20 protein-coding genes (1 of these 20 only partly in view) are annotated in these 40,916 nt (G+C 45.0%); 11 read left to right on the top strand and 9 right to left on the bottom strand.

Going from position 1 to position 40,916, the window contains the following annotated elements; all coding sequences use genetic code 11:
* Positions 1-551: 551 nt before the first annotated feature.
* The 6 genes from thrS (at position 552) to AB6E78_RS07705 (ending at position 4,786) form a co-directional block, all read left to right on the top strand.
* A complete protein-coding gene (thrS, locus tag AB6E78_RS07730) occupies positions 552-2,480 on the top strand; it encodes a threonine--tRNA ligase (protein ID WP_017059786.1) in 1,929 nt (642 codons plus the stop codon).
* A gap of 2 nt (positions 2,481-2,482) precedes the next feature.
* Positions 2,483-3,034, top strand: coding sequence for a translation initiation factor IF-3 (infC, locus tag AB6E78_RS07725; protein ID WP_076654893.1), 552 nt, complete (start codon positions 2,483-2,485; stop codon positions 3,032-3,034).
* Between the two features lie 104 nt (positions 3,035-3,138).
* Positions 3,139-3,333 (top strand): 50S ribosomal protein L35, encoded by a 195-nt coding sequence (gene rpmI / locus AB6E78_RS07720; protein ID WP_004738430.1) that lies wholly within the window; start codon positions 3,139-3,141, stop codon positions 3,331-3,333.
* A 42-nt stretch (positions 3,334-3,375) separates the two neighbouring features.
* Positions 3,376-3,729 (top strand): 50S ribosomal protein L20, encoded by a 354-nt coding sequence (gene rplT / locus AB6E78_RS07715; RefSeq protein ID WP_004733517.1) that lies wholly within the window; start codon positions 3,376-3,378, stop codon positions 3,727-3,729.
* A 224-nt stretch (positions 3,730-3,953) separates the two neighbouring features.
* Positions 3,954-4,268 (top strand): N(4)-acetylcytidine aminohydrolase, encoded by a 315-nt coding sequence (gene yqfB, locus AB6E78_RS07710; protein ID WP_017063603.1) that lies wholly within the window; start codon positions 3,954-3,956, stop codon positions 4,266-4,268.
* A gap of 68 nt (positions 4,269-4,336) precedes the next feature.
* Entirely contained in the window at positions 4,337-4,786 is a 450-nt protein-coding gene (locus tag AB6E78_RS07705) for a hypothetical protein (RefSeq protein ID WP_017063604.1), read from the top strand.
* Positions 4,787-4,867: 81 nt separating this feature from the next.
* Here the strand turns inward: AB6E78_RS07705 and AB6E78_RS07700 are convergent, their stop codons facing one another.
* The 4 genes from AB6E78_RS07700 to AB6E78_RS07685 all read right to left on the bottom strand — a co-directional run bounded on the left by AB6E78_RS07700 (position 4,868) and on the right by AB6E78_RS07685 (position 10,282).
* On the bottom strand, positions 4,868-6,106 hold the full coding sequence (locus AB6E78_RS07700; RefSeq protein WP_372050968.1) for a leucine-rich repeat-containing protein kinase family protein: 1,239 nt from the start codon (positions 6,104-6,106) through the stop codon (positions 4,868-4,870).
* A gap of 115 nt (positions 6,107-6,221) precedes the next feature.
* Entirely contained in the window at positions 6,222-7,754 is a 1,533-nt protein-coding gene (locus AB6E78_RS07695) for an ATP-binding cassette domain-containing protein (protein ID WP_372153756.1), read from the bottom strand.
* Positions 7,755-8,270: 516 nt separating this feature from the next.
* Complete coding sequence (locus AB6E78_RS07690; RefSeq protein WP_017066051.1) at positions 8,271-8,849, bottom strand: TetR/AcrR family transcriptional regulator; 579 nt, start codon at positions 8,847-8,849, stop codon at positions 8,271-8,273.
* The gene (locus AB6E78_RS07685; protein WP_372050967.1) at positions 8,846-10,282 is read right to left on the bottom strand and encodes a coniferyl aldehyde dehydrogenase; all 1,437 of its coding nucleotides are present in this window, start codon (positions 10,280-10,282) and stop codon (positions 8,846-8,848) included. The genes AB6E78_RS07690 and AB6E78_RS07685 overlap by 4 nt, the downstream gene beginning before the upstream one ends.
* 561 nt (positions 10,283-10,843) lie before the next feature.
* On the opposite strand from AB6E78_RS07685, the gene speA reads away from it, so the two are divergent.
* From speA to AB6E78_RS07670, 3 genes are all read left to right on the top strand, one after another.
* The gene (gene speA / locus AB6E78_RS07680) at positions 10,844-12,751 is read left to right on the top strand and encodes an arginine decarboxylase (protein WP_372134196.1); all 1,908 of its coding nucleotides are present in this window, start codon (positions 10,844-10,846) and stop codon (positions 12,749-12,751) included.
* The gene (gene speB / locus AB6E78_RS07675; RefSeq protein WP_372112242.1) at positions 12,751-13,677 is read left to right on the top strand and encodes an agmatinase; all 927 of its coding nucleotides are present in this window, start codon (positions 12,751-12,753) and stop codon (positions 13,675-13,677) included. Before speA ends, speB begins: the two co-directional genes overlap by 1 nt.
* Before the next feature lie 661 nt (positions 13,678-14,338).
* Positions 14,339-32,260, top strand: a complete 17,922-nt coding sequence (locus AB6E78_RS07670; protein ID WP_372153754.1) for a retention module-containing protein — start codon at positions 14,339-14,341, stop codon at positions 32,258-32,260.
* A gap of 75 nt (positions 32,261-32,335) precedes the next feature.
* Here the strand turns inward: AB6E78_RS07670 and AB6E78_RS07665 are convergent, their stop codons facing one another.
* The 5 genes from AB6E78_RS07665 to AB6E78_RS07645 form a co-directional block, all read right to left on the bottom strand.
* Entirely contained in the window at positions 32,336-33,100 is a 765-nt protein-coding gene (locus AB6E78_RS07665; protein WP_017072457.1) for a transporter substrate-binding domain-containing protein, read from the bottom strand.
* 279 nt (positions 33,101-33,379) lie between these two features.
* Positions 33,380-35,146: a sodium:solute symporter family protein gene (locus AB6E78_RS07660; RefSeq protein WP_136979158.1), complete on the bottom strand. Its 1,767-nt coding sequence runs from the start codon at positions 35,144-35,146 to the stop codon at positions 33,380-33,382.
* Between the two features lie 863 nt (positions 35,147-36,009).
* Positions 36,010-36,636, bottom strand: a complete 627-nt coding sequence (locus tag AB6E78_RS07655) for a bifunctional 4-hydroxy-2-oxoglutarate aldolase/2-dehydro-3-deoxy-phosphogluconate aldolase (RefSeq protein WP_017069898.1) — start codon at positions 36,634-36,636, stop codon at positions 36,010-36,012.
* A gap of 73 nt (positions 36,637-36,709) precedes the next feature.
* Positions 36,710-37,642, bottom strand: coding sequence for a sugar kinase (locus AB6E78_RS07650; protein WP_017061485.1), 933 nt, complete (start codon positions 37,640-37,642; stop codon positions 36,710-36,712).
* Between the two features lie 34 nt (positions 37,643-37,676).
* Positions 37,677-38,012, bottom strand: coding sequence for a cupin domain-containing protein (locus AB6E78_RS07645; protein WP_009846518.1), 336 nt, complete (start codon positions 38,010-38,012; stop codon positions 37,677-37,679).
* A gap of 333 nt (positions 38,013-38,345) precedes the next feature.
* Here AB6E78_RS07645 and AB6E78_RS07640 point away from each other — a divergent pair, with 333 nt between their 5' ends.
* Positions 38,346-40,553 carry a heparinase II/III family protein gene (locus AB6E78_RS07640; RefSeq protein WP_171733250.1) on the top strand — a complete coding sequence of 736 codons (2,208 nt, stop codon included), beginning with the start codon at positions 38,346-38,348 and terminating at the stop codon, positions 40,551-40,553.
* A 2-nt stretch (positions 40,554-40,555) separates the two neighbouring features.
* Positions 40,556-40,916 carry the start of a heparinase II/III family protein gene (locus tag AB6E78_RS07635; RefSeq protein WP_065583811.1) on the top strand. 1,793 nt of this gene lie beyond the right edge of the window, so only the first 361 of its 2,154 coding nucleotides appear in the window; its start codon is at positions 40,556-40,558; its stop codon lies beyond the right edge, outside the window.

The raw sequence follows: 40,916 nt of genomic DNA, 5'->3' as shown, positions 1-40,916 counted from the left end.
AGCTGATCAGATCGTAGGTTCTTGATTTAGTTCCATTGAATTACGCAACAAAGCCGCATCGGGGCTAAATTTAATCTCTAGGTTAGATGTATTACAGCCCCAAATAGTGTTCCCTGCCAATAAGTCATTTGCCAAACCACTGACGAAAATACTCCCAAAAATTACTCTTATGAGTCTATATTTTTGTTCAGAGTAAAAAGAATGGTTGAGGCTCAGAATATCAATACCCTACATTTACCTCTTTTGTTTCGCTTCATCAATCCTATGCAAGAAGACTTATTGCGTCTATAACACGATAGGCGTGCGAATTGCCTGAATTTGACTGCAGGGGAGAGGGGCGGCTTCGGCGCCATACCCACAGCGCATCATTGTCATTTTATATTATTTCGTTACAATGCTCGGATACCTACAAATAGGGCATCTGTATTTGCTTCTATGTGGGTATATTTATTATGCATATATCCCCAATCAGCGTACTCGTTGATTGAAAGACATATATTAAACATTTTCATGTGTTGCTTGGTGTGCAACACCACTGTAAAGGACAAATAATGCCAATTATTACTCTTCCTGACGGTAGTCAGCGTCAATTTGACAACCCTGTATCAACTCTAGATGTTGCCCTATCAATCGGTCCTGGTCTTGCGAAAGCTACCATTGCTGGTCGTGTAGACGGCGAGCGTGTTGATGCTTGTGATCTTATCGAAAACGATGCAAGCCTAGAAATCATCACAGCTAAAGATGAAGTTGATGGCCTTGAGATCGTTCGTCACTCTTGTGCTCACCTTTTAGGCCACGCGGTTAAGCAGCTTTTTCCAGAAGCGAAAATGGCGATCGGTCCTACTATCGATAACGGTTTCTACTACGATATCGATCTTGAGCACTCTCTAACGCAAGACGATCTAGAAAAGATCGAAAAGCGCATGAAAGAGCTAGCGAAGACCAAATACCAGGTTGTTAAGAAGAAAGTTAGCTGGCAGGAAGCGCGCGACGCATTCGAAGCTCGCGGCGAGACTTACAAGATTGAAATCTTGGACGAGAACGTTTCTAAAGACGATCGTCCAGGCCTGTACCATCACGAAGAATACATCGATATGTGTCGTGGTCCACACGTGCCTAACATGAGCTTCTGCCAGCACTTCACTCTACTTAACGTAGCGGGTGCATACTGGCGTGGTAACAGTGACAACAAGATGCTTCAACGTATCTACGGCACTGCATTCCACGACAAGAAGGCACTTAAAGCTCACCTTGTGCGCCTAGAAGAAGCGGCTAAACGTGACCACCGTAAAATCGGTAAAGCGCTTGACCTATTCCACATGCAGCAAGAAGCACCAGGCATGGTGTTCTGGCACCACAACGGTTGGACTATCTTCCGTGAGCTAGAAGTATTTATTCGTCAAAAACTGACTGAGTACGATTACCAAGAAGTTAAAGGCCCATTAATGATGGACCGTGTTCTTTGGGAACGCTCTGGTCACTGGGATAAGTACGCTGAAGCGATGTTCACTACTTCTTCAGAGAACCGTGAATACGCTATCAAGCCAATGAACTGTCCTGGTCACGTTCAAATCTTCAACCAAGGTTTGAAATCTTACCGTGATCTACCGCTACGTATGGCTGAGTTCGGCTCATGTCACCGTAACGAGCCGTCTGGCGCACTTCACGGCATTATGCGTGTTCGTGGCTTCACTCAAGATGATGCTCACGTATTCTGTACTGAAGACCAAGTTCAACAAGAAGTTAAAGCTTGTATTGAAATGGTTTACGATACTTACACAACTTTCGGCTTCGAAAGCATCGTTGTTAAGCTATCTACTCGTCCAGAACAGCGTGTAGGTTCAGACGAAATGTGGGACCGTGCAGAGGCTGACCTTAAGCAAGCGCTAGAGGCAATGGACATTGCATACGAGATTCAAGAAGGCGAGGGTGCGTTCTACGGACCTAAGATTGAATTTACTTTGCATGATTGTTTGGACCGCGCTTGGCAATGTGGTACAGTGCAGCTCGATTTTGCATTACCAGAACGTTTAGGTGCTACTTACGTAGGTGAAGATAACGAGCGTCACACGCCAGTTATGATCCACCGCGCGATTTTAGGTTCACTAGAACGCTTCATTGGTATTCTTATTGAAGAATACGCTGGCTTCTTCCCAACGTGGTTGGCGCCAGAACAAGCAGTTGTAATGGGCATTACAGACAAACAGTCTGAATATGTACAAGAAATTACGAAAAAACTGCAAAAAAGTGGATTTAGAGTCAAAGCAGACTTGAGAAATGAGAAGATTGGCTTTAAAATCCGCGAACATACTTTGAAACGTGTACCGTTCATGCTTGTGTGTGGTGACCAAGAAATGGAAGCCGGCGAAATTGCAGTACGTACACGTAAAGGTAAGGACCTTGGCAAATTTAAAGTGGATGACTTTATTTCATACATCCAAGCCGAGGTTTCAAGCCGTAAGCTCAATCTGGAGGAATAGCTATTAAAGGCGGAAGACGTGGCCAACAACCGGCCAAACAAAACCAGCACCGTTTAAACGGTGACATTCGTGGCGTTCGTGAAGTGCGTCTAACTGGCGCAGACGGCGAAGCTGTTGGTGTAGTATCAATCGCTGAAGCGATGGAAGCTGCAAATGAAGCTGGTATGGATCTTGTAGAGATCAGCCCTAACGCCGAGCCGCCAGTTTGTCGTGTGATGGACTACGGTAAGTTCCTCTTCGAGAAGAGCAAAGCTGCGAAAGAGCAGAAGAAGAAGCAAAAGCAGGTTCAGATCAAGGAAATTAAATTCCGACCTGGAACTGATATTGGAGACTATCAGGTAAAACTACGCAACCTGACTGGTTTCCTAGAAGACGGCAACAAAGTGAAGGTAACAATTCGCTTCCGTGGCCGCGAAATGGCTCACCAAGAAATCGGTGTTGACGTTCTTAATCGTTTGAAAGCGGATACTGAAGAATTTGCAGTAGTCGAATCTTTCCCAACGAGAATTGAAGGTCGCCAGATGATCATGGTGTTGGCCCCTAAAAAGAAGTAATTAACGGCTTTGCAAGTAATTGAACCCTGCAGCCTCAGGTTGCGGGGTTTTATTCGCCCTAATTACTATGTTATTAACAACTCAACAATGCGGAGTTATTCATCATGCCTAAGATGAAAACCAACAAAGGTGCTGCTAAGCGTTTCCAGAAAACTGCTGGTGGTATTAAGTTTAAGCACGCTGGTAAACGTCACATCCTGACTAAGCGTACTACTAAGAACAAGCGTCAGCTACGTCCGAACTCGATCCTTCCTAAATGTGAAGTTGCTCAAGTTCTACGTATGATGCCATACGCTTAATTCTTTTTAGTTTATAAATTCGTTTAGTTTAGGAGAAGCATAATGCCTCGCGTAAAACGTGGTGTACAAGCTCGTGCACGTCATAAGAAAGTTCTAAAACAAGCTAAAGGTTACTACGGAGCACGTTCACGTGTTTACCGCGTAGCTTTCCAAGCAGTTACCAAAGCTGGTCAATACGCTTACCGTGACCGTCGCAACAAGAAACGTCAATTCCGTCAACTTTGGATTGCACGTATCAACGCGGCATCTCGTCAAAATGGTCTATCTTACAGCCGTTTCATCAATGGCCTAAAGAAAGCATCTATCGAGATCGACCGTAAGATTCTTGCTGACATCGCAGTATTCGACAAAGCAGCATTTGCTGTTCTAGTTGAAAAAGCGAAAGCATCTCTATAATTTAGAGTTAGCTTAAAGGTTTAAGAAAAGGAGAACTTCGGTTCTCCTTTTTTATTGCCTGTAATTTGGCTTTGCCATACTCTCTCGCATCTCGCATCTCGCATCTCGCATCTCGCATCTCGCATCTCGCATCTCGCATCCCGCACCTAATTTTTATTCGCTTGAACACGCATTCTGGTATATAAACATTTACCTAACCTTTAAATGTAAAGCGACCGAAATAAATGACCGCACCGACCACTATGACGTTCTTCGAACGTTTTGAAACTGACATCCTATCTGGCAAGAAGACGATTACTATTCGTGATGAATCTGAGCGAGACTACCAGCCAGGCAGTGTTGTGGAAGTATCGACGCTAGAGCAAGACCGTGTGTTCTGTAATCTTAAGATCATCAGCGTTGAGCCAATTTTGTTTGATGACTTAGGTGAGTTCCATGCTCAGCAAGAGAACATGACGCTGCAAGTACTGAAAGACGTGATTCAAGATATCTACCCGGGTATCTCTCAACTGTATGTGGTTTCTTACGAGCTTGTGTAGCCCGCTTTAAATAGAATTTGTTGATCAATACTGCGTCTAACGCAGAGCAATGATAAAGGGAAGCCACAATGAGTGAATTACAGAGCGAAACAGTTCAGCAAATTTTGCTTCAACTTTATTGTCGTGAGCAAAATGAGCAGCCGTTAATCTCTAGAACTGATCTCGACATTGCTCTTTATGATAGCGAAGGCTTTCTAGCGTGGCGTGACACAAGGCGTAACTTTACGGTCAGTGATATCGAGAATCGAGTTTGGGTGAAGAGCTGCCCCGGCGGTTACATCACTGAAGTGCACTTCAATGCTGACGGTTCTTTGATTGAATATCGTTTGTTCGACCGATTTGAAACAACAGGGCAGTGGCAACTAAAAGACGGTTTGTTACACGTCGAGATTCTGAAGGGTGAGAACTGCTACCAGTTTGCTGTTGTGGCTCGTGCTGACCTTAATATTCACTCTGCGGTTGAGTATAAGAGCGGAGAGCTGCATTCGTACTTGAAGCTTGTTCAAGTTGAAAGCTAAACGCTGGTTCGTTTAATTAGCATATAAAAAAGCCAACAGTGATGTTGGCTTTGTTGTCTTCAATCTGACTGAATACTTCTATTAAGCTTCGAAGTTCGCCAATCGAGTATAAAGCTCGCTGTCTTGATCTTGCTTTGCACAAATCGTCAGTAGGTCTTCAATAAAGTACTTCAATGCACGTGCTTCAATTCGGCGAATACCTTGTTGATGTTCTTCAGTTAGGTAGCCGTAGATAGTCGCAGCGCCAAAGTCACCAAAGATCATCTGACCTTGTTCGTTCACTAAAGTGTTGTGAGCGTATAGATCACCATGAGAGACTTTATTGGCATGAAGGTGTTCAAACACATCAATCATCTGCTCTGTAATGCTATTGATTTGAGCAATTGAAAGTTCGAAACCTTCTGGGAAAGTATCACGCGTGCAAGTCTCGAGTGTTGGTGGTAGCCCTAGGTTGTAGTAGCTGTTTGGAATGAGTTCCATCACCAAAGCTAGGTAATCTTGTTCCTCTACTTGGGCGATAGATTTTACCAAGTTGTTATGGTGTCCAGCCTGCAAGCACGCTTCCAGTTCATCATGTGGGTAGCCGTCACTGGTGACTTCGCCTTTAAACACTTTAACCGCCACTTCCTGTGGAAAATCGAAGTCGCTGTTTAGCCAGCTTGCATGCGAGATCACGCCAGATGCGCCTTGGCCAAGTACTTGATTCAGTGAATAGCTTTGAGAGCTAACCGCAGGCACGCTATCTAAGCTGCTAGGGTGTTTGCAAAACGGGTTACCCGCAAACGCTAACCAAGCCAGTTTTGGTAGCTTGATAAGGAACTCTGGGAATTCAGTCAACTGGTTTGCAGACAGGCGAACTAGCTCAAGGTTGGATAGGTTTTCCATGCTTTCTGGTAACACGCGAATCTTGTTACCCGCCAATGCCAGTTTCTGTAGTCGCGGTCTTTCACCTAGTGAGCTAGGCAGGGCCTCAATCTCATTGTCGGTCAGGATTAACCAACGTAGTTGAGTCGGCAGAGATTGTTCGCTAACGGTTTTGATTTGGTTGGTTTTGAAGCCAACCATTTCGAGCTTAGGAAGTGACCCTAGAACATCAGGCAGGTGCGTAAACAGGTTATTCGACGCGAAGATAATACGCAGGTTAGTTAGCTTTGATAACTCGGCTGGTAGGTCTGACAGCTGATTACCTGAAAGGTCTAGGATCTCAAGAGAATCTGCAAGCTCTATGATTTCTAGAGGGAACTCTGTGAGACCTTCTGATAGTTTTAGACGCTTAATACCTTTAAGTTGCCCTGATTTTAATTGTTCTAGAGTATGCAAACCTTAGCCTTATGAATAGATGTTCGAGGCGAGTAGTTTACTTGTCTCAACCGAGAAAGGCGAGTATCCGGAAGAATACTCGCCTAACTAAGCTCAGTGAACGAATTTACGAAGGTTAAAGCTGTATATGGTTTTGGCTAACGCCGATCTCCTCAACAAAATCGCTATCATGACTGACCAAGATGAATGCGCCTTGGTATTCACGCAGAGCCGAAGCCAATATTTGCTTCGAGTCTATGTCCAAGTGATTGTCTGGTTCATCAAGCAAAAGAAGTGGGGCATCCTGTTTATGGCTGACGATCAACATCGCCAGCTTCATTTTCTCGCCACCACTGAGGTGATCGACTTTTCGATATACCGAGTCACGCCTGAATCCAATTCCCGCTAGCAGTGTTCGCGCGTCGCTCTCTGTTAATACAAAGCTATGCGTTATTAAACTATCGAACATCGTATCGTTGGTGTCTAACAGGCCAAAGTGTTGATCCAAATAGACGGTCGCCCCTAAGCGCTTAATCGAGCCTTTATAATTGGCGTGTTGACCGTGAATCGCTTTTAACAGTGTCGACTTTCCACACCCGTTAGCACCGGTTAGATAACACCGTTCCCCTTGTGATAAAGAGAAACTGATTGGCGCACCAGAGCCGTAAATAAGGCGGCAGTTTTCAACGGTTAACAAAGAGCTCTTTTTACTGTTATTACTCTGTTGTAGATACAAGGCCTGTGGTTTTAGTTGTTCCTTTTGTTCTTTAAGAGATTGAAGCTTATGTTGGTTTTGGTCCTTTAAGTTCTTTTGACTAGTGGCTGATGCTCCTTGCGTTCGTCCTGCTTTATCTTTCATCGCATCCAATAATATCTTGGGTTGGCTACCGGACTTTCTGAGTCGATTACCTTGAGACTCACGTTGCTGTGCTTTTTCCTTATTAGCTTGAGCTTGGCGCTCCAGTCGTTTCTTTTCGGATTGGTGATGTGCAATCTGTTTATCTAGTGCATCGGCCTGATTCGACATTTGTTTGAAGTAGTCATCGTAGTTTCCTTTATAGAAACGTAACCCCAAACTGTTGAGATGGTAGATACCTTCCATTTGTCTCAATAAGCTTCGATCATGGCTGACGACAAGTACCTTACCTTCAAACAACTGGCATTGTTCTAGTAGCCAATTGCGTCCGTCGTTATTTGATACGAATAGCTGATGAAGCTGTAACAGGGCGAGTTGCCCACCACTCAAAGAGCAACAAAGTGTGTTCAAATCACGAGTGATCTTTAATGTACCTAGCAACTGCTGGGTACGTGCCTCTAAATCCCAATCATCGCCAACGATATTGAAGTGCTGCAGTTCACAGCTACCTTGTTCTATGGCGCTTAACGCTTCTAACTTTTCGGTGAGTCCTAAGAAGTCAGCGATGGTGATGTTGGTATCCAGTAGCGTTGATGGTAACTGAGAGTAAAAGCCGATTGAACCTTGGCGCGAAACACTGCCCGTTGTGGGCTGTTTTTGTCCAACGAGCAACGAAAGTAACAATGACTTTCCAGCCCCATTTCTTCCGACTAGGCCTGTGAGGCGAGTGCTCAAATTAAAGGTGATGTTTTTGAATAACCACTCACCAGTATCGAGTTGGAATGAGAGATTATTGGCTAATATAGTCGGCATAGAAATACCTCCCTTTACGTGTAAACGAGTAAAAGGGGTGAGGCGCTTTTCTGTGCAAGCTCCTGCTGGATGCTAACAACAGATCGCCAAAGGCGTTACTTAGATAGATGACCAATGAAAGAGAGAAAGCGGTATTGAGATGGTTCCTGTCTTTGAGGTACTGATCTTAAAGATGTTTGTTTGTCAAAAAACGGATCTTTAAGAGCTTGATTTGTCGCGAAAATAGATGATGAAGTAACGCCCACTAACCCCGAGTGTCCAAATGATTTTTATAAAAATAAATCGGATGTCAGGATGTTAGTACTTCATTATGGCGTTATTCTCTTTTGAAATGATGGTGGGATGGTACTGAAAGAAAGTACTCTGAGTCAATATGTTGAGGTGATTAAATTGTGTTCAAATAATTAAAGCGCCTTTGTGGCGCTTTAGTGATCATTATTGGAAATCAGTTGAGTCTAGAACTTATATCTTTGGGTTTAGAGCTTAGAGCTTAGAGCCTTGGGCTTAAAGCTAAAGCTACTTGGTTTGCCCACCAACGGCGCGCCAACACATATCAAAGCTATCGTTGATGTACTTCGATGTTTGCTCTGGTGGAGACTCGCTTTGTTCAATCAGCCAGTTTGCACAAATCAGAAAGTGGCTATGAATGAAGTGTCTAACAAGGTTAATGTCCAACACCATCAATTCACCATCTTGTTGCCCTTTCAAAATGATCTCGTCTAGCGATGCGAACATCTGTGAAACAATCACTTCTCGAGTTTGAGTCGTTGGGTCGAAATGAACATTGGTGAAGAACTTCATCGCAACCGGATTCTCTAATGCCCACTCAATTCCTGTGATCCACATGAACTTAAAGGTTTGGTAGCGATCTTCTACAGCCACATCAGTGTGCGGTTGAAGGGTCGAGAATAGCTCTAGCTTCAGCTCGCGAAACAGTTCATCAATCAATAGAGATTTATTCTCGAAGTGGTGGAACAACGTCGCTTTTGCCACGCCGGCTGTTTTCGCTATTTGTCCGGTAGATGTGCCCTCTAGCCCTTGTTGAGAGAAGAGCAGGAGTGCAGCATCTAGGATTTTTTGTCTTTTGGTGATCATCTATTGAGTACTTTGAACATCAGTTTCTTGATTGGGTTGTTGTAAGGAGGATGCATTAACTTGGTGAAGTTGATTTTTCCTCTACTTAGAACGGTTTTGGCATGGCTAAGGGTCTTGAAGCCCTCAATGCCGTGATAGTGTCCCATGCCTGAAGGGCCGATGCCACCGAATGGTGCGTCTTCTGCAGCCACATGCACCAAAGAATCATTAATACACACGCCGCCAGAGTGCGTGTCTGATAAAAGCTTGTCTTGGGTTTCTTTATTATGGCTCATTAGGTACAGAGCCAGTGGGCGTTCTCTCTCTGTGATGTAATTGATTGCTTCTTCGATGGAATCATAAGGCACGATAGGCAAAACAGGACCAAACAGCTCTTCTTGCATCGCGAGCATCTCATCGTTCACTTCGGTGAGAAGGTGCGGCGTCATTCTGTGGTTTACATCGTCTTGTGCTTGTTCGGTTACCGTGTGAATAACCGCGCCTTTGGCTTGTGCGTCTTCAATGACACCTTTCAAGCGATTGTATTGGCGCATGTTGATCACTGAGGTTAAGTCTTTGCTCTCAATACCGGCTTTATAAAGCTTCTTGAAATAACGCTTATAGGCTGTGATGAACTCGTCTGATTTTTCTCGCGGCAATAAGATGTAATCAGGCGCTACACATATCTGGCCAGCGTTTAGACTCTTGGCAAACAAGATACGTTCAACAGCGTCAGCCACATCAAAGTCAGGGGCAATGATGGTTGGAGATTTGCCGCCTAATTCCAAGGTAACTGGTGTTAAGTTGTTAGCCGCTGCTCTCATAACGTGTTTACCCACAGCGGTTGAGCCTGTGAAAAGGATATGGTCAAACGGCAGTTGGCTAAATTTAGCGGAAACGTCAGCTTCGCCTTCGATAATCGCAACCTGATCTTCACTAAAGCCTTCGGCCAACATCGCTTTTAAAACTCGGTTGGTCGCTGGAGTAAACTCCGACATCTTGAGCATCGCCGTGTTGCCCGCTGCTAACGCTGTGATCAGAGGGCCTAAAGAGAGCATGACTGGGAAGTTCCAAGGCACGATGATACCAACCACACCTACTGGCTGATAATGAACCGTGATCTTTGCTGGCGTTAGCATCAAACCAGCTTTGCGGCGCGATGGCTTCAACCACTTCTTAAGGTTCTTCACGCTGTAATTGATCTGGTGAAGAGAAGGGGTGATATCAGCAATCAAGCTGTCGTGCTTTGCTCGATGGCCATAATCTTCAGATACTGCCTCAATCAATTGCTCTTGATAGCGCATTAACAACGCTTTTAATACTGAGAGGTTTTCTCTTCTCTGCTCAAGCGTAGGATTAACGTTATTGCGGTAGTGATCTTTTTGTCGGTTGAACATTTGATCCATGTCGTTGGTGCTCGACGTGTTTGGTTCAAGGTCTAGATTATGGCTCATAGTATCCCCTAAATTCGAAAGCTGACCGATTGGTTGGTCAGTTAAAATTACAAGAAGATCGAACCGAATACAAGATATGTGCGAGAAAAGTTCAATTATTGAGCGGTTGCAACATTGAAGTGAGCGACTTTTAGTTGGAAGAATGAAGTGTTAATCGGTATTGAATCGCGGGGTACAAACTGTGTTGGTGATAGTGAGAGTTCGGATTGTGAAGTGCTTATATTTGTCACAACTCTGACTTAACCTCACTCAATTTACTAAAAATCTTTTGGTTTCTGCACATTTTTTCTCCCTAATTTAATGTGAGAAATTGCTTTATATTTAATGCGCTTCAGCCTGTTTTTTACCCTAAAACCTTGTAATTCCTTACCTGTCATTTTAAGTCGATCTGTCGATAAAAAAACGTAATCGTCACCACAAATATCAATGGTTGGACTCGCTCTTAATAATATCGGTTAATGCAGCCAACAAATCGTTTTTGAACGCTTTTTGTTGGGTTATACCTCGCTATTCCAAAGAGGTATCTTCTGTCGATGGCCCTATAGTGTGAGGTCTCTAGAATTGGAAAATTCGGTTAATTTGGAACGCATCCGTGCTGAGTATAATGTAAAGCACTGGAGCCAAGGTTTTTATGGAATTGATGATAACGGTGAGGTGTATGTTTCACCGAGCGAAACCGATCATCAAGTTCCGCTAAGTCAGATCGTAAAACAGTTAGAGCAGCGAAATATTGGTTTGCCTGCTCTTGTGCGTTTTCCTCAAATAGTGCATCAACGTGTGCACAATATCTGTAACGCATTTAACCAAGCGATCGACGAATATCAGTACGACAATCGTTACCTACTTGTTTATCCGATTAAAGTTAACCAACAAAAAGAAGTGGTTGATGAGATCTTAGCGAGCCAAGCTCAATTAGAGCAGAAGCAGCTTGGTTTAGAGGCGGGCAGCAAGCCTGAACTATTAGCGGTATTGGCACTGGCTCAAAAAGCGAGCTCTGTGATCGTGTGTAACGGTTACAAAGACAGAGAATACATCCGCCTTGCACTGATTGGCGAGAAGCTAGGGCACAAGGTTTTTATCGTTCTAGAGAAGCTGTCAGAGCTTGATCTTGTTCTTTCTGAAGCGAAAGCTCTGGGTGTGAAACCTCGTTTGGGTTTACGTATCCGTCTTGCTTCTCAAGGCGCAGGTAAATGGCAAGCAAGTGGTGGTGAGAAGTCGAAATTCGGTTTGTCTGCATCACAAGTGCTTACTGTTATCGAACGCTTGAAAGCCGAAGACCAGCTGGATGTACTTGAACTCGTGCACTTCCACCTAGGTTCACAAATGGCAAACATTCGTGACGTGCGAAATGGCGTGAGTGAAGCGGCTCGTTTCTACTGTGAACTGCGTGATATTGGCGCTCAACTGAAGTTCTTAGATGTTGGTGGTGGCTTGGCAGTCGATTACGACGGCACGCGTAGCCAATCTTCAAACTCAATGAATTACGGCTTGCTTGAGTACGCTCGTAACATCGTGATGACAGTAGGGGATATTTGTAAACTCTACAATCAGCCACAACCTGTGATTATTTCGGAGTCTGGTCGCTCACTGACTGCGCACCATGCTGTGTTGATCACCAACGTGATTGGTACTGAAAGCTACTCACCGGAAGATATGGCTGCGCCAGAAGCAGACGCACCACTGTTGCTAAACAACATGTGGAAGAACTTCTTGGAGTTAGATGCAGGTAATGATGACCGCGCGCTGATTGAGATCTACAACGACACGCAAAGTGATATCGCAGAAGCACACAACCAATTTGCGACAGGCATGCTGAACCTTCAGCACCGTGCTTGGGCAGAACAGATGTCTTTGCGTATTAACTATGAACTTAGCTCTCGTATGAGTACTAAGAACCGCTACCACCGTCCAATCTTGGATGAGTTGAGTGAGCGTTTGGCTGATAAGTTTTTCGTGAACTTCTCTTTGTTCCAATCGTTGCCAGATGCTTGGGGTATCGATCAGGTGTTCCCTGTATTGCCTCTAAGTGGTTTGGACAATGCGGACGAGCGACGCGCGGTAGTACTGGATATCACATGTGATTCTGACGGTACGATCGATCAGTATGTTGACGGCCAGGGCATTGAAACAACGTTGCCAGTTCCAGCATGGAACCCAGACGAACCTTACCTGATGGGCTTTTTCCTAGTAGGCGCATACCAAGAGATCTTGGGTGATATGCATAACCTATTTGGTGATACGCACAGTGTTGTGGTGAATGTTGATGAAAGTGGTCAAGCGAATATCGACTACATCAACGAAGGCGACACAGTAGAAGACATGATGCGTTATGTTCATATCGATATGGACCTAATTCGTCAGAACTACAAAGAATTGGTAACGGCGAAAGTACCAGCTCAAGAACAGCAAAGCGTACTTGAAGAGTTAGAGCAAGGCTTGATGGGTTACACCTATCTTGAGGATTTTTAATGAACGATCTATTTACGAAACCAGATTACTCGCTGTATTCCAATGCGATGACGTTTATGCGTCGTCCTTTGGCACAGAACCCAATCGACAACGATGCTGATGTGGTTGTATTAGGCGCGCCGTTAGATATGGCGACGTCTGGTCGACCGGGTGCACGTATGGGACCGGATGCGATTCGTCGTGCGTCGGTAAACTTGGCGTGGGAAGGTAAAAAGTTTCCTTGGGGCTTCAATGTATTTGAACATACCTCGGTGATTGATGCTGGCGATCTTGTGTTTGATTGCGGTGATGCTGAAGACTTAACTCAGCGTTTAGAAGCAGCCGCTGATGCGATTCTAAACAGTGGTAAAACACTGTTAGGTTTAGGTGGTGACCACTTCATTACATTGCCTTTGCTAAGAGCATACGGCAAGAAGTACGGTGAAATGGCTCTGATTCACTTCGATGCACATACTGACACGTACAGTCAGGGCAGTCGTTACGATCACGGTACCATGTTCTACCATGCGCCTAATGAAGGTTTAATCTCGCCTGAGCATTCTGTGCAAATTGGTATTCGTACCGAGTACAAGCAGGAAGGACACGGCTTTAACGTTATTAACGCGATGCAAGCGAACGACATGAGCGTGGACGAGATCATTGCTCAAGTGAAAGGCATTGTCAGTGATAAGCCAGTTTACCTAACGTTTGATATCGACTGTCTGGATCCTGCTTTTGCTCCGGGTACAGGTACTCCGGTTTGCGGCGGTTTGAATTCAGATAAAGTTCTGAAAATTATCCGTGGCTTGCAAGGTATCAACATGGTTGGTATGGACGTTGTAGAGGTTTCTCCAGCGTATGACCAAAGCGAGATTACAGCATTGGCTGGTGCGACGATTGCTCTCGAGCTACTTTACGTCTGGACTGCAAATCGCCTTGCTAAATAATAGTGTGTCATTGTTAACAGCGTAACGCTATATACTGATTTTAAAGCCCACTAAGGTTCAACTTAGTGGGCTTTTTTTGGATACCTCGAAATATCCATTTGCAACTTCTACTCATTGTCCCTGCATACCCATTCAATACTCTAATTGTTGTATATGTAATTGACGCCATATACGGTGTTTGAACAGTTTCTCATCAGCTTTATGCTGCACCTTGTCTCAAATATGGGATTTAGTTCTTCTTTGGGGTTTAGGTATATATCGACCCTATCAATCGCCCATAAATCCTAATGATTTATCAACTTTATTACTGTATATATTTATAAAAATTTGAGGTGTAATTAAGATGTGCGTTTTACTGCATATTAATCAACACCCTATAAACTTTTGCTTAGTCCATGAACAAACTAAAGTGAATGCCTAGATTTGTGAAAAGAAGTCACTTCCCACAGACATGACATTTCGGATAATGAAGACTAGGCTTAAGGTTAAGTAAACTATAAAAAAAACAGGCGAAACAGAACTGACTCATCACATACATCAGTCTATGTAATTGATTGTTAATGCAGAGAATAAGTTCTGAATATAATTTAAGCCTGAAACCGTTATTACTATCATTTTCACGATGTTGGGCAATACAGCATTTTGTGACCTCGGGGGATATATGGGTATTGAAGTTTCGCGCCAAGCTGCAGTTGTAGAGGTAGTGAGTGGAGAAGTCATTGCAGTTAAGTCTGACGGAAGCGCACGGAAAATTTCAGCTGGAGATATTATTCGTGAAAACGAGATTGTTATCACTGCCAACCAAGCAGAGCTTGTATTAGGTACCCCAAACGGTGTCACTGAGGTGGCAAGCAATTGCGTTGGCTGTGTTGATCAAGATTTAGCGTGGGCTGATGCTCCGATCGCTGGAGAAGTTAATTTTGATTTACAGCAAGCCGATGCGGGAGATTTTGATGATGAATTTGCTGCTATCCAAGAAGCCATTTTAGGTGGTGCCGATCCGACTCAAATCTTAGAGGCAACAGCGGCTGGTGGCGGACTAGGCTCTGCAAATGCCGGCTTTGTGACGATTGACTATAACTACACTGAAACTCATCCATCGACTTTCTTTGAGACCGCTGGTCTAGCAGAACAAACTGTTGATGAAGACAGAGAAGAATTCAGATCTATCACTCGTTCATCAGGTGGTCAATCAATCAGTGAAACACTGACTGAAGGCTCCATATCTGGCAATACTTATCCCCAATCTATAACAACCACAGAAACGATTATTGCTGGTAGTTTAGCTCTCGCTCCTGACTCTTTCGTACCAGAAACGCTATCCCTCGCTTCACTGCTTAGTGAATTAAACAGCGACATTACTTCAAGTGGCCAGCCCGTCACCTTCACGTATGACGCGGCGACTAATTCTATCATTGGTGTTCAAGGTACCGACGAAGTATTACGTATCGACATTGATGCCGTCAGTGTTGGCAATAACATTGAGCTTTCTCTAACCACAACGATTTCTCAACCGATTGATCATGTACCGTCTGTTGGCGGTGGTCAGGTTTCTTATACAGGCGATCAAATTAACATCACTTTTGATATTCAAGGTGAAGACTCCGCCGGAAACCCATTAGCAACACCAATCAATGCGCAAGTCGCCGTGGTTGATGGGATAGATCCCTCAGCTGAAAGTGTCAATATCACTAACGTTGAAACTAGCAGCGCGGTAATCGAAGGAACGTTCTCCAATATTGGTAGTGATAATCTTCAATCAGTCGTATTTGATGCAAGTGCACTCGACCAGTTTGATGGGTTGCTCAGTGACAATCAAAACACGCTTGCGAGACTGTCTGACGATGGAACAACGATTACTCTGTCCATCCAAGGTCGAGGTGAGGTTGTTCTCACTATCTCTCTAGATACCGATGGCACCTATAAATTCGAGCAGTCTAATCCGATAGAACAAGTGGGTACCGATTCACTGACGTTCGCTTTGCCAATCACGATTACCGATTTTGACCAAGATGTTGTAACCAATACGATCAACATTGCCATTACTGATGGCGATAGCCCTGTTATCACTAATGTTGACAGTATTGATGTTGATGAAGCGGGTATTGTTGGCGGCTCACAAGAGGGCACGGCGCCAGTGTCTGGCACTGGCAGTATCACCGCGGACATTTTTGAAAGTGACATCATTGACCATTATGAACTTGAACCTGCAGAATTTAATACTGGTGGCAGCTTGGTTTCAAATGGCGAGGCTGTGCTACTTGAGTTGATTGATGAAACCAACGGTGTAAGAACTTACGAAGGTTATGTTGAGGTCAATGGTTCGAGAATTACGGTCTTTGACGTTAAAATTGATAGCCCTTCATTGGGGAGCTACGAATTTAATCTGTATGAAGACCTTTCACATCAAGGCGCTGAAGATACGCTGCTAACTTTTGCATTGCCAATTTATGCTGTTGATGCCGATGGCGACCGTTCTGCACTGTCTGGAGGCTCTAGTACACCAGAAGCCGCTGAGATTCTCGTTAATGTCACAGATGATGTTGTTGAGCTAGTTGATAAAGTTGAGTCAGTCACGGAACCAACTTTAGCCGGCGATACCGTTGTTTCGTATAACCTATTCAACTTCGAAGGCGCTGATGGCTCGACAATTCAATATTTTAACTATGATGGTGTTGATTACTCACTAGATCAGAGCTTGCTGCCAGATGCTGTTCAAACATTCAGTTTTACTGAGGGTGTTGTAACCATCTCACTAAATGGCGATTTTAGTTTTGAAGTTGCGCGCGATATTGACCATACAAACAGTGAAACCATTGTAAAACAGTTCTCGTTTTTAGCTGAAGATGGTGATGGAGACACTGACACTTCAACACTTGAGCTAAGTATCACTGACGGTCAAGATCCAATCATTGATTTGATCCCGCCAGTTACTCTCTCAGAAGCCAACCTTGCTGATGGATCCTCTCCAAGTGGAAGTGCGGTCAGCGCTACCGAGACGATTACCTTTACTGCTGGTAGTGATGATGTAGCTAAATTTCGTATTGAACCAACTGAATTCAATGTCGATGGGACACTGAAATCGAATGGGTTTGCGGTTGAGATAAAAGAAGACTCTGCTATTCAGGGCACTTACATCGGTTTTATTACCAACGCTTCTGGCTCTGAAATCCCAGTATTCACCATTAGTTTCTCTGCTACTACGTTAGGTGAATACACCTTTACCTTACTTGAAGCGCTAGACCATGTGGATGGCCTAGATAAAAACGATTTAAGCTTTGAGCTTCCTGTTTATGCGGTAGACAGCGATGGCGATGACTCATTGGTGTCTCAGCTTAATGTGACTATTGGTGATGACGTTCAAATCATGCAAGACGGTACGTTAGATATCATCGAGCCAAATCTTGCTGACGGCACTGTAACAACCAACACCATTGACGTGATGCCCGATCAAAGTGCAGATGGCGCGACCATCACTCAGTTCAATTATGACGGTGTCGTAAATACACTGGATCAAAGTATTTCAGGCGAGCAGCAGTTTAACTTCGCAGAAGGTCGCTTGTTCATCACCCTTGAAGGTGAAATGCGTTTCGAGCCAAACCGTAACCTAGACCACTCTGCGAGTGAAGACATTGTTAAGTCGATAGTCGTGACGTCGAATGACTTTGATAACGACCCGGTGACATCAACCGTTACTTTGACCATTACTGATGGTGATAACCCTACTATCGATGCTGTTCCGAGTGTTGCTCTTGAAGAATCGGATCTCGCTGATGGCTCATCACCAAGCGGCAGTGCGGTTAGCCAAACAGAAACCATCACTTTCACCAACCAAAGTGACGATGTTGAGAAATTCCGTTTAGAGCCTAGTGAATTTAACGTTGGCGATTCTCTCACGTCCGATGGTCTGGTGATCGAGATTAGAGAAGAACCTGCAGGTTCGGGTAATTATATCGGTTTCACGACTGATATTTCGAATACTGAAACTACCGTTTTCACTCTTGATTTCAGCAGTACTAATTTGGGTGAATACACCTTTACGCTTATCGAAGCGATTGACCACACGCCGATTCAAGGCAATAACGACCTCACATTCAACTTGCCTGTTTACGCCGTCGATAGCGACGGTGACGACTCTCTGATGTCTCCGTTGGCGGTGACGATCACCGATGACGTTCAAGTGATGGTCAATAGCTCACTCGATATTGAAGAGCCAACGGTCTCGGATTTAGCGGCAGGTACGCCGACCACGACAACGGTTAATGTTCTTGATGAAGAAGGCGCTGATGGAACGACCATTACTCAGTTGACCTACGATGGTGGAGCGGTACTAACACTTGACCAAAGCGATACGGGTGAACAGAAATTTGATGTTCCTGAGGGTTCGCTGTATATCACCCTACAGGGCGACGTGCGTTTCGAGCCTAATCGCAATCTCGACCACACAGGTGGAGACATTGTTAAATCGATAGTGGTGACCTCAAGTGATTCTGATAACGATCTTGTTTCCTCAACGGTTACGCTGACCATTACCGATGGCGATATTCCAACGATTGATAATGTACCAAGTGTTACGCTATCTGAATCCAACCTGAGTGATGGCTCTACTCCAAGCGGCAGTGCGGTCAGTCAAACTGAGACGATTACCTTCACCAACCAAAGTGATGATGTGACGAGTTTCCGTATTGAACCTACTGAGTTCAATATTGGCGGCCTTCTAAAATCGAATGGACTGACGGTTGAGTTGAAAGTCGACCCAAGTACGCCGGGTGGCTACATCGGCTTTGTGACGACGGCGCCTAATGTTGAAACGAACGTGTTCACGATTAGTTTTTCGGATACCAATATCGGTCAATACACCTTCACACTGTTGGAAGCGTTAGATCACGTTGATGGGCTAGGAAATAACAACCTAAGCTTTGACCTGCCGGTTTACGCTGTTGATAAAGATGGTGATGATTCACTGGTGTCTCAACTCAATGTGACTCTCGGTGATGATGTCCAAATCATGCAAAACGGCACATTAGATATCGTTGAACCGAATGTTGCTGATTTGGCTGGTGGTACTGTAACGACCAATACCATCGATGTGATGCCAACGCAAAGTGCTGACGGCGCGACAATCATTCAGTTCACCTACGATGGTCAACTTCGAACACTTGATCAAACTGACAATGGCGAGCAAAAGTTCAGCTTCACGGAAGGAGAGTTATTCATTACTCTTCAAGGTGAAGTGCGTTTTGAGCCAAATCGTAATTTAGACCACACAACGAGCGAAGACATCGTGAAGTCGATTGTGGTGACTTCAAGTGACTTCGATAACGATCCCGTGACAGCAACGGTTACGCTGACGATTACCGATGGTGATATCCCAACCATCGATGCCGTGCCAAGCGTTACTCTATCTGAAACTAACCTTAGCGATGGCTCTAGCCCGAGCGGTAGCGCAGTAAGTCAAACCGAGACGATTACTTTCACTAACCAAAGTGATGATGTGACGAGTTTCCGCATTGAACCAACTGAGTTTAATGTCGGTGGTGTACTGAAATCGAATGGGTTTGCGGTCGAGATAAAAGAAGATTCTGCTAATCCGGGCACTTACATAGGCTTTATTACCAACGGTTCGAGCGCTGAAGTCCCCGTGCTTACCATTAGCTTCTCTTCAGCCACGTTAGGTGAATACACTTTCACTCTACTTGAAGCGCTAGACCATGTTGCTGGCCTAGCGAACAATGATCTGAGCTTTGATCTGCCTGTTTATGCGGTAGACAGTGATGGTGATGATTCACTGGTATCGCAGCTTAATGTAACGATTGATGATGATGTTCAAATCATGCAAGGTGGTGCGCTCAATATTACCGAGCCGACCGTCGCTGATTTAGCGGCTGGTACACCGACCACGGCTACTTTTGATGTCATGCCAAACCAAAGTGCTGACGGCGCGACCATCACTCAGTTCACTTATGATGGCGTCGTAAACACCCTCGATCAAAATATTGCAGGCGAACAGCAGTTTATCTTCGCAGAAGGCAAACTGTACATTACCCTCGAAGGTGAAGTTCGCTTTGAGCCTAATCGAGATCTTGACCATACGGCCGGCGATATTGTTAAGTCGATAGTGGTGACCTCAAGCGATTTCGACAAAGACTCAGTCACGTCAACCGTTACGTTAACGATCACCGATGGTGATATACCAACCATTGATGTTATTCCAACGGTTAGCTTATCTGAAACGAACCTGACGGATGGTTCAGCCCCAAGTGGCAGTGCGGTAAGTCAAACCGAAACCATCACCTTCACTAATCAAAGTGATGATGTGGTCCGCTTCCGCCTTGAACCAACAGAGTTCAATACCAATGATGCACTCACATCGAATGGTTTAGCTGTTGAATTACGTGAAGATCCGCAAGGGTCGGGCAACTACATCGGATTTACAACCAGCTCGTCGAATGCGGTAACCACAGTATTTACGTTGAGTTTTTCTGGGACAACCTTAGGTGAATACACCTTTACCTTAATCGAAGCCTTGGATCATCAAGATGCACGTGGCAACAACGACCTGAGTTTTGATCTGCCTGTGTATGCGGTGGATAGTGACGGCGACGATTCGTTAGTCTCTCAGCTTGGCGTGACTATTGGTGATGATGTGCAGTTGATGCAAGGCGGCACAATAACCAGTCGTGAGCCTGCTGGAGTCGTCGAAACATCGAATACTCTGGACGTGATGCCAAATCAGAGCGCAGATGGAGCAAAAATCACTTCATTTGTGTTTGATGGAAACAGTGCAGAAAGCCTTGATCTCAATGTGAATGGCGAGCAAGAGTTTGTGTTCACTGAAGGTTCTGTATTTATTACCACAGAAGGTGAGATACGATTCGAGCCTGTGCGAAATCAAGATCACACGAGTGGTGATATTACTAAGACGATTGTTGTTACATCTACTGACCTTGATGGTGATATCGTCTCATCTACCGTGACATTGAAGATTACCGATGGTGATCTTCCAACGATCGATTTGGTCCCTGGAATTACGCTCTCAGAAGTGGATCTCGCTGATGGTTCTTCGCCAACCGGCAATCCAGTGGCGATGACTCAAGTTATTACCTACTCAGAGGGTAGTGACGATGTTAGTTATTTCAGAATTGACCCTGCTCAGTTCAATACTTCGGGGGCTTTGAAGTCGAATGGATTAGAGGTTGAGATTAAAGAGCAGCCAGCGAATTCTGGTAATTACATTGGCTTCGTCAAGGACGGTTCTAACGTCGAAACCAACGTCTTCACGATCAGTTTCTCGACAACCAATCTAGGGCAATATACGTTCACACTGCTTGAAGCGTTAGACCATACAGATGGATTACAAAACAATACTCTAAGTTTCGATGTCCCTGTTTTAGCGGTTGATACCGATGGTGATGATTCTGCAATGTCGCCAATGACCGTGGTGATCACCGATGATGTACAAGGCGTTCAAGATGGGGCGTTAAGTATCACTGAGCCTTCACTTGCTGATATAGCAGCAGGTACGCCAACCACGCCAACAATCGACGTTATGCCGACACAGAGTGCTGATGGCGCGAAAGTGACTCAGTTTATCTACGATGGTGGCACGGCTGTTACGTTAGACCCAACTGTGTCTACAGAACAAGTTTTTACCGTAACCGATGGCTTACTGTACATCACGATTGAAGGTGAGGTGCGCTTTGAACCAAGTAGAAATCTAGACCATTCATCTGGCGATATCGTGAGAACGATAGTCGTGACGACCAGTGATTTTGATAACGATACCGATACCGCGGATGTCACGTTGACGATCAAAGACGGAATTGATCCGGTTATCGATGTAGTGCCAGATATTAACCTATCGGAAGTTGGTCTTGCTGATGGCTCTATGCCGAGTGGTTCAGCGGTTAGCTCGACACAAACGATCACTTATACCGTGGGTAGTGATGATTTAAGCCACTTTAGAATTGCAACCAACGAGTTCAATCCTGGCGACCTACTCAAATCAAATGGTCTTGTTGTTCAGTTAAAAGAAGATCCTGCTTCACCTGGCGACTACATCGGGTTTACTGATGACGGGGCCGGTAACGTAACTAATGTATTCACCATTGATTTTGATAGCGTTAATAAAGGGCAGTTCACCTTCACTTTGATTGAGGCGTTAGATCACCTTGATGGTGATCTTAATAACAGCCTCAACTTCAACCTGCCTGTTTACGCCGTTGATACCGATGGTGATGATTCGGTTAAACGCGATGTCATGGTAACGATACAAGATGACATTCAACAGATGCAAGATGGCACGTTAAGCATCACAGAGCCAAATACTGGCACACCAACCACTGCTACTGTTGATGTAATGCCTACACCAAGTGCTGATGGGGCGACCATTACTCAGTTTACTTTTGGTGGCGGTTCAGCGATCACCTTGGATCAAACTAACAATGGCGAGCAAGAGTTTACCTTCACTGAAGGCTCATTGTTTGTCACGCTAAGCGGTGATGTAAGGTTCGAACCAAACCGAAATCTAGATCATTCTGCGGGCGACATTGTTAAGTCGATTGTGTTTACGTCTTCTGACTTTGATAAAGATACCTTTTCATCAACAGTCACGCTTACGATTGTTGATGGCGATGGACCAACAATCAACGTTGTGCCAAGTGTCAGCTTGTCGGAAAGCTTACTTGCGGATGGTTCGACACCTAGCGGAACGCCTGTCAGTGTGACTCAGACTATCACCTCGCTAGCGAGCAGTGATGACATTGGAAAAATAGTCGTTGAAGCTGGGCTGTTCAATACCAACGGCGTGTTGAAGTCTGATGGCCTTGAATTGAGTTTACGTGAGGAGCCTGCGGGTTCTGGCGACTACATTGCGTTTACGACGGATGGTTCGGGTGGTGAGAAAATCATATTCACCCTAGATTTTGATGATACTAATCCTAGCCAGTATACCTTTACGCTGCTTGAGCGTTTGGATCACGTTGATGGCTTAGGAAGCAACGATCTGAGTTTTGATCTTTCTGTTTACGCGCAAGACACCGATGGCGATATTTCAGCGTCTAAACCGCTTTCAGTAACCATCACCGATGATGTCCAGTTAATGAAGTCTGGTGCGCTTAGCATCACTGAACCAAGCACGGGCACACCTACCACAACGACATTTGATGTGATGCCTGCGCAAAGTGCTGATGGCGCCACCATAACCAAATTTACTTATGGTAGTCAGCCTGAAGAGTCTCTGGTGCAAACCAACACTGGTGAGCAAGAGTTTGTATTTACGGAAGGTTCGTTGTTTATCACGCTTGAAGGTGATGTGCGCTTTGAGCCTAATCGAAACCTGAATCATTCTGGTGGTGATATCGTTAAGACGATTACCGTGACATCAGAAGATAAAGACGGTGATATTGTTACTTCGACCGTGACATTGACGATTTCAGATGGTGCTCCACCGGTAATTGATACTGTACCAACGGTTGCATTGGAAGAAGCGAATCTCGTGGATGGTTCATCTCCGAGCTTACCTGTGAGCCAAACTGAAACCATTGCTTTCACAGCGGGAAGTGATGATGTGAGCTATTTCCGTATTGATACCACTCAGTTCAACACGTCTGGTGATTTGAAATCGGATGGCCTAGTGGTTCAGCTTAAAGAAGATCCAGCCAACAGCGGAACCTATATTGGTTTCGTTGAGAGTGGGGGTGTTCAAACGGATATCTTTACCATCACTTTTAATAGTGTAGTGCTAGGCGAATACACCTTCACTTTGTTGGAAGAGCTCGATCATCTGCCTGTGCAAGGCAACAACGATCAAGTATTCACTCTGCCAGTGATCGCGGTCGACCAAGACAATACCGACTCTGTGATGAAACCTTTGACCGTTACTATCACCGATGATGTGCCTGTCATTACCGATACGACAGCGACCAGCACATTTGTGGTTGATGAAGATGATCTCGGCTCTGCGATTTCTCAAGCAACAGGTGCATTTGTTACCACAGAAGGTGCAGACCAAGTAGAGGTTTACGAACTGCGTAATATCTCTGCGCTTGAAGCGACATTGACCTCTGGAACTGAAGCGATTTCTATTACAGAAGTCACAGGTGCCGCCAACACAACGACCTATCAAGGTACGACGACAAGTGGAACTCCTATCTTCACGCTCGCGCTAGCGAATGACGGCTCTTATACGTTTACGTTGCTAGGTCCTCTAAACCATCCAACAAGCCCGAATTCCAATACCTTGACGATTCCATTTGATGTCGTTGCGGTTGATGGTGACGGCGATGATTCTAACCAATATGTATTGCCAATCGAGGTGCTAGACGATGCGCCAGTAATGAGTGCGCCGACGGGTGAAACGGTTGTCGATGAAGACGATCTTACTGGTATTGGTTCCGATCAATCTGAAGACACCATTATTAATGGCCTGTTCACTGTCGATGAAGGCGCGGATGGTGTTGTGAAGTATGAACTGGTTGATGAAGATTTGGTTCTGACTGGCTTAACCTCCAACGGAGAAAGTTTAGAGTGGCTTGCTGTTTCACAAAGCGGCACAACATTTACTTACGTTGCTCAAACTGCAACGAGTAATGAAGCTGTGTTTGAGATTATTTTCGATACCTCGGATAACAGCTATCAGTTTGAATTGTTTAAACCACTTAAGCACCCTGATGGCGCGAATGAAAACGCAATTGACCTTAACTTTTCTGTTGTTGCAGAAGATTTTGATCAAGACCAATCAAACGCGATCGATTTGAAAATCACGGTGACTGATGATGTTCCATTGGTGACAACTCAATCGATCACACGAATTGAAGGCCAGGGCTATGGTAATTCCAAAGTTGACATGTTTGCTAATGCGACGGATGTCGGCGCGGATGGCGCGGTACTGAGTCGAATTGAGGGCATTACCAGTAATGGTGCAGATATTGTTTTCCGTACAGGAAACAGCGGGCCGTACAGCAGCAGTTTCGATTTAAATAGCGGTAGTCAACAAGTACGAGTGTACGAACAAACCGACGATGGTAGTGGTGGCGTGGACACCCGTGAGCTAGGGCGTTTGCGTATCAACTCAAATGGCGAGGTTGAATTTAGAGCTAACGGCTATCTCGATCATGACGGCCTAGACACCATCGATTTTTCGATTAATGTGATTGCGACGGATGGCGATTTAGATACCTCTGAAACACCGTTAGATATAACGATTACTGATAGGGACTCTACAAGAATCGCTCTGAAAGTGACGACCTTCGAGGATGCGGGTAGAGACTCAACCATACCTTATGCAACAGGCGATGAGCCGGCTCTTGAGAATATTCAAGATAACCAAAATGGTTTGCCTAATGCGCCAGCTCAAGTTGCGCTGCAAGTTAGTCTGTATGACCAAGATAACGCTGAATCTATTGGCCAGTTGACGATTAAAAGCCCGAACGGAGGTGATAGTCATCAAGGTACTTTTTATTACTTTGATGGTGCTGACTACATTGAATTAGTGCCTGAGTCAAATGGGAGCATTATATTTGGTCCTCCTCAACTCGAACAAAGCTTTGCTCCAAATCCGAATGAGCCAAGACAAACTATTGCGACGATAGACAACTTGTTCTTTGTTCCGGACCAACACGCTAGTTCGGATGAAACTGGTGGGCGCGTTCGTTATGAGCTAGAAATTGAGAAAAATGGCAATACGGATCACACCGTTAACTCAAACTTCAGAATCGAGATTGAAGCGGTAGCGGATATTGCAACGTGGGATGACGCCAACAGTACTTATCAGTATCAAGTGAATGAAGATGAAGACAATGTTACGTTGCAGCTGAATGCTGAATCGCAAGATAACAGTAATACTGAGACGATTACCTATGAACTTGAAGCAGTTGAAGGCGACGGGAAGTTTGAGTTACTTGATCAAAATGGCAATGTGTTAACGCCCGTTAATGGTGTTTATATCATCGCATCTGCTGATATCAATAGCACCGTAGTTAACCCAATCGACAACTTCTCTGGACAAATTGAGTTCAAAGCAACGGCAATTACCGAGGAAACACGTAACCAATACGATGATTCAGCCAATGGTGGCGTAGACAAAACGACCGCTCGCTCTGTAGAACAAAACATTATCATTGATGTGACTGCTGACGCCGACCCTGGAAAACTCAGTGTGAGCCGCATTAGGATCAACGAAGACAACATTGATGATCCTGATTATCTAGGTCCTCTTGATAATAAGGACGCATTCACGTTAGACGAAGTTATCACCATGACGGGATCCGTTGATACTGATGGATCTGAAGAACTCTTCGTTCGTATTAACAATATTACTGAAGGCGCGGTGCTTAGTAGTACTGATAGCAATGTAACCATCAACACCGTGACTATCAATGGCATCGTTTACCAAGAGATTGCTTATGCTGACTTAGCGAAAATTGAAGTTACTCCGACTAAACACAGCAATGTTGATTTTACCTTTGACGTAACCGGTGTGGTTAAAGATACCGCGAACCTATCTACAGGGGCACAAGTTGATGAAGAAATCCTAGGAACTAAAACGGTTAACGTTGAGGTTAAAGGGGTTGCAGATATTCCTTATGGCGGTACAAACGGTACGGCTTGGACAGCAATCACCGATGGCACAACACCTGGTGTTCAAACCACGATCCAAGAGAGCCAGAATGGAGACAGCTACGCCGAGCTTGATTTCACCGTGTTGTCGGGAGAGAGAAGACCTGATCCTGCAGCAGTAGATCAAACCCCATTACCTGACGATGGTTCAGAATCCATAACCGTTATCCTCTCGGGTATTCCTGATGGCGTTATTCTGGAAGACGGTGACGGTACCATTATTGACCTTAACTTTGTCGGTTACGAAACCGGTCCGGGTGGTAGCCCCGATCTTTCTAAACCTATCTACGAAGCGAACATCACTGACGCAGGTAAAACCTCAGGAATCCGCATCAGACCTGTCGATTCTTCAACAGAGAACATTCACATTCAGGGTAAAGTGATCGTGACTGAGAATGACGGTCATACGCTTACGTTTGACCAAGAAGTGCGAGTGTTAGTCGAACCTAGAATCGATACCTCAGCGACGTACAGCACAGTCACTAATGGCGATGAAGATACGGCGATCAGTATTGATTGGCACCCAGAGGGTACTGATTATATTGATGATGATGAGCATTTCACTTCTATTGTGATCAGTGCCATTCCGACAGATGTTGAAAGTGTTGTGGTTAATGGCGATGTAACTTGGGTTTACGATGCTTCAGCAGGCACTTTAACCATTACGCCGAAGAGTGGACAGACGGCAGAAGAGTTTACTCAAATTGCACTGAACAATAATTTTATTCAGATCACACCTGAACAAGACTCGAGCACCGACTTTACGCTTAATACGGTTGTCATGATCGAAGAGCGAGATCATGAGTATGTTGATGCGACTGATCCTGGTCAGGGCATCGCTACCGCGACAATCACGGGCTCGATTGATGTTATCGTACGTCCAGTCGTTGAGCCGAAAGACGCTAGCAACAAGCTTATCGTCGATGATGTGCTGGGTACTGGAGCACTAGCAACCGTAGTTGCTGATGCAAACACTGGCGTGATTAAGTTCACAACCAACAGCGATAATACATCGGTTACGGATGAGTTCGTCATTCGATATCAAGAAACAGATGCTTCGTCCGCTATCGAAGAAGTTGACCAGTTAGTTATTGAATTAACAAACGTGGACGGTTCGGAGCTATCAGATGCTGTACTCAATCAACTGCTCGTTATTGGCGCTGCTTATGAAGGCAATGGGCGCTGGGTTGTAACGAATGAAGACATATTTAGCATCAGTGCATCGAACGGCCTTGTTCTTCCTTCAGGAAACAGCGGGGCAGGAGGGTTCAATGACATCAAGATGGATATCTTTAGCACGGTAATAGACCGAGGTGATGGTGCTGAGGTTGAGTCATCTACGGCCGCTCGTAGGGACGGAGAAGTCACTCTGTCATTCCCTCAAGTGGTGGCTGGGAGTACTAAGGTTGCAGCCGATATTGATATAACACCAGACAGTGTTGTTGATGCGATTGAGGACACCCAGTTAGATCTGGGGACGGCATTGAATGGTTTAATTACTTTCTCGGGCGAAGATGACTCAACTGATCAAGTGACCATCATTATTGATGACAGTGTGACCATTAATCCAGGAGCGGTGAACGAAGTCACCTTCCCAATTAGTTTATCGGGAAGCAGCGACCTAGACTTTGTTAATGGCAAATATGTATTCCAGACTACCGTCGATCAAGGGGTCTCGACCGACCTCTCTGGACTACTGCTTAACTTACCAGCCGACTACTCCGGCGACTTTAGGTTGCCGTTGACGATAGTAACTAAAGACGTATTGTCGGGGGATGAGAAAACTCTAGTGACAGAAGTAGTCATTAAAGTTGCTCCTGATGTTGAAGGTAACCCAGATATTGACGTTACTGTCGTTGGTTCGCTTGACGATTCGTTTAACCTTGTCGATACCGACGGTCAAGCAGGGCAAGATCCAGTCGGCTACGAAGATACCTATATCCAACTTGATTTCAGCTCGACCATTGATGACCAAGTAAGCGGAGTTGAAGGTGGTGACGAAAAATTCACCTCTATCACACTGACGTTAAATGACACGAGTGTTGGGGCTTTCTATACCAGCGCAGGGGTATCGCTTGGCACATCGGTGACCTTTAATGAAGCTGAGATTAATGCAGGCGCGTTGGATAATGTACTATTCCGACCGGCGTTAAATTACCCAACAGATAATGACGTAAATCAGGTGCAAGTGAATGTCAGCGGGACGATTACCGATACTGCTACATACAATGATGCAGCTTCGCCAACTGGCAGCGCGACTGATACCGATACTTTCTCTACCAATGTCAGTTTTGAAGTCGTTCCTGTGGTGGATGACGTGTCTGTCACTGGCCCGGGTAGCGATCCTGATGTTATCGAGATTACGGGTACTGAGGACCAGCTGATTTCTTTGTCGGGCACAGGGCCTGTATCGATTGCACTGACTGACCTTGATGGCTCAGAACAGTTTGTGTCGATTAAGTTTACAGATGTACCTGATGGCTTCCAGATGCGTGCAGATGCTGGTTCGGCATACACGGTGAAGAATAATGGTGGTGGTGAGTGGAGTGTTCAACTACCTCAAGCATCAGGGTTATCGTTCGACTTGAGTGAGATTTCGATTTTACCGCCTAAGGACTTCAGTGGTACGGCTGAATTTGGTGTTGCCGTATTTACTCAAGAATCTTTGTTGGGTGTGCCTACTGCAGCATCAAATCTGCCAAGCTTTAAGCTGCATGTGGTACCTGTGGGTGATGATGTTGATACTAATCCAACAGATTCTGTGACAGGTAACGAAGGTCAAAACATTGATATCGAAATCAATGCGACGATTTTGGATAAAGAGCTATCTGCAACGGGCAACGGCACTTATACCGAGAATGCACCAGAGACACTTCGAGTAGAAGTTGCGGGCGTTCCTCAAGATGCCTCTATCTATTATCCAGACGGCACAACCTTGGCTAGTTATGATCCAGTTACGCAGCTTTGGACACTTGATGTTCCTGCACAGTCGCTCGATAAGATCGTATTCAATTCAGGTGAACACAATAGCGATACGGGTAATGTATTAGGCATTAATGGCCCGCTGCAGATTACCGTTCGCTCTGTGGATACTGACGCTGATAACACCGAATATTTGGGGACGCCAACCAGCTTCGATGTTGATCTGGTGATTGATCCTATTAACGATCAACCGATCTTTGTGAACGTAACGAATATTGAAACATCGGAAGACATTAGTGTTGCTATCGACAACTTTAGTATCTACGACGTTGATGCTAACTTTGATAATCCAGACGCTCCGTATGTTCTTACGTTGCAAGTCGATCAAACACTTCCGGGAGCGCAAGGTGTGTTTGAGTTTACGAGCTCACCTGACGTGACGTTTGTATTGCAACCTGGTGGCTCATTGGTGATTACCGGTAAAGAAGCCGACATCAATACCGCATTGACTAATGGAGCCGTGACTTTCAAACCAGACCCAGACCAGAACTATCTCAACCAGAGTGGTTTAGTCACGATTAATGCAACACTCGATGACGGCGGTAATAATGGCTTGATTGATGCGGGTGATCCGAATACAGCACAGACCAACCAAACTACTTTCACCATTAAAGTAACGGAAGTGAATGACGCTCCTGTGGCAACTGATGTTGATTTAGGTTCGATTGCTGAAGATGGTCAAATAGTGATTGTGGAAGGAGACTTGATTTCAGTAAGTTCTGACATTGAAAACCATAACCTGACGGTTACGGGTGTAACTCTGACTCAAGGACAAGGCCAATTAACGCGCTTTGAAAACGCAGGTGGCGCCGATAACGCGGCGATTACCGGACCATTCTGGCTGTTCGTTGCAGATAATGATTTCAACGGTGATGTGAAATTCAACTATTCCATTATCGATGATGGCACAACCAATGGTGTGGATGATTTCTTGACCGATAGCGCTGAAATTAGCCTCATCGTAACGGAAGTGAATGATGCACCTGTCGCGACAGACGTTGATTTAGGTTCGATTGCAGAAGATGGTCAAATCGTCATTGTTGAAGGGGATTTAATTGCAGCAAGCTCTGACCCAGAAAACCACAACTTAACAGTAACTGGTGTAACTCTGACTCAGGGACAAGGCCAACTAACCCGCTTTGAAAATGCAGGTGGCGCCGATGACGCGGCGATTACCGGACCATTCTGGCTATTTGTAGCGGACAACGACTTTAACGGTGACGTTAAATTCAATTACTCAATTACTGATGACGGTACAACTAATGGCGCGGATGACTTCCTAACCGACAGTGCTGAAATTAGTCTTGAAGTAACGGAAGTGAATGACGCTCCTGTAGCAACGGACATCGACTTAGGCAACATCCTTGAAGAAGGTCAGTTGATCATCAAAGAGGGCGATTTAATTGCTGCGACGAGCGATCCGGAAAACGACACGATTACCGTGACTAATCTGGCGCTCGATGAAGGCCAAGGTCAACTACAACGCTTCGAGAACGTAGGTGGTGCTGATGATGCTACGATCACTGGCCCATACTGGGTATTTACGGCAGCTGATGAATACAACGGCAACGTTAAGTTTACCTATACCGTAGAGGATGATGGTACAACCAACGGCGCTAATGACTTCCTAACGGATACAGCGGAGATCACCGCGATTGTCGATGGAGTGAACGATACACCGGTCGTTAATGGTGACAGTGTCACTACGGTTATTGACGAGGATGCTGGTCAACTGTTGAGTGGTATCAATGTCAGTGACCCTGATTATGTAGATACATTTTCTGATGATCTGATGACCGTCACGCTGACGGTGGATTACGGTACATTGAATGTATCACTTCCAGCAGTGACGACGGTTGTTGTTAACGGCAACAACACGGGTTCAGTCATCTTAGTGGGGACATTGAGTGACCTGAATGCGTTGATTGATACGCCAACCAGTCCAAATGGTGTTTTCCTTGATGCGAGCCTGTCTCCAACCAATAGCATTGGATTAGAAGTTGTTGCCAAAGACAGCGGCAACCCTTCAGGTATTGCGATAGAGACAGCACCTGTGGTTTACAACATCGCGGTGACGCCAGTGGCGAATGCCCCAACCCTGTCTATCGATAGTGCGACTAACTACGTGAGAAACATTACTGCGAGTCAGTCTGTGAGTGCGAGTGGCATTCCTTTAGTTGGGATTATCGCAGCCTTAACGGACATTACAGAAGAGCTAACGCTGCATATCAGTGATGTACCTGCTGGCGCTCAAATCACCAGTGCTGCGGGTTCTGTGACGGATCTTGGCGGTGGTGTTTGGGTAGCAACGGCAGATGCAATTGAAAGCTTGCAAGCGGTTGGGCTTTCTCAAACTCCAGGTAACTACACACTGAAAGTCGAGGCGGTTTCTGAAGAGACTGACAACAACGATACAGCAACCTCTGCATCGATTGACCTTAACTTGAACATTGTGTCTAACGCAGTTGATATTAACTTGGCTTCGGAAACCGATGATGTTCAGTTACTGGCTGGTGCTAATGCGACTGACTTAACGGGTGGTTCAGGGAATGATCGACTTGAAGGTGGCGCAGGTGACGATACGCTTGTTGGCGGTGACGGTAACGACACCCTGATTGGCGGCGGAGGCTCAGACATTCTGACTGGTGGTGATGGTATGGACTCGTTCGTATGGCTTAACATCGAAGATGGTGTTGAAGATACGATTACCGACTTTGATTTGTCGGAAGGGGACAGCATTGACTTGAGAGAAGTGTTGCCGGAGCTTAAAAATACATCTCCAGACATGACCGCGTTGCTACAACAAATAGACGCGAAAGTGGACGGGGATGATATTGAGCTTACGATCAACCCGGATGGCTTAGGTACTACGGAACAGGTGATTGTGGTTGAAGACCTTGCGCCACAGCTAACCTTAAGTAGCACCATGCCTTCGGACATTCTGGATGCATTGGTACAGCAGAATGTGATAACTCACGGTTAAAGCGAACCATTGAACCATAACGAAAGAGGCCAGCATTACTGGCCTCTTTTTTGTTACGGTATAAATTGAAAAGAGTTACTTAAGGGAGTTGTGGATCAGGAACTCTTCTTCAACACCTTTCAATTTCATCTCATCCATAATGAAGTTCACCGTGTTCAACAAACGTTGTTCACCTTTAGGAATCAGGTAGCCGAACTGACTGTTGGTGAACGGGGTTTCGCAGCGGGCCGCTTCAAGACGTTCGTCAGTTACCTGATAGAACAGACCTTCAGGGGTTTCTGTCACCATCACATCAACTTTGCCTTCCGCTACTGCTTTTGGTACGTCGAGGTTGTTCTCGTAGCGTGTGAAGCTTGCGTTCTGCAAGTTCGCGTCGGCAAAGATCTCGTTAGTGCCGCCAATGTTCACGCCCACACGAACAGAAGAGTGGTTCACTTTCTCAATGCTGTCGTACTGTTCTGCGGTGCCTTTCGCAACCAAGAAACACTTACCAAAGGTCATGTAGCCTTGAGTTTGTTCCGCGTTTAACTGACGCTGCATTTTACGCGTAATGCCGCCCATCGCGATGTCGTACTTATCGTCGTCTAGGTCGGTCAGTAGATCTTTCCATGTGGTACGAACAATCTTCAATTCAACGCCTAATTGTTCCGCGATGTGCTGTGCAACATCGATATCGTAGCCAGAGTAGCTTTTACCATCGAAGTAAGAGAAAGGCTTGTAGTCGCCAGTAGTGCCCACACGCAGAGTACCTGATTTTTGAATGTCTTCTAGCTGGTCAGCGTGTGCGACACCAGAAAGTGCCAGAGCAATGGAAGCAAGTAATAGTGATGTTTTTTTCATTGTAATTGTCTGTTGTGTTTGTGTTGTCATTCAAAGTAACAGAAACAATCAGAGAAAGAGATCAAACCATTGGAAAGGTTGGAAAAGAAGATGAAACGAGGGCAGGAGATAGGTATTTCTATGGTTTGTGAGCATTGATCGAGGTGCGTTTCATATTCCGTTTTGATAAACCGAAGACAAACAAAAAGCCCATGTTATCGAATAACATGGGCTTCATTTTGGTTTAACTTGTTAGCTGCTTATTTAGCTATTTAGCTATTTAGCTGTTTAGCTGTTTAGCTATTTGGCAACTGACTCGTTGTTCATCTTAGCCGGAGCTTTAGATGCGTTAACCAATAGGATACCAACGGTTAGTACCATTGAACCACATAGTAGGAACAACAAGCGTCCTGTTGGTTCGTTTGGAATCAGAGCCATTGCTAGGATACCGAAACCTGCTGTGCTGATAAGCTTACCAAGCATTGAACGCTGTTTAGTATCTAGGTTTTGTTGCTCTTCACCTTCCGCTACAAGCGGCGTGTTCCAGTTAGTGAATAGTTGGTCAACTTCTTTCTCACGCTCTGGCGATAGGCCTTTGTAGAAGCGAGAAGTCATGATGAAGTAACCACCTGTGAACACTACGTGAGCAGCTAAGCTAAGACCTACTTTCAAGTCGCTCCATTCACGGCCTGTAAGCGCTGTTTCTAGACCAAATAGGTTCTCGATGTCTTCTGCTTGCAGAGAGATACCGAAGATGTAAGAAACGAAACCACCAACCACTAGAGTAGACCAACCAGCCCAGTCAGGTGTCTTACGAATCCACATACCTAGTAGGACAGGGATAAGCATTGGGAAGCCAATCAACGCACCTACGTTCATTACGATATCGAACAAGCTTAAGTGACGCAGAGAGTTAATGAATAGACCAATCGCAATGATGAAAATACCCATCATGATAGTCGTTATCTTACTTACAATAACCAGCTCTTTCTGAGTCGCATTTTTACGAAGAATCGGGCTGTAGAAGTTCATTACAAAGATACCAGCGTTACGGTTCAAACCTGAATCCATAGAAGACATCGTTGCAGCGAACATTGCTGACATAAGAAGACCAACCATACCTGCTGGCATTACGTTTTGTACGAATGCTAGGTAAGCAGCATCACCGGCTTTGTCGCCCATTGATGTGTATTGCTCAGCGAACTCAGGCATGAATGCACTAACGTACCAAGGTGGTAGGAACCAAATTAGTGGACCAACAACCATAAGGATACATGCTAGGCCCGCCGCTTTACGTGCGTTTTCACTGTCTTTTGCACATAGGTAACGGTAAGCGTTGATGCTGTTGTTCATTACACCGAACTGCTTCACGAAGATGAATACAACCCAAAGGATGAAGACGCTCATGTAGTTTAGGTTGTTACCTAACATGAAGTCACCGTCGAAGTTAGCAACGATGTTAGTTAAGCCGCCACCGTGGAAGTAAGCTGCTACCGCACAAGTGATTGTCACGGCCATGATTACAAGCATTTGCATGAAGTCAGAAGCAACAACCGCCCAAGAGCCGCCCGTTACTGCCATCAATACTAGAACCATACCCGTTACCACAATGGTAGCTTCCATTGGGATATTGAATACCGCTGCTACAAAGATAGCTAGACCGTTTAGCCAGATACCTGCAGAGATAAGGCTATCCGGCATACCTGCCCATGTGAAGAACTGTTCAGACGTTTTACCAAAGCGCTGACGAATAGCTTCGATCGCCGTTACCACACGAAGTTGGCGGAACTTTGGAGCGAAGTACATATAGTTCATGAAGTAGCCAAAAGCATTGGCTAAGAATAGGATTACAATAACGAAACCGTCATTGAATGCGCGTCCTGCGGCACCTGTAAACGTCCATGCTGAAAATTGTGTCATGAAGGCAGTTGCACCAACCATCCACCACAACATTTTGCCGCCCCCTCTGAAGTAATCGCTTGTAGAGGTGGTGAACTTACGGAACATCCAACCAATTGCGATTAAAAAGAAGAAGTAGGCGAGAACAACAAAAGTATCAATAGTCATCTTTTCAGCCTTTTAAATATCATAATTAACTGGGCTTAGATTAACGCGTCCCAAGGTTTATTTGTACTACAATATGTCTTTAGTATGATCTAGGTCGCATTGATTTTTCGGCCTCTAACACGTGGTTATATAAGTATTTGTTTTAATTGAATTTAAATGTGAGTGTATTTTGTTTGAGATCTAAAATAAATTGAGGGTTAAATGTTTATATGTATTACAATATAAACAAAAGCGCTTACTTTGCCGTATCTATAAGATTTTAATTATAACCGTAACAAATGTGCTACAAATTGGTGTGTTGTGCGACGACATTCACGTTAATTTGGAACCCTATACTGAAAATTTTTGTATTGAGATTTCAAGTGTAGCTCATTGTTTTCACTTCGCTATTTTCTGTTTATCTGCGGCCATGAAGCCTTTCTATGCTATTTATTCATCATAGAGGTGCGTATTTGGAATTTTTGTCACTGAGTGGGCGTTAAACTCGATGACGGGACACATTTTGCGGCGCACTTTGTCTATTGTGGCCATCAGTGCATGCGATGAGAGATGTTTGACGACGTATCGAAAAGGAACATTGCTGGATAAAGGGCTGGATAAAGGGCTGGGTAAAAGGGGGTAGATAGGCAGTAGGGACACCAGTAACGCTTCGTTAGATGCATACTGACGTAGATTGAAAGCCTTACATTACTCGTTCTTGCCCGTCTTAGTCGTGGAGCTGTACGAGGCCATAGGGAGAAAGGCGATAGGGTGTGGGGGAAACACAACGTTGATTTAGCGTGTTTACGGTTAGTCAGCGCAATAAACGCCAGATAACAAAAAGCCCCACCGAGGTGAGGCTTCATCACTCAATCTAAAATAGATTAAGCGTTAACGTGATCAACTGCATCACGAACAAGCTTGCCTAGTTCGTCCCACTTACCTTCGTCGATAAGGTTAGTTGGAACCATCCAAGTACCGCCACACGCAAGTACAGAAGGGATCGATAGGTATTCATCAACATTCTTCAAGCTTACGCCACCAGTAGGCATAAATTTAACAGGGTAAACCGCTGTTAGTGCTTTAAGCATACCAGTACCGCCAGAAGGTTCAGCAGGGAAGAACTTCAACGTGCGAAGGCCCATTTCCATTGCTTGTTCAACTAGGCTTGGGTTGTTAACACCCGGTACGATTGCAACGCCTTTATCGATACAGTATTGAACAGTGCGCGGGTTGAAACCTGGGCTTACGATGAAATCAACGCCAGCTTCGATAGATGCGTCAACTTGCTCGTTAGTCAGTACAGTACCTGAACCAATTAGCATGTCTGGGAATTCTTTACGCATGATGCGAATCGCTTCGATTGCACATTCTGTACGTAGCGTGATTTCTGCACATGGCATGCCGTTTTCAACAAGTGCTTTACCTAGAGGGATAGCGTCTTCAGCACGGTTGATAGCGATTACAGGAATTACTTTTAGGTTTGCTAGTTGTTCATTTAATGTAGTCATGAATTCTTTCTCACGTTAAATGTGGGCTTGCTTTCAACTAAGCAAACCCTTGATTAATAGTTAAAGTGCGTAATTATAGAGACAGATCAGGCGTCGCTTCTAGAGGAATGATAGCACCTGGATGCTGAATCACAGTCCCTGCCACAATATGACCTGCTAACGCTGCATCACGTGCATTGCCACCGCTTAAGCGCTTAGCTAGGAAGCCCGCGCTGAACGAGTCGCCAGCCGCTGTAGTATCAACAATGTTGTCTACTGGGTTTGGAGCAACGTACTGTGCGCTTTGGCTCTCAACTACTAGGCAGTCTTTAGCACCACGTTTAATGATGATCTCTTTCACACCAGATTCAGACGTACGTGCAATACACTGTTCAATGCTTTCGTCGCCGTACAGCTCTTGCTCGTCATCGAACGTCAGTAGAGCCGTGTCTGTGTACTTAAGCATCTTCAAGTACCAAGAAATCGCTTCTTGTTGGCTTTCCCAAAGTTTTGGACGGAAGTTATTGTCGAAGAATACTTGGCCGCCTTGCGCTTTAAATTTGTCTAAGAAGTTGAATAGCTGCGTGCGTCCATTCTCTGTCAAGATAGCAAGCGTAATACCACTTAGGTAAACCGCATCAAAAGAGAATAACTTATCAAGTAGAGCAGGTGTGTCTTCCTGGTCAAACATGAATTTTGCTGCAGCATCATTACGCCAGTAGTGGAAACTGCGTTCACCAGTTTCATCGGTCTCGATGTAGTAAAGCCCTGGTTGTTTGTGATCAAGCTGAGCAATTAAGCTAGTGTCGATACCTTCCGCTTGCCACTTTTCTAACATGTCGGTACTGAATGGGTCAGTGCCTAGTGCTGTTACGTAGCTCGTGTTGATATCTTGCTCTTTTGTTAAGCGAGACAAGTAAAGTGCAGTATTTAGTGTGTCGCCACCGAAACTTTGCTTAAGCCCGTCTTGTTTCTTTTGTAGCTCAACCATGCACTCGCCAATGACCGCGATGTTTAATGATTTCATATGCTTACCTTAGCAACTGAGGTTGCGCTGTTTATTATTTTAGGAAATCTTCACGCGCAGGGTTGAAGATATCAAGAAGGATGCTGTCTTGCTCTAGTGCAACTGCACCGTGCATCATGTGTTTACGAGCGAAGTAAGCATCGCCTTCTTTAAGGACTTTCTTTTCGCCTTCAATCTCAGCTTCGAAGCTGCCACGAACTACGTAACCGATTTGGTCATGGATTTCGTGAGTATGAGGGTGGCCAATCGCGCCCTTATCAAAACATAGGTGTACTGCCATTAGATCGTCAGTGTAAGCAACGATTTTACGCTTAATGCCGCCACCAAGTTCTTCCCATGGGTTTTCATCTAGGATAAAGAAAGAGTTCATTGTGTATCTCCTAATCTGTTTAAATCTTTTAAGTGTTACTTAACTTGCATCCATCATAAGGGAATGAGTTCAATTGTAATACAATATATCTAAATTTGTGTGATATCGATCAAGCGATACTTTATATAGCGTAAATAAATCAACAACTTAATAAATGGCCAATATTTACCATTAGTAAGCTACATCAATGACTTATGGCTAATTGTGTGACTCTACTCATCATTTAGCGACGAATAGGTATAATTAAAGCTCATATTGTATTACTTTATATGAAGTTTGAAAATTTAATCAAAGTTTAAGCAGATAAACTCTTTATTGAGGGTGACAAAGAATATGACGACTAAACCAGTATTGTTGACTGAAGCAGAAATCGAGCAGCTTCATCTTGAAGTGGGCCGTTCTAGCTTAATGGGCAAAACCATTGCAGCGAACGCGAAAGATCTAGAAGCATTCATGCGTTTACCTATTGATGTCCCAGGTCATGGTGAGGCTGGTGGTTACGAACATAACCGCCATAAGCAAAATTACACGTACATGAATCTAGCTGGTCGCATGTTCTTGATCACTAAAGAGCAAAAGTACGCTGACTTTGTTACAGAATTACTAGAAGAGTACGCAGACAAATACCTAACGTTTGATTACCACGTACAGAAAAACACTAACCCTACAGGTCGTTTGTTCCACCAAATCCTGAACGAACACTGCTGGTTAATGTTCTCAAGCTTAGCTTACTCTTGTGTTGCTTCAACCCTGACACAAGAACAACGCGACAATATTGAGTCTCGTATTTTCGAACCAATGCTAGAAATGTTCACAGTTAAATACGCACACGACTTCGACCGAATTCACAACCACGGTATTTGGGCTGTAGCCGCTGTCGGTATTTGTGGTCTTGCTCTTGGCAAGCGTGAGTACCTTGAAATGTCAGTGTACGGCATTGACCGTAACGACACTGGCGGCTTCCTAGCGCAAGTTTCTCAGCTGTTTGCACCGTCTGGCTACTACATGGAAGGTCCTTACTACCACCGTTACGCGATTCGCCCAACTTGTGTATTCGCGGAAGTGATCCACCGTCATATGCCTGAAGTGGATATCTACAACTACAAAGGCGGCGTGATTGGTAACACAGTACAAGCCATGCTTGCGACGGCTTACCCGAACGGTGAGTTCCCAGCTCTGAACGATGCATCTCGCACAATGGGCATTACAGACATGGGTGTTCAGGTTGCAGTGAGCGTTTACAGCAAACATTACTCGTCTGAAAACGGCGTAGACCAAAATATTCTGGGTATGGCGAAGATTCAAGACGCAGTATGGATGCATCCATGTGGTCTTGAGCTATCTAAAGCCTACGAAGCAGCTTCTGCTGAGAAAGAAATCGGCATGCCTTTCTGGCCAAGTGTTGAATTGAACGAAGGCCCTCAAGGTCACAACGGCGCGCAAGGCTTTATCCGTATGCAGGATAAGAAAGGCGACGTTTCTCAGTTAGTGATGAACTACGGTCAACACGGCATGGGTCACGGCAACTTCGATACGCTGGGTATTTCTTTCTTCAACCGCGGTCAAGAAGTGCTACGTGAATACGGTTTCTGTCGTTGGGTTAACGTGGAGCCAAAATTTGGCGGCCGCTACCTAGACGAAAACAAATCTTACGCTCGTCAAACGATTGCTCACAACGCAGTAACGATTGATGAAAAATGCCAGAACAACTTTGATGTTGAACGTGCAGACGCAGTACACGGCTTACCACACTTCTTCAAAGTAGAAGACGAGCAAATCAACGGCATGAGTGCGTTTGCTAACGATCACTACCAAGGTTTTGACATGCAACGCAGCGTGTTCATGCTAAATCTTGAAGAGTTGGAATCTCCGCTACTATTGGATCTTTACCGCTTAGATTCTGAGAAAGGTGGCGAAGGCGAACACCAATACGATTACTCGCACCAATATGCCGGTCAGATTGTTCGTACTAACTTTGAATACCAAGCGAATAAAGAGTTGAACACGCTGGGTAGTGACTTCGGTTACCAACACCTATGGAACGTAGCAAGCGGTGATGTGAATGGCACGGCACTTGTGAGCTGGCTACAAAACAACACCTACTACACATGGTTAGGTGCAACGTCTAACGACAATGCTGAAGTTATCTTTACTCGCACTGGCGCGAATGACCCAAGCTTCAACCTACGCTCAGAGCCTGCTTTCATTCTACGTAGCAAGGGCGAAACAACACTGTTCGCTTCTGTTCTTGAAACGCACGGTTACTTCAACGAAGAGTTCGAGCAATCAGTCAATGCTCGCGGCGTTGTGAAAGACATCAAGGTTGTCGCGCATACAAATGTAGGTTCAGTCGTCGAAATCAGCACAGAAAAATCAAATGTGACCGTGATGATCAGCAACCAACTTGGTGCGACTGACAACACTGAACACAAGGTAGAACTGAACGGCAAAGTATACAGCTGGACAGGCTTCTACTCAGTAGAGACAACTTTACAAGAAACAAATTCAGAAGAACTTAGCACTGCAAAGCAGGGGAAATAATAATGAGCTATCAACCACTTTTACTTAACTTTGATGAAGCAGCAGAGCTTCGTAAAGAACTTGGCAAGGATAGCCTTTTAGGTAACGCACTGACTCGTGACATTAAACAAACTGACGCGTACATGGCAGAAGTTGGCATCGAAGTACCAGGTCACGGTGAAGGTGGCGGTTACGAGCACAATCGTCACAAGCAAAACTACATCCATATGGATCTTGCGGGTCGTTTGTTCCTGATCACAGAGGAAACAAAGTACCGTGATTACATCGTTGATATGCTAACTGCGTACGCAACGGTATACCCAACATTGGAAAGCAACGTAAGCCGTGACACTAACCCTCCGGGTAAGCTGTTCCACCAAACGT

The sequence above is a fragment of the Vibrio sp. 10N.247.310.98 genome, assembly GCF_041467395.1.
GTDB classification, from domain to species: domain Bacteria; phylum Pseudomonadota; class Gammaproteobacteria; order Enterobacterales; family Vibrionaceae; genus Vibrio; species Vibrio crassostreae_C.
Note: the sequence above shows the minus strand (reverse complement) of the source record. Positions and strands in the feature narration are given on the sequence as shown.

Excerpts from the sequence above, each read along its gene's own strand:
- AB6E78_RS07695 (WP_372153756.1), bottom strand. The coding sequence starts at position 7,754 with ATGCCGACTATATTAGCCAATAATCTCTCATTCCAACTCGATACTGGT.
- AB6E78_RS07690 (WP_017066051.1), bottom strand. The coding sequence starts at position 8,849 with ATGATCACCAAAAGACAAAAAATCCTAGATGCTGCACTCCTGCTCTTC.
- rplT (WP_004733517.1), top strand. The coding sequence starts at position 3,376 with ATGCCTCGCGTAAAACGTGGTGTACAAGCTCGTGCACGTCATAAGAAA.
- AB6E78_RS07705 (WP_017063604.1), top strand. The coding sequence starts at position 4,337 with ATGAGTGAATTACAGAGCGAAACAGTTCAGCAAATTTTGCTTCAACTT.
- AB6E78_RS07650 (WP_017061485.1), bottom strand. The coding sequence starts at position 37,642 with ATGAAATCATTAAACATCGCGGTCATTGGCGAGTGCATGGTTGAGCTA.
- AB6E78_RS07660 (WP_136979158.1), bottom strand. The coding sequence starts at position 35,146 with ATGACTATTGATACTTTTGTTGTTCTCGCCTACTTCTTCTTTTTAATC.
- AB6E78_RS07665 (WP_017072457.1), bottom strand. The coding sequence starts at position 33,100 with ATGAAAAAAACATCACTATTACTTGCTTCCATTGCTCTGGCACTTTCT.
- AB6E78_RS07640 (WP_171733250.1), top strand. The coding sequence starts at position 38,346 with ATGACGACTAAACCAGTATTGTTGACTGAAGCAGAAATCGAGCAGCTT.
- AB6E78_RS07685 (WP_372050967.1), bottom strand. The coding sequence starts at position 10,282 with ATGAGCCATAATCTAGACCTTGAACCAAACACGTCGAGCACCAACGAC.
- AB6E78_RS07670 (WP_372153754.1), top strand. The coding sequence starts at position 14,339 with ATGGGTATTGAAGTTTCGCGCCAAGCTGCAGTTGTAGAGGTAGTGAGT.
- rpmI (WP_004738430.1), top strand. The coding sequence starts at position 3,139 with ATGCCTAAGATGAAAACCAACAAAGGTGCTGCTAAGCGTTTCCAGAAA.
- AB6E78_RS07655 (WP_017069898.1), bottom strand. The coding sequence starts at position 36,636 with ATGACTACATTAAATGAACAACTAGCAAACCTAAAAGTAATTCCTGTA.
- thrS (WP_017059786.1), top strand. The coding sequence starts at position 552 with ATGCCAATTATTACTCTTCCTGACGGTAGTCAGCGTCAATTTGACAAC.
- yqfB (WP_017063603.1), top strand. The coding sequence starts at position 3,954 with ATGACCGCACCGACCACTATGACGTTCTTCGAACGTTTTGAAACTGAC.
- AB6E78_RS07645 (WP_009846518.1), bottom strand. The coding sequence starts at position 38,012 with ATGAACTCTTTCTTTATCCTAGATGAAAACCCATGGGAAGAACTTGGT.
- speB (WP_372112242.1), top strand. The coding sequence starts at position 12,751 with ATGAACGATCTATTTACGAAACCAGATTACTCGCTGTATTCCAATGCG.